Raw genomic sequence first — 56,203 nt, forward strand, 5'->3', positions numbered from 1 at the left:
CCGCGGCCACGATCTGGCCGGCGCCGTTCATGTTCGCCGGGGTCAGGCCCAGCTTCTCCAGGTGCGCGACGCTGACCTCGGGGTCGCCGCCGAGCAGCGCCGACATGCCGGTCTCGGTGATCGCGGCGGCCTCGGCCATGGCCAGGCCCCGCTTGCGCACGAGGGCCAGCGCGGCGGTGTCGTCGAGGACGCCCGCGTAGGCGGCCGCGGTGATCTCACCGACGCTGTGGCCGGCGACGGCACCGGGAGCGCCCGCCGCGTCAGCGGCAAATGGGTAGGCACCGAGTGCCGCGGCGGACAGGATGCCGGCCGCGACAAGCAGCGGCTGCGCCACGGCGGTGTCCCGGATGGCGTCGGCGTCGGCCTGCGTCCCGTAGTGGGCGAGGTCCAGTCCGATGGCGTCCGACCAGGCACCGAGGCGGTCGGCGGCACCGGGCAGTTCGAGCCAGGGGGTCAGGAAGCCGGGCGTCTGGGCGCCCTGGCCGGGAGCGACGAGTACGAGCACTCTCACACTCTCTCTTGGGGACGGGCAGCGCCGCCCGTGGGGACAAGGACGAAGAACACGAGGGGGTTTTGTGGGGCCCCGACAAAAGCCTAGAGCTGGAGATCGCCGTCGGCCAGACGCCCCAGGATCAGCGCGATCCGCAGAGTGAACGCGGAGCGTACATCGGACGGCGACCAGCCGGTGACGTCAGTCACACGTCGAAGCCGGTAGCGCACGGTGTTGGGATGCACGAACAGCATCCGCGCCGCGCCCTCCAGACTGCTCGCCTGTTCGAGATAGACGGAGAGCGTCTCCAGCAGAGCGGAGCCGGCTTCCTCGAGCGGTCTGTAGATCTCCTCCACCAACTGCTCGCGCGCACTGGGATCGCCCGCGATGGCACGCTCCGGGAGCAGATCGTCGGCGAGCACCGGCCGCGGGGCGTCCTGCCAGGCGGAACACGCCTTCAGCCCGGCCGCCGCGGCCTGCGCGGACCGCGTCGCGGCCAGCAGATCCGGTACGACGGGGCCCGCGACCACGGGTCCTGCGGCATACGGCCCGATCAGCGACTTGGCCACGGCGAGCGGGCTGTCGCTGCCGCCCGCGATCACCACCAGCCGGTCCCCGAGCACCCCGGTCAGCACCTGGAGCTTCGCGTGCCGGGCGGCCCGCCGGATGGCCTCCACGGTCAGCTCGCTGTCCCCGTCGGGCGCCGTCCCGAGCACCACGCACACATGCTCCGGCGAGTTCCAGCCGAGCGCCGCGGCCCGCGACACGGCACCCTCGTCGGCCTCGCCGCTGAGGACGGCGTTGACCACGAGCGACTCCAGGCGGGCGTCCCAGGCACCGCGTGCCTCGGCGGCCTGGGCGTAGACCTGGGCGGTGGCGAAGGCGATCTCCCGGGCGTAGACGAGCAGCGCCTCGCGCAGCACGCTCTCGTCGCCGGGAGCGGCGACCTCGTCGATCGCCGACTCCATGACCTCGATGGTCGTGCGCACCATCTCCACGGTCTGGCGCAGCGTGATGGCGCGGGTCAGTTCGCGCGGGGCGGTCCCGAAGACGTCGGTGGAGATCGCCTGCGGCGCGTCGGGATGCCGGAACCACTCGGTGAAGGCGGCGATACCCGCCTGGGCGACGAGCCCGATCCAGGAACGGTTCTCCGGGGGCATGGCCCGGTACCACGGCAGCGTCTCGTCCATCCGCGCGATGGCCTGCGCGGCGAGGGAACCGGAGGACTTCTCCAGCCGCTTCAGGGTCGCGGAGTGGTCATGGGCGTCGTGCGCGGCGGCGGGGGAATTTCGGGCTTCGGGTTCGGGCACGGGGACAAGACTGCCTTATCCGGACGCGAGTGCGTGCCGGAGGGTCGCGGGTGAGCCTTTCCCGGTGCGGCTACGGTGGTGCCGTGATGGATGTACGGCGCGCCGCGGAGCGCTATCCGGGAGGGGATCCGGCCTCGGGCATCGAGTCGCGCCACGCCTTCTCCTTCGGCCCGCACTACGACCCCGACAACCTCCGCTTCGGCGTGCTGATCGCCTGCAACGAGGAGCGGCTCGCGCCCGGCGCCGGCTTCGACGAGCACCCGCACAGCCACACCGAGATCGTCACCTGGGTCGTCGAGGGCGAGCTCACCCACCGCGACTCCACCGGCCACGAGACCCGGGTCGGCCCCGGCGACGTCCAGCGGCTCAGCTCGGCGGGCGGCGTACGGCACGTCGAGCGCAACGACGCCGACGTGCCCCTGACCTTCGTCCAGACCTGGCTGGCCCCGCTCTCGCCGGGCGGCGACCCCGCGTACGAGATCGTCCACGGCATCGCCGACTCCACGCCGTACGCCGTGCCGGAGGCGGGCGCCATGCTCCATGTGCGCCGACTGGGCGCGGGCGAGCGGACGGCCGTACCCGACGGGGCGTATCTGTATGTGCATGTCGTGCGCGGCGCGGTGCGGCTGGACGGCGAGGAGCTGGGCGCCGGGGACGCGGCCCGCATCACGGACGCCAAGGACGTGGAGGCCGTGGGGGTGAGCGCGGCGGAGCTGCTGATGTGGGAGATGGCCGGCTAGCGGGTGATGTTCGAGATGCCCGATCGGTCGGGGCATCGTCAAATGGAGGTCTCGAACCCGCCCGGCAGAGAAGAGCCGAGCCCATGGCAAGACGCAAGGCCGAAGGGGGACGGGGCGACGCCCCGAAAAGTGGGGGACTGCGACGGCTCGGTGAGTGGTGCGCCCACCACTTCGTGATCGTGATCGTCGCCTGGGTCGTGGCGCTCGGCGTGCTCCAGGCTCTCAACCACATCCACGGCGGGGAGTACTCGGACAACTTCGCCCTTTCAGACGTGCAGTCCGAGAAGGGCCTGGACGTCCTCAAGGAGCACGATCCGCAGGCCGGCGGCTACAGCAGCCAGATCGTCATGCACGACGCGGACAAGCCCCTGACCTCGTTCGGCTCACAGATGTCGACCACCGTCGCCGACCTCCAGAAGCTGCCGCACGTGCTGAGCGTGCAGAACCCGCTGGAGGCCACCTCCTCCAAGGTCGGGCCGCTGTCCTCGGACGGGAAGACCGGCTACATCACCATCCGCTTCGACGAACAGCCCTCCCTCCTCGGCGACAGCTACCTGAACGGCGTCGACAACGCCGTGGAGCCGCTCAGACAGGCCGGCGTCGACGTCGAGTACGGCGGATCGCTGGGCGAGCTGGAGCGGCCCGCCGGCAACGACCGGATCAGCGAGGCGATCGGGTTCGGCGTCGCCATCGTCGTCCTGCTGATCGGCTTCGGCAGCCTGATCGCCGCCTTCCTGCCGCTGATCTCCGCCCTGATCGCGGTGGTCGGTGGACTGGCCTGCCTCGGGCTGCTCGCCATCGCGTTCACCTTCGCCACCGTCTCGCCCACCCTGGCCACGATGATCGGCCTCGGTGTCGGCATCGACTACGCCCTCTTCCTGCTCACCCGGCACCGGCAGAACCTGATGGACGGCGCCGATCCGGTGCGCGCCGCCGGACACGCCGCCGCCACCAGCGGACGCGCGGTCCTGGTCTCCGGCACCACGGTGATCGTCGCCCTGATGGGCCTGTGGGTGTCCGGTGTCAGCTTCATCGGCCTGCTCGGCGTCGCCGCGGCCGTCACGGTCGTCTCCGCCGTCCTGGGCGCGCTGACCCTGGTCCCGGCCCTGCTGGGGCTGGTCGGCCGCAACATCGACCGCTGGCACGTGCGCAGGCCCATCGCCGAGACCGAGGCCGGAGGCGACATCTCGCAGGGGACCTGGCACCGCTATGCCAAGCGCGTGGAGCACCATCCGTGGCGGTATCTGTCCGCCGGCGTGGTCACCGTCGCGGTGCTGGCCATCCCCGTCTTCTCGATCCAGCTCGGTCACATCGGCGACGGCGCCGACCCCACGTCCTTCACCGACCGGCGGGCCTTCGACCTGATGACGGACGCCTTCGGCGCGGGCTCCAACGGGCCGCTCACCGTTGTCGTGGACCAGACGAACGTACCGGACTCGCAGCGCTCCGACCTGGCCTCGAAGACCCAGCAGGCCCTGAACGACGCGTCCGGCACCTCCTTCGTCAGCCCCCTGCAGCCGACCCAGGACGGCGACGTCCTGGTCGGCACGGTCTACTCGTCGGTGTCCCCGCAGAACAAGGACACCACCAACCTCGTCAACCGCCTCTACGACCACACGCTCCCCGACGCGGCGTCCGGCACCGACGCCAAGGGCTATGTCACCGGGACCACGGCCGCCCAGGTCGACTTCCGCAACATCGTCGCGCAGCGGCTGCCCCTGATCATCCTCGTCGTGGTCGGCCTCGCCTTCCTGATCGTCCTCGCGGTCTTCCGCGGCCTGCTGGTCGCCGTGAAGGCGGCCGTCCTCAACGTCCTGTCGATCGCGGCCTCGTACGGCGTCGTGGTCGCCGTCTTCCAGTGGGGCTGGGGCGGGCCGGCGCTGGGCGTGCACGGCAAGGTGCCCATCGAGAGCTATGTGCCGATGATGATGTTCGCGATTATCTTCGGCCTGAGCATGGACTACGAGATCTTCCTGCTGTCCCGGGTGCACGAGGCGTGGCGGCGCACCGGGGACGCCAAGGACTCGGTCGCGCACGCGCTGGAGATCACCGCGCGTGTGATCACCTGCGCGGCGCTGATCATGGTGAGCGTGTTCGCGGCCTTCATCATCAGCGACAACATCGTCGTCAAGATGCTGGGCCTGGGGCTCGCCGTCAGTGTGCTCATCGACGCGACGGTGGTCCGGCTGCTCATGGTGCCCGCAGTGATGACGCTGCTGGGCGAGCACGCCTGGTGGACACCCCGCTGGCTGGACAGGATCCTGCCGCACATCGACACCGAGGGCGCGGGCGAGCAACTCGGCGCCCTGCCGGAGCCCGGGTCGCCCAAGGACAAGTGACCGGGCCTACAGCCCCGCGAGCACCGCGTCCGTGAACGGCGGCCACACCTCGACGGCCCACGGCCCGAACGCCCGGTCCGTCAGCGCGACGCAGGCCGCGCCCGCCTCGGGGTCGAACCACAGGAACGTACCCGACTGCCCGAAGTGCCCGAAGGTGCGCGGCGAGGACGAGGCGCCCGTCCAGTGCGGGGACTTGCCGTCGCGGATCTCGAAGCCGAGGCCCCAGTCGTTGGGGTTCTGGTGTCCGTACCCCGGCAGGACGCCCTTCGTCCCCGGGTACTGCACCGTCATCGCCTCGGCGACCGTGCGCGGGTCCAGCAGCCGGGGCGCCTGCACCTCGGCCGCGAACCGCAGCAGGTCCTCGACGCTCGACACGCCGTCCTTGGCCGGGGAGCCCTCCAGGGAGGTGGCCGTCATGCCCAGCGGCTCCAGCACCGCCTGCCGCAGATACTCCGCGAACGGGATGTCCGTCGCCTTGGCCACATGGTCCCCGAGCTGCTCGAACCCGGCGTTGGAGTACAGCCGGCGCTCCCCGGGCGGGGCCGTCACCCGGTGCTCGTCGAAGGCCAGCCCCGAGGTGTGCGCGAGCAGGTGCCGCACCGTCGACCCCGCGGGCCCGGCCGGTTCGTCGAGCTCGACCGCGCCCTCCTCGTAGGCGACGAGCACCGCGTACGCGGCCAGCGGCTTGGTGACCGAGGCCAGCGGGAAGCGGTGCCCGACGGGACCGTGCGTACCCACGACCGTGCCGTCCGCGCGTACGACACCCGCCGCCGCGGTGGGCACGGGCCAGTTCTCGATCAGTGCGAGGCTCTGCAAGGACATGACTGTGAGCCTAAGCCGCTCAGAGCTTCAGAATCATCGTGGGGTCCGGCTTGTGGACGAAGCCCAGGGCGGCGTAGAGCGGCTCGGCCTCCGCGGACGCGGTCAGCATGACCTGCCCGGCGCCCCGCTCGCGGAACCACTCGAGCAGCTCGTCCATGCACGCGCGCGCGTAGCCCCGGCGGCGGGCCCGCGGATCGGTGGCGACGCTGAAGACGTACCCGGTCAGGCCGCGCGGATTGCCGGCCTTCCCGATCCGGTAGTCGATCGTCCCGACCACCAGAGCGGCCAGCGAGCCGGGCAGGTCCGGATGGTCGACCACGAAGGCGGCGAAGTCCCCGTCCGCCTCGCCCAGCCTCGCCGTCAGCGCCGGCAGCGACTCGGTGTGCCAGCGCGTGGACCGGTCCCCGCCGGGCAGCGCGTCGATCATCACCTGGCGCAGCCGCAGCACCTCGGCGGCGTCCTCGGGCAGGGCACGGCGTACGAGACTCATGTCCGGCACGCTAGTCACGGTGATCCCGTCACGTCCCGCGGTTTTCTTACCGTTTCCGCTTGCTTGGAGCGCACTCCAAGGTCATAGCGTTGAGGTCATGACGGTGATGGAGACCACGAGTACCAGGACCGACACCTGCGCCGCCCCGCCGCACCCCCATCGGCGGCCCGCGGGCCAGGACAGCTACACGATCAGCGAGGTCGTCGCCTTCACCGGTCTGACGGCCCACACCCTGCGCTGGTACGAGCGGATCGGTCTGATGCCGCACGTCGACCGCTCCCACACGGGCCAGCGCCGCTACAGCAACCGGGACCTGGACTGGCTCGACCTCGTCGGCAAGCTGCGGCTGACCGGCATGCCCGTCGCCGACATGGTCCGGTACGCCGAGCTGGTGCGCGAGGGCGACCACACCTTCGGCGAGCGCTTCGAACTGCTGGAGACGACCCGGCGCGACGTCCTCGCGCGGATCGCCGAGCTCCAGGACACGCTCGCCGTGCTCGACCGGAAGATCAGTTTCTACGCGGACGCAGGGCGTCTGTACGAGCAGGAGAAGACGGAGAAGGCGGTATGACCGACAGCAGGATCGCGACGGCACGACTCGGCGCGACCGGACCCGAGGTGGGTGTCCAGGGCCTCGGCTGCATGGGCATGAGCTTCGCGTACGGCCCGTCGGACGCGGACGAGTCCAGGGCGACCCTGGAGCGGGCCCTGGAGCTGGGCGTCACGCTGTACGACACGGCGGACGCGTACGGGGCGGGGGAGAACGAGAAGTTCCTCTCCCCGTTCTTGCGGGCCCACCGCGACGAACTGGTGATCGCCACGAAGTTCGCTCTGGCGATCCACCCCGACGACCCGACCAGGCGGATCATCCGCAACGACGCGCCCTACATACGCCAGTGCGTCGAGGCCAGCCTGAAGCGCCTGGACGTCGACGTGATCGACCTCTACTACATGCACCGCCGGGACGTGAACGTCCCCCTGGAGGAGACGGTCGGCGTCATGGCGGAGCTGGTCGGCGAGGGCAAGATCAAGCAGCTGGGCCTCAGCGAGGTGACGGGGGAGGAGCTGCGCACCGCGCACGCCGTGCACCCGATCGCGGCCGTGCAGTCCGAGTGGTCGCTGTTCAGCCGTGACATCGAGGCGAAGGTTGTGCCGGTCGCCCGGGACCTGGGCGTGACCCTGGTGCCGTACTCGCCGCTCGGCCGAGGCTTCCTCACCGGCTCCTTCGCCAAGGCCGAGGACCTCACCGCCGACGACTTCCGCCGCCAGCAGCCCCGCTACACCGGCGAGAACGCCGCGGCCAACGCTGCCCTCCTGGACCCGATCCGCACGGTCGCCGAGGCGCACGGAGCGACGCTCGGACAGATCGCCCTGGCCTGGGTCCAGCAGCGCGCGTCGGTGCACGGCCTCCCGATCGTCCCGATCCCGGGCACCCGCAAGCCGTCCCGAGTCGAGGAGAACACGGCGGCGACCCGGATCGTCCTGACCGAGGAGGAACTGGCACTGCTGGAGCCGATCGCCGAAAAGGTGGCGGGCGACAGGTACGCGGACATGTCCTTCGCGTCGGGAGGCAGGGAGTAGCGCAGCCCTTCGCGGCGGCGAGCAGCGGCCTCCTGAGGTGCCGGGGCCCGCAACGTCCCCAGGGGCGCGGGGAACTGCGCGACCGGCCCCCACCGACCCGCACTCGCCGACGCAGCGAACCCGGCACCCGCGAAGCGCTAAAGCTCTGCCAGCAACTCGGCCTTCTTGGACGAGAACTCCTCGTCCGTCACGAGCCCCGCTTCATGCAGCTCGCCCAGATGCCGGATCCTCTCCGCGATGTCGGCCGGATCGCGCCTCGGCGCACTGGCCGGCACCGCGGCGACCGGCCCACTCCTGCGCACGGCCGAGAGAACCGCCGCCGCGAACGGCAACGACTCGTGCACCGGCCCGTACCCGAGCCCGAACACGACGGCCGCCGGATCCTGGTCCGCCTGCGCCGGCTGCCCGTCCGCCGAGTCCCGCCGCAGCAGCCGTAGATGCCCCTCGAACACCTCCGGCGACCGCCACTCCACGCCGCTCAGCTCGGCCACCGGGAAACTCTGGTCCCCGGCCTTCCACTTCGCCGAGGACGCACCGGTCCAAAACCACCTGAAACGGACGATATTCCCGTCAAAGGTGGCTTTCGCGTCATATGCCTTGAAGTGCATCGGCACCTCGGGCGCCCCCACCAGAAACTCCTCGGCCGGCCCGGACTCCGTCAGCTGCGCCCGCAGTTCGTCGCCGTAGTACTCGGCCAGCGTCTCGCGCTCCGCCGGCAGCACCAGCCGGTACGGATCGCCGCTCTCCTTCAACTGCCCTGCCGCCGCCTCCAGCAGCGGATCGGCGCCGGGCCTGGGCTCGATGCGCAGGGCGACGGTTCCGCGTTTGCCGGGCGTCAGCGTCACCGCACCGATCGCCGCATAGGGAACACGACGCTCACCGAGCGCCTGAAAGAGCTTAGGTGTTCGAATCCCCCGTTCGTAACGGATGAGCACGGAGTCGGACTCGAACTCCCAGGCGGCATGAAATCCGGCCAGTACGTCACCCATGCGGCTCATCGTATGCGGCACGTGCTCCTCCGTCGCCACCCCGCGTACACCGCAATTCCTGCGCGTCTACGCGCGTTCGGCCGACGCCGTGTCGGACAAACCCGCCCGACAGGCCTCGGCATCGTGTGCGCAGCGCACCGCGTGGTATGCGCCAACGCCGATCTCGGCGAAGTTCGCCACACTCTCCGTGCCCGGCTCGAAATAGCCGGCGTGGCCCTTCGCGTCCCACGCCGACAGCACCCGGGCACCGAACGCGGAGGACACCGGGTCCTCCCCGTGCCCCAGCCCGCCGACCTCCAGGTACGGAACGTCCTGCACCCAGTCGTCCGCGTCCCGCATCGCCCACACCCGCGCGGACGTACCCAGCTGGGAGGCCTTCGCGACCCGCATCCCGGGGCTGCCGGCCACCGCTATGTCGGCGACCCGCTCCGGCAGCGCGGGCGCGGCGAGGCCGCACAGCACCGAGCCGTAGCTGTGGCAGAACAGGGAGACGGGCGAACCGCCGGGCAGGCCCCGCACCAGCGCGTTCAGCCGTACGGCCCCCGACTGGGCCCGCATCGCGGTCGCCGAGTCGATGCCGAGCCCGTTCGGCGCGGTGTAGTCGGCCCAGGCGATCACGGCCGTGCGTGTCGTCGAGTCGGCCTCGCGCTCGGCCGCGTACAGCGACTCGGCCATGCCGACCGGTGCCGTGTACTTGCGGTTGGTGCGCTGGAAGGTGAGCAGATCGGTGTCGACGCCGGGGACGACGACCGAGATCCGCTCGGCCCTGGTCAGGTCTCCGAACACCTCCGCGGCCCGCCCGGAGCCGTCCGGATCGAAGGCGAGGATGTGCCGTTGCGGCCGCATCATGTCCTCGAAGCGATGCATACGGCGGCCCGCCTCGCGCTGCCCGTCGGGCGTGAGCCGTTTGTCGTGCATGCGTTTGCGCTCGACCTCACGGGCGTCGTCGAGCGCGAAGCGGTTCGCGCGATAGCGCAGCTCGACCGGCGCGCCGTTCATGTTGCCGACCGCGAGCGAATAGCGGTCGGCGAGGCTGGTGCGCTGTGCGTCGGTCAGCGAGGCGAAGAACCGGGCGAGCCGCGTGGGGGAGGAGTTCACGGCCGGCAGCTCGTGCCCGGCGATGCTGCCGCGCTCCCAGGCGCTGACCGAGGCCTGGAGCGGAGCGGAGCCGCGGTGGTGCCGCAGGGCGGTCCAACCGGTGGTCGCCAGCATCACGAACACCACGGCCAGCGCGAGAAGAGCGCGCCAGACGTTCAGTTGCGGGGAGGTGTCGAAGGAAGTCACTGGGAGGACACACTAGGAGAACGGGAGGGTCTCGCGTTAACCAAGTGACAGGTATCACGTTTCGATCACAGCGCTCCGAACACGCCCATGACCTCAGTGTGTTCGCCAGCTCTCGCTGAGTGCGGGGCCGATCTGCTCGAGATACGAGACGGTCAGTGCCCGCATCGCGTCGAGGCTGAAGTCCTCTCCCGTACTCCACTGACGCTCCGTCAGCCGCATCACCCCGCCGAACACGGCCACCGTCAGGCGCGGGCGCGGATCGGTGTCCGGGTCGACGCCCTCGCGCTCGGCGAGGATGAGCGCGATGGCCTCCTCGATCTCGACGGACCGGCGCAGATGGGCGGCCAGCAGCACGGGCGTCGACTCCACCACCTGGTACATGCGCAGGTAGAGCTCGACCGGCGCGACGGACTCGATCACGTCGTTCAGCGTGTCCCAGCCCTCCAGGACCGCCTGTCGCAGCGCCTCCATGGGCGGCTCGTGCGGCGGGCGGGCGCGCACCGCGTCCAGGAAGTGCGCCACGGTCATGTCCTGGAGCGCGAGGGCGGCCTCCTCCTTGCCGGCGAAGTACCGGAAGAACGTGCGCTGCGACACATCGACGGCCGCGGCGATGTCGTCGACGGTCGTGTGCTCATAGCCCTGGCTGGTGAAGAGCTCCAGCGCGGTACGCAGCAGCGAGTCCCGGGTGCGCTGCTTCTTGCGTTCGCGCAGTGTTTCCATACGTGTCAGTTACCGACTTGTGAATTGGTTTGTCAATTGTCAGCGGCTGTCATTAGCCTCGAACACATGACTAGTCAGACCACCATCGACAAGACGGGGTCGGGGGGCGACGCACCGGCGGTCCCGTCGGACGCGGCACCGGCCAAGGGGCTGCGCGGGCACCCTTGGTTCACCCTCATCACCGTCGCGGTCGGGGTCATGATGGTGGCCCTCGACGGCACCATCGTGGCCATCGCCAACCCGGCCATCCAGAAGGACCTCGGCGCCACCTTCGCCGAGGTGCAGTGGATCACCAACGGCTACTTCCTCGCCCTCGCGGTCTCCCTGATCACCGCGGGCAAGCTCGGTGACCGCTTCGGGCACCGCCAGACCTTCCTGATCGGCGTGGTCGGCTTCGCCGCCGCCTCCGGTGCCATCGGCATGTCCGACAGCATCGCGCTGGTCGTCACCTTCCGTGTCTTCCAGGGCCTGTTCGGCGCGCTGCTGATGCCGGCCGCGCTCGGCCTGCTGCGTGCCACCTTCCCGGCCGAGAAGCTCAACATGGCCATCGGCATCTGGGGCATGGTCATCGGCGCCTCGACCGCCGGCGGCCCGATCCTCGGCGGCGTCCTCGTCGAGCACGTCAACTGGCAGTCGGTGTTCTTCATCAACGTGCCGGTCGGCATCCTCGCCGTCGTCCTCGGTGTGCTGATCCTGCTCGACCACCGTGCCGAGAAGGCCCCGCGCTCCTTCGACATCCTGGGCATCGCCCTGCTGTCCGCCGCGATGTTCTGCCTGGTCTGGGCGCTCATCAAGGCCCCCGAGTGGGGCTGGGGCGACGGCAAGACGTGGGCGTTCATAGCCGCCTCGGTGATCGGCTTCGCGCTCTTCGGCTTCTGGGAGACGAAGGTCCGCGAACCGCTGATCCCGCTCGCGCTGTTCCGCTCGGTCCCGCTGTCCGCTGGTGTCGTCCTGATGGTCCTGATGGCCATCGCCTTCATGGGCGGCCTGTTCTTCGTGACGTTCTACCTCCAGAACGTCCACGGCATGAGCCCGATCGACGCGGGCCTGCACCTGTTGCCGCTCACCGGCATGATGATCGTCGGCTCCCCGCTCGCGGGCGCGATGATCACCAAGTTCGGCCCGCGGGTCCCGCTGGCCGGCGGCATGGCGCTCACCGCGATCGCCATGTACGGCATGTCCACGCTTGAGACGGACACCGGCAGCGGCATCATGTCGGTCTGGTTCGCCCTGCTCGGCCTCGGCCTCGCGCCGGTCATGGTCGGCGCCACCGAGGTTATCGTCGGCAACGCGCCCATGGAGCTGTCCGGTGTGGCCGGCGGTCTCCAGCAGGCCGCGATGCAGATCGGCGGCAGCCTCGGTACGGCCGTCCTCGGCGCCGTCATGGCCTCCAAGGTCGACAGCGACCTCGCCGGCAACTGGGCGGACGCCGGGCTCCCGGCGCTCACCCCGGCCCAGGAGGCCCAGGCCTCCGAGGCGGTCCAGGTGGGTGTGGCCCCGGTCGCGCCGGGCACGCCGGACGCCGTCGTCACGAAGATCACGGACGTGGCGCACGACACGTTCATCTCCGGCATGAGCCTCGCCTCCCTCGTCGCCGCCGGTGTGGCGCTCGTGGCCGTCGCGGTCGCGTTCCTCACCAAGCGCGGCGAGAACGCGGAAGCCGGAGCGGGCGCCGCGCACATCTGACGCGCCCAGGGCGCCGGTTGGACTCGTCGGGAGGGATCCGGGCGTTGGTTCCCCTATCAGGGTGACAACGCCGAAGATCCCTCCCGATCGGCATTCGCCGCAGGTCACAGTGGGTCAAGCCAGGGCCTGCGGCGCGCTGCCGGAGGGGGTCAGCGCGCCGGGGCCCGGACATCGAGGCATGAAGCGCGTGCCGTGGGTACCCGCCAAGTCGAACGCCGACTCAGGGAGTTGACGATGGCAGGCTTCGGACACAGCACGCGCAGGCACCCCCGCTCACGTGGCCGGACGTGGTCACGGACCGGGCCGGACCGCGCGACTCTGGGGATCATCGGAGCCATCTGCGCGATCGCCGGTTTCTTCGTACTGGGCATCATCCTCGGCCCGGTGGCGATCGCCTGCGGCTGGTTGTCCATGGGCCGCACCTGGTCCGGAGCCCGGCCCGTCCCGGCGTTGGTCGCGGTGGTCCTGGGCTCGATCGACACACTGCTGGCGATCATCTGGCTGGCGGGCGCGGCTTCGCCGGGCGGCGGGTTGTTCTGAGCCGTTCCGGTGAACTCCGGTGCGGTGGCGCGCCCTGAAAGGCGCGGGGAACTGCGCGACCAGCCCCCACCGGCCCGCAGATGCATCACAGCCCTCGGGGCTGTACGTCCGAGGGCGGCTGCGGGTCCGTGGCTGATCGCGCAGTTCCCCGCGCCCCTGGGGTCGGCACGGTCAAGTCGGCCCCGGCCGCACCCCCCGACAGCGCGGCGACCTCCGCCCGCAGTGCCCGGACCTCCTCCGTGAGCACCCGTATCGCCTCGGTCTGGCGGCGCTCCTCGACGTCGTCCATCTCGAACCGCGCTATGAACCACGCGGCGATGTTCGCGGTGACCACACCGAGCAGGGCGATGCCGGAGAGCATCAGCCCGACGGCGAGCATCCGCCCCACCCCGGTGGTCGGGGCGTGATCGCCGTACCCCACGGTCGTCATCGTCGTGAACGACCACCACACCGCGTCACCCAGCGTCTTGATGTTCCCGTTCGGCGAGTCCCGTTCTACGGACAGCACCGCCAGCGAGCCGAACATCATCAGCCCGACCACGGCGCCGGCGACATACGTGGTGAGCCGTATCTGGGACGCCATCCGCGCCCGCTGCCCCACCAGCAGCAGCGTCGACACCAGCCGCAGCAGCCGCAACGGCTGTATCAGCGGCAGCAGCACCGCGCCCAGGTCCAGCCAGTGCGACCGTACGAAGTCCCGCCGTCGCTCGGCGAGCGCCAGCCGGACCACGTAGTCCAGCGCGAACGCTCCCCACACCACCCACTCCACCGCGAGGCACGTGTCCACGACCACGCGGCTCGCGTCGGGCCGGACGATCGGCACCGCATAGGCCACGGCGAACGCCAGGGCCAGACCGAACAGGGGCCGCTGGGCGTGCCGCTCCCAGCGCAACTGCGCCACCGCTTGCTTCATGGCCGCATCGTAGGAAATGTGAAGGGGTGGTGTATCCCCTGGTCACCCACGGGAACACCACCCCTTTGGCAGTTGACGGACGCTACGCGTCGCCTCCCGCGGCGCCCGGGTCCGCCGCCGACACATCGAGCAGCTGGTAGCGGTCGATCGCCTGCTTCAGCGCCGACCGGTCCACCTTGCCCTCCTTGGCCAGCTCGGTCAGCACCCCGACCACGATCGACTGGGCGTCGATGTGGAAGAAGCGGCGGGCCGCGCCACGGGTGTCCGCGAAGCCGAAGCCGTCCGCGCCCAGCGACTGGTAGGTGCCCGGCACCCAGCGCGCGATCTGGTCCGGCACCGACCGCATCCAGTCGGAGACGGCCACGAACGGCCCCTCGGCCCCGCTCAGCTTCCGGGTCACGTACGGCACCCGCTGCTCCTCCTCGGGATGCAGCAGGTTGTGCTCCTCGCACGCCACGGCCTCGCGCCGCAGCTCGTTCCAGGACGTCGCCGACCAGACGTCGGCCTTGACGTTCCACTCCTCGGCGAGGATCTTCTGCGCCTCGACCGCCCACGGGACGGCGACACCCGAGGCCATGATCTGCGCCGGGATCGACCCCGCGGTGCCCTCGCTCAGCCGGTGGACGCCCTTGAGGATGCCCTCGACGTCGACGTTGTCCGGCTCGGCCGGGTGCTGGATGGGCTCGTTGTAGACGGTGAGGTAGTAGAAGACGTCCTCGCCGTGCGGGTGCTCGGCGTCGCCGCCGTACATCCGGCGCAGACCGTCCTTGACGATGTGCGCGATCTCGTACGAGTAGGCCGGGTCGTAGGCGACACAGCCCGGGTTCGTCGAGGCGAGCAGCTGGGAGTGGCCGTCCGCGTGCTGGAGGCCCTCACCGGTCAGGGTCGTACGGCCGGCGGTCGCGCCCAGTACGAAACCGCGCGCCAGCTGGTCCGACATCTGCCAGAACTGGTCGCCGGTGCGCTGGAAACCGAACATCGAGTAGAAGACGTACACCGGGATCAGCGGCTCGCCGTGCGTGGCGTACGCCGAGCCCGCCGCGATCAGCGAGGCCGTGCAGCCGGCCTCCGAGATGCCGTCGTGCAGCATCTGGCCCTGCGGCGACTCCTTGTACGCGAGCAGCAGATCGCGGTCGACCGACTCGTACTGCTGGCCGAGCGGGTTGTAGATCTTCGCACTCGGGAAGAAGGAGTCCATGCCGAACGTGCGGTACTCGTCCGGCGCGATCAGTACGAACCGCTTGCCGAGCTCCTTGTCCCGCATGAGGTCCTTGAGGAGCCGGACGAAGGCCATGGTCGTCGCGATGGACTGGTGACCCGAGCCCTTCTTCACGGTCGCGTACGTCTTGTCGTCCGGCAGTGCCAGCGGCTGGGAGCGCACCACACGCGTCGGGACGTAACCGCCGAGCCCCTTGCGGCGGTCGTGCATGTACTGGATCTCCTCGGAGTCGCGCCCCGGGTGGTAGTACGGCGGCGGTCCGCTGTCCAGGTCCTTGTCGGCGATCGGCAGGTGCAGCCGGTCGCGGAAGCGCTTGAGGTCGTCGACCGTCAGCTTCTTCATCTGGTGCGTGGCGTTGCGGCCCTCGAAGTTGGGACCGAGCGTCCAGCCCTTGATCGTCTTGGCGAGGATCACCGTCGGCTGGCCCTTGTGCGCCTTGGCCGCCGAGAACGCCGCGAAGATCTTCTTGTGGTCGTGACCGCCGCGGCCCAGGTGCAGGATCTGGTCGTCGGTCATGCCCTCGACCATCGTGCGCAGCCGCTGGTCGTCGCCGAAGAAGTGGTCGCGGATGTACGCGCCCGTCTCGGTGGCGTACGTCTGGAACTGGCCGTCCGGCGTGGTGTTCATGCGGTTGACCAGCAGGCCGTCGCGGTCCTGGGCGAGCAGCGGGTCCCAGGTGCGGTCCCAGATGAGCTTGATCACGTTCCAGCCGGCGCCGCGGAAGATCGACTCCAGTTCCTGGATGACCTTGCCGTTGCCGCGCACCGGGCCGTCGAGGCGCTGGAGGTTGCAGTTCACCACGAAGGTCAGGTTGTCCAGGCCCTCACGGGCGGCGATGGACAGCTGGCCGAGCGACTCCGGCTCGTCCATCTCGCCGTCGCCGAGGAACGCCCACACATGCGACTTGGAGGTGTCCGCGATGCCGCGCGCCTCCATGTAGCGGTTCATCCGCGCCTGGTAGATCGCGCCGATCGGGCCGAGGCCCATCGACACGGTCGGGAACTCCCAGAAGTCCGGCATCAGCCGCGGGTGCGGGTAGGAGGACAGGCCGTACGGCGCCTTCGACTTCTCCTGGCGGAACGCGTCCAGGTTCTGCTCGCTGAGGCGGTCCAGCAGGAACGCGCGCGCGTAGATGCCCGGGGAGGCGTGGCCCTGGAAGAAGACCTGGTCGCCGCCGTCGCCCTCGTCCTTGCCCCGGAAGAAGTGGTTGAAGCCCACGTCGTAGAGGGAGGCGGAGGAGGCGAAGGTGGCGATGTGGCCGCCGACGCCGATGCCGGGGCGCTGCGCCCTGGACACCATCACCGCGGCGTTCCACCGGGTGGCGTTGAGGATCTTGCGCTCGATCTCCTCGTTGCCCGGGAAGAACGGCTCGTCCCTGGTCGCGATCGTGTTGACGTAGTCCGTGCTGCGCATCTCGGGCACGGCCACGCGCTTCTCACGCGCCCGCTCGATCAGCCGCAACATCAGATAGCGGGCCCGCTCCCGGCCGCGCTCGTCCACGGCGGCGTCGAGCGAATCGAGCCACTCCTGGGTTTCCTCGGGATCGAAGTCAGGAACCTGACTCGGAAGGCCGCCAATGATGATCGGGTTGCGATCTGATCCGGAAGCCACGCTGTTCCTTACCTGTCAGAGGGCCGTATTTCTGGGTGTCTGCACCGCTCCCCATCGTGTACCTCGGGGCGCCAAACGTCATCTCTACTGTTAGGTAACCGGCGCTTCGTGAACGGTGGAGTACCCACGCATGGTTCCCAAACTCACAAAGGGGGCAGATTGGTGTGGTGCGCGTCACCTTGAGACCATGAGGGTGTGCCTGGAGTTGCGGTGACACGTTCAGGATCGTCACCGTTTCGGCGGTCTGAACGGCCGGGTACTTGCGCGATCCGTCCCGCCCGTGTGGACTACGGCCAATGCTTCGCGCACGCGCGTGGCTGAGTTATTCCCAAGACATGATCAGGAGGCAACCCGTGAGCGCGACCGCGGACCACGCGGAGGAGCGGACGAGCCCTGCCGTCAGGCTGGGGTTCCAGCCCGAGCAGGTGGTCCAGGAGATCGGCTTCGACGACGACGTCGACCAGGAGCTCCGCGAGGCCATTGAGGAAGTCATCGGCAGCCAGCTGGTGGACGAGGAGTACGACGACGTCGCAGACGCCGTGGTGCTGTGGTTCCGCGACGAGGACGGCGACCTGACGGATGCGCTGGTGGACGCCACCACGTACATCGAAGAAGGTGGCTCGATCCTGCTCCTCACGCCCAAGACAGGCCGTGACGGCTACGTGGAGCCCAGCGACATCTCCGAAGCCGCGACCACGGCGGGACTGTCGGCGTCCAAGAGCGTCAGCGTCGGCAAGGACTGGAGCGGCAGCCGGCTGGTGACGCCCAAGGCCGCCAAGACCAAGAAGTAACCGGTGGCTGTGCCGGGTCGGGCCGAGGAGCCCGGCCCGGCCTCCTGCGCGACGCCCGGTGGCCGCTGCATAGGGTGGGTCCCACCCGAACAGCCCCACCGAAGGGACATCCACGACGATGGCGATCCAGGTCGGCGACAAGGCCCCCGACTTCGAGCTCAAGGACAACCACGGCGCCACCGTGAAGCTCTCCGACTTCCGTGGTTCCCAGAACGTCGTCCTGCTCTTCTACCCCTTCGCCTTCACCGGCGTGTGCACCGGCGAGCTGTGCGAGGTCCGCGACAACCTCCCGAGGTTCTCCGACCGCGACACCCAGGTGCTCGCCGTCTCCAACGACTCCATCCACACCCTGCGCGTCTTCGGCGAGCAGGAGGGCCTGGAATACCCGCTGCTCAGCGACTTCTGGCCGCACGGCGAGGTCAGCCGGGCCTACGGCGTCTTCGCGGAGGACAAGGGCTGCGCGGTGCGCGGCACCTTCGTGATCGACAAGGAGGGCGTCGTCCGCTGGACCGTCGTCAACGCCCTGCCGGACGCGCGCGACCTGAACGAGTACGTCGCGGCGCTCGACACCCTCTGACCCCTCCCGTGACCGACACCTGTGATTCTTCGGCACCAAGCCATGCGAGCCACGGGAACCCGTCACTAGGATCGAGTCGTTGATCCGATATCAAACGCACGGCGGGGCTCCCCGCCCCTGGACACCAATGGAGGACTCGTGGGAGTCAGCCTCAGCAAGGGCGGCAACGTATCACTGAGCAAGGAGGCGCCCGGCCTGACCGCGGTCATCGTCGGTCTGGGGTGGGACGTGCGCACCACGACGGGCACGGACTTCGACCTCGACGCCAGCGCGCTGCTGCTGAACAACACGGGCAAGGTCGGCAGCGATGCCAACTTCGTGTTCTTCAACAACCTCAAGAGCTCCGACGGCTCGGTCGAGCACACCGGCGACAACCTCACCGGTGAGGGCGAGGGCGACGACGAGCAGATCAAGGTCAACCTCGCGGGCGTCCCGGCCGACATCGAGAAGATCGTCTTCCCGGTCTCGATCTACGACGCCGAGAACCGTCAGCAGTCCTTCGGCCAGGTGCGCAACGCGTTCATCCGCGTCGTGAACCAGGCCGGCGGCGCCGAGATCGCTCGCTACGACCTCAGCGAGGACGCGTCCACCGAGACCGCCATGGTCTTCGGCGAGCTGTACCGCCACGGTGCGGAGTGGAAGTTCCGCGCCATCGGCCAGGGCTACGCGTCGGGCCTGCGCGGCATCGCGCAGGACTTCGGTGTGAACGTCTGAGTTCGGCATCCGAGATGTGATCGCCCGGAACACCACCGGGCGAGTCAGGCGCCGTACCGTTCGGGTGCGGCGCCTGGGGGTGCCCCCTTCGGGGTAGTGCAGGACAACCAAAGAAGCATCACGCGGGGAGGACCAGCATCATGGGCGTCACGCTCGCCAAGGGAGGAAATGTCTCCCTGTCCAAGGCCGCACCCAACCTCACTCAGGTGATGGTCGGGCTCGGCTGGGACGCGCGCTCCACCACCGGAGCCCCCTTCGACCTCGACGCCAGCGCGCTGGTGTGCAGCGGCGGTCGGGTACTGGGCGATGAGTGGTTCGTCTTCTACAACCAGCTCAAGAGCCCGGACGGCTCGGTGGAGCACACCGGCGACAACCTCACCGGCGAGGGCGACGGCGACGACGAGTCGATCCTGATCGACCTGTCCAAGGTGCCGGCCCACTGCGACAAGATCGTCTTCCCGGTCTCGATCCACATGGCCGACGAGCGCGGCCAGACCTTCGGCCAGGTCAGCAACGCCTTCATCCGGGTCGTGAACCAGGCCGACGGCCAGGAACTCGCCCGCTACGACCTCAGCGAGGACGCCTCCACCGAGACCGCCATGATCTTCGGCGAGGTCTACCGCTACCAGGGCGAGTGGAAGTTCCGGGCGGTGGGACAGGGGTACGCGTCCGGACTCCGGGGCATCGCACTCGACTTCGGGGTCAACGTCTCATAACGCGATATGAGCAAAAGCCGGGCCCCGGTGGGGTCCGGAGGGCGGCCGACTAGACTTCGGGTTCAAAGTCTTCGTAAAGCCGAGTGCGGCGCGCGGGAGCCCCGTACACATAGGATTGGGTAGCCAGTGGTTCTGAAAACCTTCGGCTGGTCGTTCGCGGTCACCGCGCTCGGCCTGGTTGCGGCGGTCCTCTTCGGGGGGTGGAGCGCCCTCGGCATCGTGGCGATCCTCTCCGTCCTCGAGATCTCGCTGTCGTTCGACAACGCGGTGGTCAACGCCGGGATCCTGAAGAAGATGAATGCCTTCTGGCAGAAGATCTTCCTCACCATCGGCATCCTGATCGCCGTGTTCGGCATGCGACTGGTCTTCCCCGTCGTCATCGTCGCGGTCACCGCGTCGCTGAACCCGATCGAGGCGGTCGACCTCGCGCTCAGCGACAAGGACCAGTACCAGCAGCTGGTGACGGACGCCCACCCGGCGATCGCCGCGTTCGGTGGCATGTTCCTGCTGATGATCTTCCTGGACTTCATCTTCGAGGACCGGGACATCAAGTGGCTGAGCTGGCTGGAGCGCCCGCTGGCCAAGCTCGGCAAGGTCGACATGCTGTCGGTCTGCATCGCCCTGATCGTCCTGCTGATCTCGGCCCTCACCTTCGCGGCCAACGCCCACCAGCACGGCGGCGCGCACGTCGACAAGGCCGAGACGGTGCTGCTCTCCGGCATCGGCGGTCTGATCACGTACCTGATCGTGGGCGGTCTCTCCGGCTACTTCGAGGACAAGCTCGAAGAGGAGGAGGAACGCGAGCACGAGGCGGAGGAAGAGGCCGAGCGCACCGGAAAGCCCCGCTCCGCGGTCGCCCTGGCCGGCAAGGCCGCCTTCTTCATGTTCCTCTACCTCGAGGTCCTGGACGCCTCCTTCTCCTTCGACGGTGTGATCGGCGCCTTCGCCATCACCAACGACATCGTCCTCATGGCGCTGGGCCTCGGTATCGGCGCGATGTACGTCCGGTCGCTGACCGTGTACCTGGTGCGCCAGGGCACCCTCGACGACTACGTCTACCTGGAGCACGGCGCGCACTACGCGATCGGCGCGCTCGCCGCGATCCTGCTGGTCACCATCCAGTACGAGATCAACGAGTTCATCACCGGCTCGGTCGGCGTGATCCTGATCGCCTGGTCCTTCTGGTCCTCGGTGCGCCGCAACCGCGCGCTGGCGGCGGCGGAGGGAAAAGCGGAGGCCTCGGACGAGAAGACTGAGGTGTCGTCCGGGGTGTGACACCCCCGCGGTTGAGGAACGCTCTCGACGGGGCGGCCGGACGTCCGGCCGCCCCGTCGGTATTTCCAGTGGACGCGGGGCTTAGTGGGACGTGGGGGCGGAATGGGCTTCTTGGACGGGCTCTGGCGTGGCCGGGCGGCCGAGTTCGACTCGGGCAGCGCGTCGTCGAACTCGATCGAACTGACGAAACGGCACGACAGGGTCTCGCTCACCAAGCAGGGCGCCGCGACCGGGCACCTGCGGATCAACCTGACCTGGCGGATGCGGACGTCCGACATCGGGGGCTCGCAGCGGGAGAGCCTGCTGCGGCACCCCTTCAAGGCGCTCAGGCCGCCGGAGGTGCTCGGGCACAGCCAGAGCATGGTCAACGTCGACCTGGACCTCGGGGCGCTGTACGAGCTGACCGACGGCACGAAGGGCGTCGTCCAGCCCCTGGGCGGCTTCCTCGGGGACGTCAACTCGCCGCCGTACGTGAAACTCAGCGGGGACGACCGGTTCGGGTCGGCGTCCGGCGAGACGATATACGTCAACCTCGATCACCGCGAGAACATCAAGCGGCTGCTGGTCTTCGTGTACATCTACGACCAGACGCCGGCCTTCGACCGCACGCACGCGATCGTCACGCTCTACCCGAGCAACGGGCCCCGGATCGAGATCGGCCTGGACGAGCGGCACCCGCAGGCCCGGTCCTGCGCGGTGGTGATGATCGAGAACGTCAAGGACGAGATCTGGGTCCGGCGCGAGGTGAAGTTCGTCTACGGGTTCCAGGCGGAGCTGGACCGGTTGTTCGGGTGGGGACTGCAGTGGGGGCGCGGCTACAAGACCAAGGCGGAGAAGTAGCCGCCCGGGCGGAGGCGCCCCTGAAGGGGCGCTCCCGTCATCGACCGATGAATTGCGGGCCCTGCGGCGGCAGGCGGAAGTCCGGGGCCGCCACCGTGGTCACCGGGGGCGGGTAGCCGTAGCCGGACTGGGCCATCGCCGGCTGGCTGGTCGGCTGGGGGTAGCCGTACGCCGGCTGGGTCGGCGGGGGCTGCTGCGGGTAGCCGTAGGCCGGCTGCGGCGGGACCGTGGTCGTGGGCTGCTCGGGCGGCAGCGGCTGGGAGATCTCGGGTGTCTGCGAGTGGTCGTCCAGGGTCTCCGACTCGTCCACCGAGATGCCGAAGTCCGTGGCCAGGCCCTTGAGGCCGTCCGAATAGCCCTCGCCGAGCGCGCGGAACTTCCAGCCGTCGCCGCGGCGGTACAGCTCCCCGCAGATCAGGGCCGTCTCCTGGCCCGTCTCCGGCTTGATGTCGAAGTACGCCAGCGGATCACCCTCGGCGGCCGCCGCGTCGTACAGCAGGATGCGCAGGTCCCGTACGCGGTCGAAGGCGACGCCGTCCGCCGATGCGACCACCAGAATCTGACCGACGCCGGACTCGACACCGGCGAGATCTGTCTGGATCGTGTCGGTGAGGCCATCGGCGAGTCGCTTCTTGCCGAGCCGCCAGACCTGCCCGGAGGGGTGCCGGGGCTGGTTGTAGAAGACGAAGTCCTCGTCGGAGCGCACACGACCGTCGGGGCCGAGGAGCAGAGCCGAGGCGTCGACATCCGGAACCCCCTGCCCGGGCGTCCAGCGCAGCACGGCGCGTACCGTCGTGGCTTCGAGCGGGACGTTCGACCCCTTCAACATCGCGTGCGTCATGCCGTCATCCTGCCTTCTCCGTCCTGGTCACGACAACGCGGGGGTACACACGGCGTGCGCGGTCGTGTTTGTCCGCGTTACCAGAAATTCATGCCCGTCGGGAACCCCTGACATGGGTATCTACGTACTATTACCGGCCACCTGTGAACCGGTCACAGGGGTCACTCAGTCTCCACGGGGGAGTTCTATGCGTCATTTCGGGCACATCGCCCCGGAGGTGCGGCAGCGCCTGTTCCACCAGGAACCGTGCGAGTTCACCGCCGACTCTCCGGCCCGGCTGCTCTCCGCGGCCCTGGGCGCCACGCTCTACAGTCCGGCCACGCGGCCGCGGCTCGCCGAGGACATCGTCAAGCAGACCGGACGCGGCGTGGTCTCGATGGTGCTGTGCCTGGAGGACTCGATCCGTGACGAGGACGTCGCTCAGGGCGAGGAGAACCTGGTCCGCCAGTTCGCCGACCTCGCCGCACGCGTCGGCGCGGACGATCTGCCGCTGCTCTTCATCCGGGTCCGCACCCCCGAGCAGATCCCCGACCTGGTGCGCAGAATCGGTCCTGCCGTGCGACTGCTGTCCGGATTCGTGCTGCCGAAGTTCACCGGGGAACGCGGCTTGCCCTTCCTGGAGGCCCTCGCGACCGCCGAGGCGCACAGCGGCCGCCGGCTGTTCGCCATGCCGGTGCTGGAGTCGCCCGAGCTCCTCTACCGCGAGTCGCGTGTGGAGACCCTGGAGGGCATTTTCCGCGCCGTCGACAAGTACCGGGACCGCGTGCTCGCGCTGCGCCTGGGCGTGACCGACTTCTGCTCGTCGTACGGGCTGCGCCGGGCCCCGGACATGACGGCCTACGACGTCCAGATCGTCGCCTCCGTGATCGCCGACGTGGTGAACATGCTGGGCCGGGCCGACGGCACCGGGTTCACGGTGACCGGGCCGGTGTGGGAGTACTTCCGGGTGCAGGAACGTATGTTCAAGCCCCAGCTGCGCCGCAGCCCCTTCCTTGAGGGCCAGGCCGAGGAGCTGCGCGAGGCCCTGATCGAGCACTCCATGGACGGCCTGCTGCGCGAGATCACGATGGATCACGCCAACGGCCTGCTCGGCAAGACGTGCATCCACCCCTCCCATGTGCTGCCCGTGCACGCACTGTCCGTGGTCAGCCACGAGGAGTTCAGCGACGCCGAGGACATCCTGCGGCCCGAGCGCTGCGGCGGGGGTGTACTCAGGTCGCAGTACACGAACAAGATGAATGAGGTGAAGCCGCACCGGGCCTGGGCCGAGCGGACCATGCTGCGGGCCGAGGCGTTCGGTGTGGCCAATGAGGACATCGGCTTCGTGGAGCTGCTGGCCGCCGGGATCCCGGCCTGAACCGGGCCGACCGGCTTCGATCCGGCCGACCGGCTACCACCGGCTGACCGGCTTCTAAAACCAAGGGACGCATGAACAAGGCAGTGAACGACGGGGTCTGGTCCGGGAGCTGGGTCGCCGAGCGGCTCGGAGTCCGGCTCGAGGGCGACGACGAGCTCACCGGGATGCTGGGGCTCGCCCTGCGGCGCAACCCCAAGCGGGCCCATCTGCTGGTCTCCAACGTGCTCGGCAAGCACGTACCGCAGTCACCCTCCGTGGTGTACGGCGCGGGCTTCGCCCTGGGGCGCCGGGTGCGGGAGCTGCTGGGCGCGCAGGAGGCCGCGAGGGCGGTCGTCCTCGGGTACGCGGAGACGGCGACCGGGCTCGGGCACTCCGTCGCCGACGGTGTCGGGCTCGCCCCGTATCTGCACTCCACCCGCCGGCCGGTCGCCGGTGTCGCCCGCGCGGGCGGCTTCGAGGAGTCCCACTCGCACGCCACGTCGCATCTGCTGCTGCCGGAGGATCCTGCGCTGCTGGTGGGTGACGGGCCGCTGGTCCTGGTCGACGACGAGTTCTCGACGGGGAACACGGTGCTGAACACCGTGCGTGATCTGCATGAGCGGTATCCGCGGCGGCGGTACGTCGTGGTCGCGCTGGTGGACATGCGGTCCGCGGCGGATGCGGGGCGCCTCGCGGAATTCGCCGGTGAGATCGGTGCCAGGGTTGATCTGGTGGCGGCCGCCACGGGGACTGTGCGGCTGCCGGAGGGGGTGTTGGAGAAGGGGCAGGAGTTGGTGGCGCGGTACGAGGCGGAGAGTGCCGGGGCCGGTGGTCCGTCGTCCGCGGCGCCGTCGGGGCCGGTCGCGCAGTTCCCCGCGCCCCCAAACAGCGGCGTCGCCGCTGAAGCCGACCGCGAGGGCAACGCGCCGGGCAGCGGGCTTGCCGCTGAAGCCGACCGGGAGGGCAACGCGCCGGGCAGCGGCCTTGCCGCCGAAGCCGACCGCGAGGGCAACCCCCCGAGCAGCGGCCTTGCCGTTGAAGCCGACCAGGAGAGCAACCCCCCAGGGGCGCGGGGAACTGCGCGATCAGCCCCCACCGGCCCGCAGCCGGAGGGCGAGCGCACCCATCCCCACGTCACCCGAGTGGACCTGCACTGGCCCCTCGGCCTTCCCGACGGCGGTCGGCACGGCTTCACTCCCGTGCACCGCGGCCACCTCGAGGACGCCCTCCCCGCCATGACGGCCCGCCTCGCAGAAGCCCTCCCGGCCGATGCGCGGAGCGTCCTCGTGCTCGGCTTCGAGGAGCTGATGTACGCCCCCCTCAGGCTCGCCCGTGAGCTGGAGCAGATCGCCGACGGCGTCGAGGTCCGCTACTCGACCACCACCCGCTCGCCCGTCCTCGCCGTCGACGACCCGGGGTACGCCATACGCACCCGCCTGGTCTTCCCGGCCCACGACACCCCCGCCGACGGCCCCGGCGAGCGCTACGCGTACAACGTCGCCGGCGCCGGCTTCGACGCCGTCATAGCCGTCGTCGACTCGGTCGCCGACACCCCCGAGCTGCACGCGCCCGACGGCCTGCTGGCCCGGCTCTCGGCCCACGCCCCGCAGGTCCTGCTGGCGGTGGTGCCGTCGTACGTCCCCGGGCCCCTGGCCCTTCCCGAAAGGCACCCGATGCTGCCCGAGCCCCTCCGCGGCCCCGCCTTCTCCTCGTACGCCCCCGAGGAGGTCGGCTGGCTGCTCCAGGACCTCTCGGACGTGACGCTGGAGGCGCCGACCGAGGAGCGGGAAGAGGCCATCCAGAGCGGGGGCGCGCACTACGCCGAGTCCCTGCCCGTGGAGTACCAGCCGAGCGAGCAGTACCAGGAGCTGTTCCAGACGGCACTGGCCGAGTCGGCGGCACGCCTCGCGCAGGCGGCCGGCGCGGTGACGGAGATCGTGCTGGCGGAGCGCTCGCCCCGCCCGGTGCTGGTCTCGCTCGCCCGCGCGGGCACCCCCGTCGGCGTCCTGATGCGCCGCTGGGCCCAGTTCCGGCACGGCCTGGAACTGCCGCACTACGCCGTCTCGATCGTGCGCGGCCGCGGCATCGACGCCAACGCCCTGCGGTGGCTGGCCGCCCACCACGACCCCCGGGACGTCGTCTTCGTCGACGGCTGGACCGGCAAGGGCGCCATCACCCGCGAACTGACCGCTGCGATACGGGAGTTCGAGGCGTCCGACGGCATCATCGGCTTCGACCCGGAGATCGCCGTACTGGCCGACCCGGGCTCGTGCGTGCGGACGTATGGCACCCGCGAGGACTACCTGATCCCCTCCGCCTGCCTCAACTCCACGGTCTCCGGCCTGATTTCCCGCACCGTCCTGCGCGCCGACCTGGTCGGCCCGAACGACTACCACGGCGCGAAGTTCTACCGCGAACTCGCCGGCGCCGACGTCTCGGTGGCGTTCCTGGACGCCGTGTCCGCGCGCTTCGCGGAGGTCGTGGACGCCGTCGACGCGACCGCCAAGGAACTGCTGTCGGGCGACCGCGAGCCGACCTGGGAGGGCTGGGCGGCCGTCGAGCGCATCAGCGAGGAGTACGGCATCCACGACGTGAACCTCGTCAAGCCGGGCGTCGGCGAGACCACGCGGGTGCTGCTGCGCCGGGTGCCCTGGAAGATCCTGGCGCGGGCCGGCGCCGGCGCCGACCTGGACCATGTACGACTGCTGGCCGAACAAAGGGGAGTACCGGTGGAGGAAGTGGCCGAACTGCCGTACACCTGCGTGGGGTTGATCCACCCCAAGTACACGCGGGGCGCGACGGGTGCCGACGGCCGGGCGGTGAACCACTGATGCCGGTGCTGGTGGCGAGCGACCTCGACCGTACGCTGATCTACTCCGCCGCGGCCCTCGCGCTGACCATGCCGGACGCGCGGGCGCCGAGGCTGCTGTGCGTCGAGGTGCACGAGAGCAGGCCGCTGTCGTACATGACCGAGACGGCGGCCCAGCTGCTGACCGACCTCGGTGACGCGGCGGTGTTCGTGCCGACGACGACCCGGACCCGTAAGCAGTACCAGCGCATCAACCTGCCGGGCCCCGCGCCGAAGTACGCGATCTGCGCCAACGGCGGCCACATCCTCGTCGACGGCGTCGCCGACCAGGACTGGAGCGCGCGGGTCGCCGCCCGGCTGGCCGAGCAGTGCGCGCCGCTCGCGGAGGTGCAGGACCACCTGATGGCGTCGGCGTCCCCGGCGTGGGTGCGCAAGCACCGGATCGCCGAGGACCTCTTCGCCTACCTCGTCGTCGAGCGCGAGCTGCTGCCCGAGGAGTGGGTCAAGGAGCTCGCGGTGTGGGCGGAGAACCGCGGCTGGACGGTGTCCCTCCAGGGCCGCAAGATCTACGCCGTCCCGAAGCCGCTGACCAAGAGCGCCGCCGTGCGCGAGGTCGCCCGCCGCACCGGCGCCGACCTGACCCTGGCCGCCGGTGACTCCCTCCTGGACGCCGACCTCCTCCTCGCCGCCGACCAGGGCTGGCGCCCTGGCCACGGAGAGCTCGCGGACGCCGACTGGACGGCCCCGGCGATCAGCGCGCTGCCGGAGCGCGGCGTACTGGCGGGGGAGCGCATCCTGCGGGAGTTCCTGAAGGTGACGCGCTCCTAGCCGCAGCACCCTCCACCGCAGCATCCGCCCCCGCCACCGCTCGCCCTCGGAGCGGCGGCCGGGGCGGACGCCGTTCCCCCGACGGCCACCGTCGACAAAAGCTTCACCGTGTCGTCATGCCCCGCAGGGCAGCTCGCCGGCGCGGAGGACTCCGCCATCGGACGGCTCAGTTCAAACGTGTCGCCGCAGCTGCGGCAGCGGTATTCGTAGCGAGGCATGGTCACAGGTTAATCGGCATGACCGGTTACACACCCCTCTGCGGTCGTTTGCGATCGACGCTGTCCGATACCGGTGTGGAGAATTTGAAAAGGTCACTGATACTTTTCGATTGCCGGGAGGAGCCGTAAGGCCGGGGGAACAGGGGGCGCGCTGCCGTTGACCGCGGTGGCCATGCCCTTCCTCGCGGGCACGACCTAATGCGGGGAGGGGCGCAGCCGTGACCAGGGCTGGGCAGGAGCCGGACGAGACCATGCAGTTAAAGGTCCCCGCGCTCCCGCCGGACGAGACCGTGCAATTGCGAACGGTCGAGGCGGGTTTATCCCGCAATTCCGACGACCCTTCGGACGAGAGCCGGGTCCGCCCACCGGGGCGCCGCCGCAGGGCCGCGCGCCCGGCCGCCCTGTCCCGCCTCAAGGCGGTCGCGGGCCCCTGGGCGACCCGCGCCGCGCCCCACGTCCGTCGGCTGCGCCCGCAGTACCCGCGCCCCGGCCGCACCGGCTGGCGCCGCTGGGCGCCCTCGTGGCGGCAGTGGCTCGGCGGCGTCCTGACGTTCCTCGGCCTGATCACCGTCGGCCTGGGCGTGGGCTACGCCACCACCGACATCCCCGAGAACCTCAACTCGTACGCGACCCAGCAGGACAACGTCTACTTCTGGTCCGACGGGACGCCCATGGCCCGTACCGGCTGGGTGCGGCGGCAGGACATGCCGCTGAAGGACATACCCGAGGACGTCCGCTGGGCGGTGCTCGCCGCCGAGAACGCCAGCTTCTACAGCGACCCGGGCATCTCCCTCAGCGGAATCGGCCGGGCCGTGTGGCGCACCTTCGGCGAGGGCGACACCCAGGGCGGCTCCACCATCACCCAGCAGTACGTCAAGAACGTCTACCTCAACCAGGACCGCTCGGTCGGCCGCAAGTTCACCGAGGCCATGCTCGCCCTCAAGCTCGACAACCGGATGAGCAAGGACGACATCCTGGAGGGCTACCTCAACACCAGCTGGTTCGGCCGCGGGACCTACGGCATGCAGCGCGCCGCCCAGGCCTACTACGGCAAGGACGTCTCCGAACTCGACGTCAGCGAGGCCGCCGTCCTCGCCTCCCTCCTCAAGGGGGCGGCCCTCTACGACCCCGCGCTGAGCAGGGCCAACCACGCGCGGGCCGTGGAGCGCTGGTCCTGGATCCTCGACCGCATGGTCGACATCGGCCGGCTGTCACCGGCGCAGCGGGCGAAGTACAGGACCTTCCCCGAGCCGTTGAAGCAGGCCCGTGGGTACGACACCGGCAAGCAGAGCGACTACCTGGTGGAGCTCGCCGCGCAGTACGCCAAGAAGGCCGCGCGTCTGACGGACAAGCAGTTCGACCTCGGCGGCTACCAGATCTACACGACCTTCGACCGCAAACGGGAGACCGCGCTCACCGACGCCGTGACCAGGGCCCGCGGCAAGGCCCGCAAGGCGGACGCGGCCACGGCGAGGGCCGCGCACTACGGTGCCGCCTCGGTCGCCACCGACGGACGGATCCTCGCCGTCTACGGCGGCCCGGACCACCGTAAGCAGGGTTACAACGAGTCCAACTCGACCACCGTGCCCGCCGGTTCGGCCTTCCAGCCGTTCGTCTACGCCTCCGCGCTCCAGAACGGCGTCCGGCGCACCCGTGACGGCGGCCCGACCGAGGTCACCCCGCAGACGCTGTACGACGGCGACGACGGCGTGCCGGTCATGACGCCCGAGGGGCCGTACTGGGACCGCAGCGGCAAACGGGTCGCCGCCCGCAACGACGGCCGCAAGGACTACGGGCGGATCAGCCTGCACCAGGCGCTCGCACAGTCGGTGAACACGCCGTTCATGCAGCTCGGCATGGACACCGGCCTGGACAAGGTGCGCCGGACCGCGGAGGCGGCCGGGCTGCTCTCCTCCAGCTTCGGGCCACAGGTGCCGGCGCTGTCCCTGGGCAGCGCCACGCCCAGCGCCATCCGCATGGCGAGCGGATACGCCACATTCGCCGCCGCGGGCACGCACGTCGAGCCGTACTCGGTGGCCAGGATCACCCGTAACGGCTCCACGGTGAGGCTGACGAAGCCCGCCTCCCGCCGCGCCGTGACGGCGAAGGTGGCCGAGCAGGTCCAGTCCGCGCTCAGGTCCGCCTTCAGCCTCGCCCACCCGGCCACCGCGGCCTCCGCCGCGCGGGTGGCGGGCAAGACCGGCACCACCCAGGACGACACCGCGGCCTGGTACGTCGGCACCGCGTCCTCCGTGTCGACGGCCGTCGTGGCCTACCGCATCGACCTCACCAAGAGCCTCGAACCACTGCCGCTGAAGGGCATCGCCGGCACCCCCGCCGGCAGCGTCCCGTACGACATCTGGTCCGGCGCCCAAGGTCTCGGCTGACCCGGCACCCCAGCCCCCCTCGCAACTCCCCACCCCCCTCGCAGATTGAGCCGCCCATGATGTCTCCGTCCGGCCGCCGTCGCCGCCCCCGCGAACCCCGCCGCAACCCGCCCCCGGGGATGCTCACCCTGGCGGCCCTCCTCGTCGTCGCGTCCCTCGTCGGCGGCTACCTGGTCCTCAACCGCACGGGCAACACAGCCCCGACCGCCTCCTCCGGCGCCTCCCCGGCGGACGGCGGCCGCGCCTCCGCCGAGCCGAGCGGCGAACCCGAGTGGGACGGCAGGACGAAGGTCCTCGGCGACGGCTCGACCTCCTACACCGGCCCGCAGAAGGGCCAGTTGAAGCCGCAGCCCCTCAAGCCCGGCCAGAAGCCGCCCCAGTTCGTCGTCTTCTCCTGGGACGGCGCGCTCCAGGGCGACGACGAACTCTTCTCGCACTACCGGGAGATGGCGAAGAAGTACGACGCCCACATGACGTTCTTCCTCACCGGCATCTACCTCCTGCCCAAGGACAAGAAGGACCTCTACTCCCCGCCCCAGCACCCCAAGGGCTCGTCGGCCATCAGCTTCCCCACCGACGAGCACATCCGCACCACGCTGGAGCAGCTCGGCAAGGCGTGGACGGACGGGAACGAGATCGGCACCCACTTCAACGGCCACTTCTGCGGCGCCAAGGGCGGCGACGACTGGAGCGTGGCGGAGTGGAAGAGCGAGATCGACCAGTTCTACGACTTCGTGGAGCGCTGGAAGACCAACACCGGCTACACCGACCTCGACCCGCTGCCGTTCGACTTCCGCAAGGAGGTCACCGGCGGCCGCGCACCCTGCCTGGAAGGCCAGGCGAACCTGCTGAAGGCCATGAAGAGCTACAAGTGGCGCTACGACGCCAGCTCCACCGGCGACTTCCAGATATGGCCGACGAAGAAGAACGGCATCTGGGACTTCCCGCTCCAGATGCTCCCGTACGAGAAGGGCGACTTCCAGGGCCTGTCGATGGACTTCAACTTCCTCTACAACCAGTCCGACGGCGAGACCGACGGCGACCCGGCCAGGCACGCCGAGTGGCAGCAGGAGACCCTCGACACCTACATGGCCGGCTTCAACCGGGTCTACTACGGCAGCCGGGCACCGCTGTTCATCGGCAACCACTTCGAGGAGTGGAACGGCGGCATATACATGAAGGCCGTCGACCAGGTCATCGAGAGCGTCTGCACGAAGAAGGACGTCAAGTGCGTGTCCTTCAAGGAGCTCGCGGACTGGATGGACGTGCAGAAGCCCGAGACGCTCCAGCGGCTGCGCGGGCTGGACCCGGCGCAGTCGCCGGACTGGTCGACGGTGGTGAAGTAGTCCACTGAAGGCTCAACTACCCCCGGGTTCTTCACAGTTGAGGAGAAGGTGTAAACATTCCTTGCCCGGGTTCGACCACCCCGGGCAAGGAGAATCCCCGTGAGATCAAGAACACCCATGCCCGCGCGCCGTCGCGCCACCATAGTCGCGGCGGCCGTCGCCTCGATCGCCGCCTCGGCGGCACTGCTGCCCACCTGGACCGCCGGCGCCACGGTCGTCGACGACCCGACGGTGGACGCCGGGACCCGGGCCACCTTCCAGCGGCTGGCGGACGCGGTCTTCACCGACCGCACCCAGGCCCTGGTCGACGGCGGGCGGAGCGGGAAGCCGCTGACCGACGGCTTCTCGGGCGACGTCCGTCTGTCCTCCCGCACGGCCCGCGGCGAGGACGCCGCCCTCACCACGCTCGACCGGCGCAAGGACCTCCTCGCGCGGCTCGGCGAGAAGTACCGCAAGGCCGACACCGCCGTCACCCTGGACGCCACCCGCGTCACGGGCCGTACGGCCGAGGCCGCCGTCACCGAGACCACGACCCTGACCTACGCCGAGGTCCGCGGCGGCGAGCCGAGGACCACCGGCTTCCAGGCCCACCACGAGCTCACCTTCACCGCCGACCGGCACGGCGACTGGCAGCTCACCGGCATCCGCGACACCGACCAGGGCATGGCGGTGAACACGGTCGCGGGGCCGTCCGTGAAGGCGCCCACGGTCGACGACACCATGCCGTCGGCCCCGCGCGCCGCGACCACCTACCCCGCCCCGGCCAAGCCCAAGACGCTCACGGGCGCGGCCCTGGACTACAAGGCCATGGCCGCCTACGCGGAGAAGTACTGGAGCAACTACAACAAGGACTACCCGGACTTCAACGGCCAGGGCGCCGGCGGCGACTGCACCAACTTCGTCAGCCAGTCCCTGAAGGCGGGCGGCTGGAAGCACGTCCCGGGCTACGTGTACGACTACACCAAGTGGTTCGGCAACGCGGACATCCAGTCGCACTCGTTCATCGGCGTCAACGAGTGGTCCTGGTTCGCCCAGAACTCCAAGCGGACCACCCCGCTCGCCAACGTCTACCAGCTCGACGTCGGTGACGTGCTCCAGATGGACTTCGACAAGGACGGGTCCAAGGACCACACCATGGTCGTCTCCTACCGCAGCCCGCAGGGCGTGCCGTATCTGACGTACCACTCCACCAACACCTACCGGCGGTCGGTGGCGAGCATCATCGCGTCGTACTCGAACGCGGCCTTCTACGCCTACCGCACCTGATCGCCCCCTGGACGGAGGCTGTACGGCTCAGTGCCCGGCGCCGCGCTCGTCGCGGATCTGCGCGACGACCTGGGCCACCGTCTGCCGTACGGCCTCCGTCTCGGTCAGGAAGTGCCAGTAGTCCGGGTGGCGGCCCTCCAGGGTGCCGATCGCCCGCTCCAGCCGGGCGACCGAGTCGTCCAGCGGGCGCGCGTGCCGCGGGTCGGGCGTGTTCCGTCCCGCCATCGCCAGCCGCTGGGCGTCCCGGATCGCGAACCGGGTCCGGTCGATCTCCTGCTGCGGGTCCTTCTGCACGGCGTTCAGCCGGCGCAGCCGGTCACCGGCCGCCGACACCGACTCGTCGGTGGTGTTCAGCAGGGCCCGGACCGTGGACAGCAGCGCGGTGGCGTCCGGCCAGCGCTGCTCGTCGCGCGCGGCCTGGGCCTCGGTCAGCTTCCGCTCCGCCTGCCGTACGTTCTCCCCGGCCTGGTCCGGCACTCCCTGGAGGTCCTGCCAGCAGGCCGCCGTGAACCGCCGCCGCAGCTCGCTCAGCACCGGCTCCACCTGCCCGGCACGGGTGGTGAGCGCCTGGGCGCGGGTCCGCAGCGACACGAGCCGGTGGTCGATCTCGGCCGCCTTCTCCGGCAGCCGCTCCGCCTCCACCCGGACCGCTTCCGCCTCCCGCGCGACCCGCTCGGCGCGCTCCAGCGTCTGCGGTACGCCGTGCTGCCCGGCGCCCTGGTTCAGCTTCGTCAGCTCCGGCGCGAGGGTCGCGAGCCGGGCCGCGAGGTCGTCGGCCCGCAGCCCCGATGTGCGCACGGTGTCCAGCGCGTTCGACGCGGCGAGCAGGCCCTGCCGGGCGCGCTCGACGGCCGGGGCGAGCCGGGCCAGCTGGGTCTCGGCCTTGCCGAGCAGCGGACCGAGACCGTCCGCGAACCGGTCCAGCTCGCGCTTGACGTTGTCGAGGTCGTCCTTGGCCTTCGCCAGCTCCGTGCGGGCGCGGGCCGCGGCCGAGGCCTCCAGGTCGTCGCGGTCGAGGTCGTGGGCGTCGACCGCGTTGATGTACTGGTGGCTCACCTCGTCGATGCGCCGCCCCAGGGCGTCGAAGTCGGTGATCGCCCGCCGGGCGGCCGGGGAGTCGTCCACGGCCGCGATCGTCTCGATCGAGATCCGCAGATCCCGCTGGGCCGTGTCCAGCTCGTAGAACGCTGCCGCCGCGGCGTCCTTCGCGGCCTGCGCCTCGGCCCGCTGGCTCTCGGCCCGGCCGCCGAACCAGCGGCGGGTGCCGCCGCCGGCGAAGGAGGCGGGCAGCGCGAGGGCGACGACCAGGGGGAGGGCGACGAGCGTGAGGGAGTCGGCGAGGGAGTCGCGCAGGGCCCGGCGCGGGCGCCCTGCGACCCGGGAGGCGGGCTGCGGGACGACCCTTGGGACGGCCTGCGGGAGGCCCCGCGCGAAGCGGCTGCGCCCACGCGGCACTGACGGCGATTTCGGCTGTCGAGGTGTCGCCGTCACATCCCTCTCCCGTGCTGTCATTCACCCTGCCCGGTGTCATTCTCCCACCGGTTTAGGACGAACACACGGGCCGGTTAGTTCGCGGTTCGCACGGTGACTTTTCCGTCGCCGGTGCTGGCGGAGACCACATGAGAGCTGGTGTCGCTGCGCGGCACGGACACATCCACGCCGCCGTCACCGGTCTTCGTCGTCACGCGGTACGTCGCCCGCGGCAGCTCGATCGTCACCGATCCGTCGCCGGTGCGGGTCTCAACCTTGTCCGGCACGGTGCCCAGTTCGAGCTTCACGGAGCCGTCCCCGGTCTGTGCCTTCACCTGGCGCGAGGAGACGTCGGAGACCCGCACCGACCCGTCGCCCGTCCGCAGGTCCAGCGGCCCGCTGGAGTCGGTGACGTGCACGGAGCCGTCCCCGGTGTGCACGCTCAGCGCGTCCCGGAAGCCGCGCGCCCGCACGCTGCCGTCGCCGTCCTCGACCTTCACGGTGACTCCGCGCGGCACCTCGATGCGGTGCTTGGTCGCGCAGTCGGCGATCATGCCGTTGCACTTCTCCCGCAGCACCAGCCGGTCGTCCTTCATCTCCCAGGTCACCTTCGGGTCCGAGCCGATCGCGACGGAGCCCTGGAACCACCGGGTGACCTCCACCGTGCCGGCCTTGTTCGAGTCGGCGGCGACGATCTCCAGCGCCGAGTCGTCCGAGTCGACGGTCAGCGTCCGGCCCTCCAGGGCGAACGACTTGTGATCGGGCTCCTTGTCGTCCCCGGCGGAGGCGCCACAGGCGGCGAGACCCGCGACGAGCGCCACGACCGCCCCGGAGACGGCTAGGGCGCGGGCTGGAACGGTACGGGCCATGACGATCTCCCCCTGAGAGTTCCCCGGGCCGACCTCTTCGGCCCAGGGCTGCGATGGTGCTTCGACCGTACGGATCCCGGACCCGGAGCGGGATCCGGGCCGCTCCCGGATCCATGGTGGGGATAACCCCAGGACTTCCCTGACCTTCGCCGGAACGGGTTTGCGGGACATGGCCCCAGGCAAGGTAGGCTGTCCACTCGTTCTCGGGTGCGTAGCTCAGGGGTAGAGCGCCTGCCTTACAAGCAGGATGTCGGCGGTTCGAAACCGTCCGCGCCCACCACGGAAAACCCGGCTCAGCCGGCGTTGTACGGCCCCCGGAGAGATCTCCGGGGGCCGTTTTTCTCGGTGGTTTCCGTCGAAACGGGTCAGTAGTTCCCGTTGGCGATCATGTCGCCGTCGCTGCCGTAGATGGTCACCAGACCGTTCTTCGACTCGTAGCAGGACGCGAAGGCCGACGCGATCAGCTTGGCGTCGCCGGCGTTCTCGCTCAGGAACCCGCCCTTGTAGTCGGTGAAGACCTCGGCGGCGTCGAGGATGTCGTTGGTTTTGTCGGTGCCGGTCACCTTGGTGACGTGGCCGACGGCGGCCTTCTCGCTGTCCGTACCGGACTTGGTGACGCAGGCCTTGAACTGCTCGGCCTGGCTCTTGTCCGCGGCCGGCTCTTCCTTCGCGGGCTCCTCGGCGGCCTGTTCCTCGGCAGCCGGCTCCTCGGCGGCCTTGGGCTTGTCCGAGGTGGCGGCGACGGCCTTGTCCTTGTTGCTCTTGTCGGTGGAGTCGTCTCCTCCGCCGCCGGCGATCGCGCCGATCACGATGAGGCCGAGGAGGACGGCTCCCGTGATGCCGAGGATCTTGCCGATGCTCCGCTTCTTCGGCGGCTGGGGCGGGGGACCGCCCCAACCGGGCTGCTGCGGATAGCCGTAGCCGGGCTGCGTCGGCTGCTGCGGCGGCCCGTATCCGGGCTGCTGCGGGTACTGCTGGCTCATGTGCCCCCCTTGGCGCAATTTGCGTGAGGGGTGAACATATCTGATGTGTGGGAGGTGTGAAGACGTTGGGATGATTCTGTGATCTGTGTGAGTCGGGGTCAGAAAACGGCGGAGGCCCGCACGATGGCGGGCCTCGGGGGCGGTCGTCGGGCGGTCCTGTCTACGCCCGGGTTCTGAACTGCCCTTCATGCGCGGGTGCTTCGGCCGCGCGCTTCAGGTTCACTCGGCCGCCCCGTGTGCGTGCTTCAGCTTCGTGCGGGCGTCGACCCGGTCCGAGCCCGCCATCTCCGACCAGAACCGGTGACCGCTGACGAACACCGCGAGTTCGTGCTCGCGCTGCCGGAGCTTCTCCACCTCGGCCTGCTCGTCCTCCGTCCAGCCGGGGGAGGCGGGGCGCTCGACCTTGCGCCAGCCGTTGTCGTCGCTGAACCCGTCCAGGGGTACGACCGACCAGGGCAGCCGCTTCAGCAGGGCCGACAGCTCGGCCCGGACCTGATGCAGCTCCTCCTGACCGGCGAGCAGGTCACTCGGAAAGTCATAGGGCGTAGCCACGCCGCAATGCTACGCCTGTTCGATTTTGGGTTGCGAGTGCCTTCGGGTGGTTCATGCGAACGAGTGTGTGGGGGCATGATCGGCACGGGCGGGGCGGGACACAGGCGGGGCGGGAGGCGGGGATGGCGGGTCCGGGCGACGGTTTCCGGCTGATGCGGGGCTCGACGGGGTTCTTCACCAGCGGCGACCCCGGCATACGGCGGACCGACCCCAGGGCGTGCCGTACGGCGTGGTACGCGGCGGCCCGGGCAGCCGGCGGACGGGTGGGGGAGTTCGAGGCGCGGCAGATCGCGCAGACCTTCCACACCGCCACGATCGAGCGCCCGGACGGGCGCTGCTGCGCCCTGTTCCAGGCCTACACACCGCTTGTCGCGTTCGTGGACGAGCCGCACGACTGGTACACCGACCAGTTCCGGGAGGCGCCCGCCTGGGCCGCCGGCCTCGGCGACTTCGGATTCACCGTGCTGAGCGCGGCGGTGCTGCTGTCGCCGCTCTCCTCGGCGGACACCTCCGCCCTGTCCGCCGTGGAGCGGCGGCAGATCGACTACTGGCGGCCTGAGACCGTCGGCGCGGTGCTCTTCAACTCGTGGGACTGACCCACCGGTCAGTGGCCCGCCGCCCTCAACTCGCCCACCAGGCGGGTCGCCACCGGTACCGGGACTTCGTGACGGTCCGCCGCGCGGAGCAACGCGCCGCCGATGGCGTCCAGTTCGAGGGGGCGGCCCGCCTCCGCGTCACGCTGCATCGAGGACTTCGTGGTGGCCGGGAAGGCGTCGTAGCGGGCGATGGCCATGGACGGGTCGGAGGGGCCGCCGCAGGCCGCGCTGACGGCTGTCGCCTCGTCGACGAGGGCGAGCAACTCCTCGCGGTGTTGAGTGCGTACGTCCCCGATGGGGAGGGCGTAGCGGGTGGTGAGGAGGGCGAAGGGCGCCAGCAGCGACATCTTCGACCACAGCGTCGCCGCCTCGTCGGCGTGCACCCGGGTCGTCGGGCCGGCCGCGTCGAGGACCTGCGCCAGGGCGGCCAGGCGGTCGTCGGGGACCGGGTCGCCGGTCAGGTCGATCTCGGCGAACGGCGTGCCGTGCTCGATCTCCCCCGGCGCGACGCGGGTCGACTCGGCGCGGATCGCGGCGGGCGCCACCCGGTCCGCGCGGTAGCGGGCGCGCAGCAGCCCGGGGTGCTCCACGCCGTTCAGGAACGGTACGACCAGCCCGTCACCCAGCACCGCGGGCGGGACCCGGGTCAGGGACGCGTCCAGGGCCGTGGCCTTGACCGCGATCAGACACGCGTCGACCGGTTCGCGGAGCTCGGTGTCGGCCTCGACCGGGGCCGTGAAGTCCCCGAACAGGCCGCTGCGGACGTGGATGCCCTTCGCGCTCAGGGTCTTCGCCGTCTCGTCGCCGGCCAGGCAGATGACACGGTGGCCGGAGCGGGACAGCAGCGCGGCGAGCAGTCCGCCGATGCCGCCCGGGCCCAGGATCGCCACGGTGAGTCCGTCGTTCGCGGTCATGCGCATCCTCTCGTCGGTCGGCCCCGCCCCCTCAGCGGTGGCCGCCCCGGACGTGATCATGGCAGACGGGCACGGTTCCGAGGGAGACTGTTCGACATGTGCCGCAGTATCAAGACACTCCGTCCGCCCGTGTTGCCCGAGGAGGCGACGGAGGAAGACATTCGGGCCGCCGCCCTCCAGTACGTGCGCAAGGTCTCCGGCTTCCGAGCCCCGGCCGCGCACAACAGGGAGGTCTTCGACCGCGCCGTGGAGGCCATCGCCGAGGCCACGGCCGAACTGCTCGACGGACTGGAGGTGCGAGGCGCGCCGGCGACGGCGCGCGGGGCTGCCGCCGGGTAACGGGGCGGGGCCGTCTGCCGGGTGCGGGTCGGCGGGGGCTGGTCGCGCAGTTCCCCGCGCCCCTGAGTCGGCCGCAGCTCAGCCCACCCAAGGGGCGCGGGGAACTGCGCGACCAGCCACACCAGCCCGCAGTCGCCGTCGGACCCGAAGCCCCGAGCCCTTGGGCGCCCCGGCTACGCCGAAGGCTCCCGCCGCACCAGATACGTCGCCCCCGCCCCCGCCGCGAACAGCGCCGCCACCGACACCGCCGTCGCCAGCCAGGTCGCGCCCAGCCACTGGGCGCCGAAGTAGCCGAGGGCCACGCTGTAGACGGCCCAGGCCAGGCCGGCAAGGGCGGACCAGGGGAGGAAGTCGCGGACGCGGCGGTGGGTGGCACCGGCGCCGAGGGAGACCACCGAGCGGCCGGCCGGTGCGAAGCGGGCCAGCACCACCAGGGCGCCGCCGCCCCGGGCCAGGGCCGCGCCGAGACGTTCCTGCGCCGCGCTCAGCCGGCGGGAGCGGGCGATCGCGCGGTCCAGTCGGGCGCCGCCGCGCCGGGCGACGCGGTAGGCGACGAGGTCGCCGAGGACGGAGGCCGTCGCGGCGCAGAGCGTCAGGGCCAGAATGTCCGGAACCTCGCCCGGGACCTCGCCGGTGGCGGCACCGGAACCCGCGGCGGCGGCCGTGGCCGCCGTGATGACCAGAACGCCGCTGGGCAGGACGGGCACGAACACGTCCAGCAGTACCGAGACCGCGACCACCACATAGATCCATGGGCTCGCGGTCAACGCGCCCACGTCCTCGATCCCCTCGAGCACTGCAACTCCCCGTTTACCCCCGTGGCCAGACCCGTGCCGCGACGTCCTGGGGGAGCGGCAGGGGCGGCCTATGACAGCCATACAGCGTACGCCGGGGGTGTGACAGGAGATCCATCGGGTGCTCGTGTGTTCGGCACAGCATGTTCACCCGGCCGAGGGCGCACGAAACACGGAGAGCACGCGCGACGGCGCCCGCACCCGCGAGGTGCGCGGGCACGGACGCCGTCGAGTGGGACCGGGTCCCGGAGGTCAGGCCGCGACCGGCGTCTGGTCGGTCGCCGTGCTGCTCTGTGCCGTGGAGCGCTTGGTGAACAGCCGGTCCAGGCCGAAGGCGCCGGAGCCGGTGAAGATCAGCAGGAACATCGCCCAGCAGTACATGGCGGCGCCCTCGCCGCTGTTCTCGATGGGCCACAGGGCCTGCGGCTGGTGGACCTTGAAGTACGCGTACGCCATCGCGCCGGAGGATATGAACGCCGCGGCACGGGTGCCGAGGCCGAGCAGGACCAGGCTGCCGCCGACGAGTTCGATCACCGCGGCGTACCAGGCGGGCCAGGCACCGGTGTCCGGGGTCTCGCCGCCGAAGGCGCCGAAGAGCGAGTTGGCGCCGTGGCAGGCGAAGAGCAGGCCGACGACGATGCGGAACAGGCCGATGGCATACGGCTGGGCGCTGTTGAGGCGTCCGGTCATGTGGGGGGCTCCCTCGGTCTGGCTGCGGCCGGTACCGGTGGGCACCGGCCTGGGGACGGAAAGTGAACGGTGGCCCCACGTTAGGCTTGCCTAATCGATGCTTGCAAGTTCAACATTTGGCCACACTTGCGTCCCGGCATCCCCTTCCGTCCCGGGGATAACGGCACGTAGTGCCGCCCTGGCCACCGCATCCGCATCCGAAAGAGTGACCGAATCCACACCCGGCCGCGCCCCCGCCGCCGTCACCCAGTGCACCCCCTCCGTCGGCACGCCGAACGCGAACCGCCTTGCGTGCGGCTGCCCCTGACGGTCGATCAGCCGATACGGGCGCGCTGTCACGTCCAGCCCGCCGGTCTCGTAGCCGTCGACCGTGTGCGGCCGGCACTGTCCCGTCTTCAGCAGCCTGGCGAGCAGTTCGTCCGCCGTGCGCCGCAAGTCCGGTTCGGGCAGCCGGGCTTCGACGAGCGTCGTCGCGCGCACCACGGAACCCGGGACCTCGGGGGAGTGCGCGACCCACGCGTCCGCCTCCTCGCGCACTTCGAGCCGCGGCCCCAGCACCTCCACCACGCCCGCCTCCATCAGGGCCACCAGTTCCTCGACGCGTCGCCGCGGCGGGCCGATGGACAGGAAGGCGTTGAGCGGGGTGTACCAGCGGTCCAGATGGTCCCGGCGCGAGGTCCCGGTCAGGCCCGCGTGGTCGACGATCAGGCGCAGTTCGTTGCGCAGGTCGCGCAGCACGTCCAGGGCCGACTTCAGCGGGCCGTGCACATTGCCCCGGGCGGCCTGGGCCGCGTCCTCGCGCAGATACGCCAGCAGCCAGTCGCGCCACCGCCCGCGATCCGGGAAGCCGTACTCCCCGTACGGCCGCGAGACCCGGTCCCAGCTCCAGCGCTCGCCCTCCGGTATCCCGAACTCGTCCAGCAGCAAGGTCTCTTGGGGATCGCGATGCGGGACGGCCAGGAAGCGCTCGGTGAACTCCGGCCGCCCGGCCCCCGGTATCAGCGCCGCGTAGTACACCGTCTCCACCTCCTTCGCCACCAGCGGCCATATCTCCGCGAGGAAGTCCGGCGCCTCGCCCGAGTCGGCGCGCTTGCGGAAGCCGGCGATCACCTCCGGCGTCAGTACGAGCGGGAGATGACGGCCGTACGGCCCCTTCGCGTTGTCGCCGCGGGCCTGGTACGGGATGCCGCGCCGCGAACCGGCGTACAGGCGCGGCTCGTTGCCGGACGGGAGGTAGCGCAGGCCCTCGTCGTCCCGGACGAAGCGGCCGCCGCGGCCCGTCGTCAACAGGGCCATGTGGTCGAAGAAGTTGAGACCGAGGCCGCGCAACAGCACGGGTTCCCCGGGGGATACGGCGGACAGGTCCACGTCGGCCGGATTGGCGGGCGCGACGTACCGCAGGCCGTGCCGCTCGGCGTGGGCGGCGAGATGGCGCTGGGCCGTGTCGGCGGCCGTCGGGAGATGGCCCTGCGCCAGCACCACGGCGGACAGGCCGGGCAGGACCCGGCCGTCGTCCAGGGTCAGGGTCTGACGGCCGTCGGGTGCGTCGTCGAGCCGTACCGCACGGGTCGCGTACGTCTCGACGCGCACGGTCGGGGAAGCCTCGCGCACGACCTTCGCGAACACCCACTCCAGGTAACGGCCGTACTGGGCGCGGGTCGGGTACTCGTCGGGGCCCAGCTCGCCCGCCGCCCAGTCGTACAGGCTGGGGCCCGGCCGGATCGGGCCCGAGCAGTCGACGCTCTCGTCGGTGAACAGGGTGACCTGCGAGGCCACCGTGTTCATCAGCAGCTCGGGCGACTGCGCGGTCCGCCACACCCGCCCCGGGCCGGGCGGCGCCGGGTCGATCACATGGACGGTGAGGCGCGCGCCGGGCGGCAGGAGTTCGGGAGCGCAGGCGCAGAGGCGTTCCAGGACGCTGGTGCCGCGGGGGCCGGCGCCGACCAGGGCGACGGAGACCGAGGTCGGAGCGGGGGTCGGTGCGGTCAAAGGGGTGACTCCCGGGCGTGTGGGGCGCATTGGAGCGGGTGAGCCGTCGGGCGGAAGCGGACGGTCCGGCTCATCATGCCGTCGTCGAAGGGGCGAACTCTGCCCGGGGGTCGGTGAGTGTGGGATGCATCACGAGCATCACGTGCCACGCCGGTCACAAGCGGTCGGAACGTTGTGAATGTGGGGCGAGTTCGGACGCGGCGGTGATATCGCGGGGGTCCGGGTTCGTCGTCGGCTGCGGGCCGGTGGGGGTCGTTCGCGCAGTTCCCCGTGCCCCTGGGGAGGCGGCCGCCAGGCCGGCCTTCAGGGGCGCGGGGAACTGCGCGAGCAACCCACGACAACCCGCAGCCGCCGACCGACCCGAACCCCCGGGCTGTCACGCGCAACGGCCCACCGTCACGGCGTGAGTTGCGACTCCGCCACCACGTCCAGCCGCGCAGCGCCCCGCGCCTGCTCCAGCCGCAGCCGCGCCGAGCGCCTCCCCAGGGTCAGGGTCATCAGCTGGTTGCCGAACCACGGTCCGCCCGTCCGGCGCCAGTCGATCGGCGGCTTCGGGCAGCCCCCGTGCCCCGCGAACCGCCGGCCCAGCACCCGGGCGAGCCCGCTCCAGCCGAAGCGGAAGCCGAGCCGGATCGCCAGCGGGATGGCGTTGTGCACGGGCGAACAGGTCAGCTGCAGGACCCGGGCGTCCGGCCCGGTGCCGGCCGGCCAGGCGGGCTCGGCGATGTACGCGTGATGCACGTCCCCCGACAGGACGCACACCGTCGCCGGGGCGTCCGGCCCCGAGCCGGCCTCGGCGATCAGCTCCGTCAGCGCGTCGAAGGAGGACGGGAACGCCGCCCAGTGCTCCAGGTCGGCCCGCCGCCGCAGATCCTCGCCGAACCGCGCCCAGCGCTCCCCGCGTTCGCCCCGGCACAGGGCCGCGTTCCACGCCTCGGCGTCGTGCACCAGATGCGGCAGCAGCCACGGCAGGGACGTACCGATGAGGAGGTGGTCGTAGGAGCCGGGGGCTTCCAGCGCCTGCTCGCGCAGCCACCGCGCCTCGCCGGGGTCGAGCATCGACCGCGCCTCCTCGTCGAGGACGCGGGCCGCCCGCGTGTCCACCATCAGCAGCCGCACCCGGCCGAAGTCGCGGCGGTAGCTCCAGCGGACCGAGGCCGGGTCGGCGTCCGCCTTGCAGGCGAAGGAGCGCAGCTCGTCGGTGCCGTCGGGGGCTTCGCGTACGGCGGCGAAGAGCGGGTCGGCGGCCAGCTCGGCCGGCGACAGATTGCCCAGGTGCTGGTGGACCCAGTACGACATCAGCCCGCTCAGCAGCCGCTCGCGCCACCACGGGGTGGCCCGCATGTCGGCGAGCCAGGCGGCGGAGGTGTTCCAGTCGTCTATGACGTCGTGGTCGTCGAAGATCATGCAGCTGGGCACGGTGGACAGCAGCCAGCGCACCTCCGGGTCGAGCCAGGACTCGTAGTAGAGGCGGGTGTACTCCTCGTAGTCCGCGACCTCGTTGCCCGGCGGTTCGCTCAGGTCGCGGCGGGCGGCCAGCCAGCGCCTGGTCGCGTTGGAGGTCTCGTCGGCGTACACCTGGTCGCCCAGCAGCACCAGCACGTCCGGCCGCTCGCCGTCCGGGTCGGCCGCCATCCGGGCGGCCAGCGTGTCCAGGGCGTCCGGCCCGACCGGGTCCTTCTCGTCCGCGGGAGGCGCCGCCCAGCGGCAGGAGCCGAAGGCGAGCCGGACGGGGTCGCCGTCGGCAGGGGTGCGGATGACGGAGGGCGGGAAGGGCGAGCCGGGGAGCGGCCACACGCCCGTGCCGTCGAGGTGGACCTCGTACGGCGTAGTGGTCCCCGGTGTGAGGCCGGTGACCGGCACGAGGGCGTAGTGATGGCCGGCGACCTGGAAGGTGCGGGCCTCACCGCCGGACCCGTCCGCCCCGCGCACCCGCACGGCGCACGGACGGCTCGCCTCGACCCACACGGTCGCGGTCGAGCCGTCGATGTACCTCAGCAGCGGACCCAGGCGCAGTTCGGCCACGTCATGCCCTCCTCCGTCGCCCCGTACGGTACGGAACGACGGAGGGGAACGGGGAGGTTCCGCAGATCACGGTTTGCCGAACTCCGCCGGCTCACGGTCGGCTCACCGTCGGCCGGGTACCGGTGCCCGGTTCAGCAGCTCGCGAGGTAGTTCGTGAGGGCGGACTTCTCCGCCGAGTCGACCGAGAGGCCGTAGTAGTACTTCACCTGCACCCAGGCGCGGACGTACGTGCAGCGGTACGCGGTGCGCGACGGCATCCAGGTGGCCGGGTCCTGGTCGCCCTTGGCCTGGTTCACGTTGTCCGTGACGGCGATCAGCTGCGGGCGGGTCAGGTCGTTGGCGAAGGACTGGCGCCGGGAGGTGGTCCAGCTGTCGGCGCCGGAGTCCCAGGCCTCGGCCAGCGGCACCAGGTGGTCGATGTCGAGGTCGGAGGCGGCGGTCCAGGTGGCGCCGTCGTAGACGGAGTACCAGCTGCCGCTCGTGGCGGCACAGGAGGAGTCCTGGACGACGTTCGTGCCGTCGCGCTTGAGGACGACCTCGCGGGTGTTGCAGGCGCCGGACTGGGTGATCCAGTGCGGGAACAGGTCGCGGTCGTAGCCCGTGCGGTCCTCGGCGGCCACGGTGAGCGAGGCGAGGTAGGTGCGGGCGGTGGCGGCGCTGACGGGGGTGGGGAGCGCGGCGGAGGCGGTCGGAGCGTTGAAAAGTGCGACGGAGGCTATGAGGCCGCTGAGGGCCGCGAGTATGCTGACCCGTCGACGCGCGTAGAACTTCGACATGCGAACTCCCTTGAGGGGTGGGGGTGTTGGCGAGCGAGCGTTGGAATGCTCGCCACGCCGCATTGCGGGGAGGTGTGCGTCCGGTAAGAAGCTAGTGACGTGTTCATGACACGACAAGGTTGAGGCTGTGACTTTCTTCCTGTGAATCCGTCGATGGCTCGTTCGACTCCGTCGCGTACCATGGGTGACGCAGAAGGGGAGTAGCTCTTCGCCGGACCGTCGACATACTGCTCAGCTCGTCTGAGCCGGCGCCCGGAGGCGGACCTCGTCCACGAGGTCGGCCAGCGAGACCTTCGGCAAGCAGTGCACGCCTGTGCCGCACGGCACGGGTGCTCAGTGTGCTGCCGTGCCGAGGTGTCGTAGCGCAGTGACATTGCTCTCGGTGGGGCAGCCCGACCGATTGAGGAACCTTGATCAGCTTCACCGTGACGGCGGTCGTCTTCGGCGTCGTCTTCCTCGCCGAACTGCCCGACAAGACCGCGCTCGCCGGGCTCGTCCTCGGTACGCGCTATCGCGCCTCGTACGTCTTCGCGGGCGTCGCCGCCGCGTTCGCGGTGCATGTCGCACTTGCCGTGGCGGCCGGCAGTGTGCTGACCCTGCTCCCGCAGCAGATCCTGCACGCGCTCACCGGTGTGCTCTTTCTGGGTGGCGCTGCCGTGCTGCTCATGAAGAAGGACGAGGACGAGGGAGAGGTCCGCAAGCCGGAGAACCAGTCGTTCTGGAAGGTCTCCGGGGCCGGATTCATGCTCATCCTGGTCGCCGAGTTCGGTGATCTGACGCAGATCATGACGGCGAACCTCGCGGCCCGCTACGACGATCCGCTGTCCGTCGGCATCGGCGCGGTCCTGGCGCTGTGGACCGTGGCCGGGATCGGCATCCTCGGCGGCAAGGCCCTGATGAAGCGGGTGCCGCTGAAGCTGATCACCAAGGTGGCGGCGCTCGTGATGCTGACCCTGGGCGTCTGGAGCCTGTACGAGGCGATCGCCGGCTGAGCCGGTGGCCGGCCGCCCGATTCCGGTCGCCCGGACGTTCTCGGGGGCCGTCCCGAGGTCGTTCGGAGCTGAACTGTCGGTGAACGGTTTCTGGAGGCGGTGGCGCGATCGGGGCTCGGTTTTGTACCGTGGAGGAACAAAGTGGCTCCCGCCCGTTTTCCCTGACCGGCGGGCGGGGTCACCTTGTCCCTCCGGGGGCCACCCCTGTACCCCCGCGCCCCTCGCCTTGGAGTTGCCGATGACGGCCACCGCCGCGCCCACCGAGTCCACCGTGATCACCGCCCGTGCCCTCCTGCTCGACATGGACGGCACGCTCGTCAACTCGGACGCCGTCGTGGAGCGGATCTGGCGTCGCTGGGCCGAGCGGCACGGGCTCGACGGCGACGAGGTGATGAAGGTCGTGCACGGGCGTCAGGGGTACGCCTCGATGGCGCTGCTGCTGCCCGACCGGCCGATGGAGCAGAACCACGCGGACAATGCGCGCATGCTCGCCGAGGAGACGGCGGACGTCGACGGCGTCGTGCCGATTGCGGGGGCGCCGGAGTTCCTGGCCTCGCTGCGGGGGTTGCCGCACGCGCTGGTGACGTCGGCCGATGTCGCGCTGTCCACGGCGCGGATGGCCGCGGCCGGGCTGGAACTGCCGGATGTGCGGGTGACCGCGGAGTCGGTCGGCGCGAGCAAGCCCGACCCCGAGGGGTTTCTGAAGGGGGCCGCCGAGCTGGGGGTCGCGCCGGCTGACTGTGTGGTGTTCGAGGACTCCGGGGCCGGCATCGAGGCGGGGCGCTCCGCGGGGATGCGGGTTGTGGGGGTCGGGGCGCGGGCCGGGTTCCACGGGCCGGATGTGCTGGTGAGGGATCTGCGGCAGGTTCGGGTCGAGGCGGTGGACGGGGGCGGGGTCCGGCTCGTCATCGCCTGAGGGGGCGGGGCGGGGGGTTCGACGGCGGGTGCGGGCCGGTGGGGGCCGTTCGCGCAGTTCCCCGCGCCCCTGAGGTCGGCCTTGCGGCCGCCGATTCAGGGGCGCAGTTCCGCGTGGTTTTGAGGGTCGGCCTTGCGTCGCCGGGCCAGGGGTGCAGTTCCGCGTGGTGTGAAGGTCGGCCTCGCTGCCGCCAACTCAGGGGCGCGGGGAACTGCGCGATCAGCCACGGGCGGCCCGCACCCGCCGACGAACCCCCCCGGCCCCGAGCTCTACCGCGTACGGCCCCCGCAGCGCCGCGTCACGGTTCCGTGGTTTCTGATTCCAGGTGTTCCCTGGTCTCCAGGTCGTAGACCCCGTAGTCGTCCGACTGGATCCCTCGCGCCCATTGGTACCGGGCGACCGCGTCCTCCACGCCCTCGTTGTAGTTCCCCCTCGCCTGCCGCGTGTACAGGCCGAGCTGGGTGAGGCGGAGTTCCAGTTCCGTGACCTCGGGACCCCGGTCGCCACGGCTCAGCACCGGCGGCGTGGGCTGGCGCGCGGCGGGGGACTCCTCGTCGGGGTCGGTCGCCGCCTCCGTCGGGGACGGCGACTTCGTCGGCTCCGTCGACGGGGTCGGGCTCGGCGACGACGTCGACCGGGTGGGGGACGGCGACTCGGTCGGGCTCTCCGACGGTGACGCGGAGGTCGGGGCCGGAGCCGAGCCGCTCGCCGTCTCGGGCGGGGCGGCGGTCGTCTCCGCCTCGCCGGTCGACGGCGCCGGGACACTCGCCCGTACGTCGTGCGGCAGCGCCGTCTTCCGGGACGGCGCGTCGTAGCTGAACATGCCGCTCGCCAGGCCCGCCGCCGTCATCACGACCACGAGCGCCCCGCCCGCGCCCAGCAGGATCGTGCGGCGGTGGCGGCGGCCGGTGCCCCGCGCCTCATCTACGTCGTCCCAGTCGGACTCGTCGGTCGGGGCCGTCGGCTGCGTCGGCGTCGACTCGAACAGGCTCAGGTCCTGGGCGTTCGGGGTCGTGGCCCCGGACGCCAGCGGGGTGGCGAGCGTCTGGGCGTCATCGGCGGCCGCACGCGCGGGCGGCGCCGGCTGCTGCGGGTCCACCTGACGCAGCTGCATCGTTTCGGCGGCGTTGTCGCCCTCCAGCTCCACGTATGGCCGAATGCGCAGCGGATCGAAGTCCCCCGCCGCTGCCGCCTCCGCCGTACGGGCGTCTCTGAGAGCCTCGGACGCGCGCTCGCCGCAGCCGCACGACGGGGTGTTGTCGGCCGCTCTCGGCGTACCGCACTCCGGGCAAAGGTGACCGTTCGGACTACCCGGATCCTGTGGATCCCCGGCGCCGTTGGTGCCCCTCGGCTCTGTCACGCGTTCGTCCCTCCCTCGCGAACTCCCCAGATTATGCAGACGTTCCTCACGCTCTCTCCCCAAGCCCCCGGAAGGGACGATTCCAATGGGACTCGACAGGCCATAACGGGACACAGCGATCATGATGGAGGGGGTAACGAGACCTTCGGGAGGTCTTCATGGCCGGGGACGCGCACGGTATGACGGGAAATGTGCGTGACGCGCAGCCCCCGGATCGGCGCGCCCCGGCGCACGAGAACGTGTCCGGCAATGTCCTCGTGTCCATCGGCGCGCTGCTCCTCGGGATGCTGCTCGCCGCGCTCGACCAGACGATCGTGTCCACCGCGCTGCCCACCATCGTCAGCGACCTCGGAGGGCTCGAGCACCTGTCGTGGGTGGTGACGGCGTACCTGCTGGCGTCCACGGCCGCCACGCCGCTGTGGGGCAAGCTCGGTGACCAGTACGGGCGCAAACGGCTGTTCCAGATCGCGATCGTGATCTTCCTCGTCGGTTCCGCCCTGTGCGGCATGGCGCAGGACATGGCTCAGCTCATCGCCTTCCGGGCCGTCCAGGGCGTCGGCGGCGGCGGGCTGATGGTGCTGTCCATGGCGATCGTCGGGGACATCGTGCCGCCGCGTGAACGCGGCCGGTACCAAGGGCTGTTCGGTGCCGTGTTCGGCGCGAGCAGTGTGCTCGGGCCGCTGCTCGGCGGGGTCTTCACCGAGCATCTGAGCTGGCGGTGGGTGTTCTACATCAACCTGCCCGTCGGGGTCGTCGCGCTCGTCGTCATCGCCGCCGTGCTGCGGATCCCGCACAAGGCGACCCGTCATGTCATCGACTACCTCGGTACGTTCCTCATCGCCTCCGTCGCCACCTGTCTGGTGCTGGTCGCCTCGCTGGGCGGGACCACCTGGGCGTGGGGGTCGGTGCAGATCGTCGGGCTGGCGCTGCTCGGAGTGGTGCTCGCCGCGGCGTTCGTGGTGGTCGAGCGGACGGCCGCCGAACCCGTGCTGCCGCTGCGGTTGTTCCGGGTGCGGACCTTCTCGCTTTCCGCGGTCATCAGCTTCATCGTCGGGTTCGCCATGTTCGGCGCGATGACCTATCTGCCGACGTTCCTCCAGATCGTGCAGGGCATCAGCCCGACCCTGTCCGGGGTGCACATGCTGCCGATGGTCGTCGGCATGCTGCTGGCGTCCACCGGGTCCGGGCAGATCGTGAGCCGTACCGGACGCTGGAAGGTGTTCCCGATCACCGGGACCGGGGTGACGGTGATCGGGCTTCTGCTGCTCCATCAGCTGGAGGTGGACAGCTCCACCTGGGCGATGAGCGTCTACTTCTTCGTGTTCGGGCTGGGGCTCGGGCTGGTCATGCAGGTGCTCGTGCTGATCGTGCAGAACGCCGTGCCGTACAAGGACCTCGGCGTCGCGACCTCCGGGGCGACGTTCTTCCGGTCGATCGGGGCGTCGTTCGGGGTCGCGATCTTCGGGACGATCTTTGCGGCGCGGCTCGACGACAAGCTCGTGGAGGCGTACCGGGGGGTGCGGCTGCCTCAGGGGGTCTCGCTGGAGGGGCTGGAGGCGGATCCGCGCGGGATCGCGGAGTTGCCGAGTGGGCTGCGGCCGGCGGCGTTGGAGGCGTACGCGTCCTCGATCACCGATGTGTTCCTGTACGCGGCGCCGGTCGCGGTGGTCGGGTTCGTGCTGGCGTGGTTCCTGCGGGAGGACAAGCTGCGGGGGTCGGTGACGGCGCCCGATGTGACCGAGACGTTGGCCAGTAATCCCGTGGAGCGGTCGTCGTACGACGAGGTGTGCCGGGCGTTGTCGGTGCTGGGGACTCGGGAGGGGCGGCGGGAGGTGTACCGGACGATCACCGAGCGGGCGGGGTACGACCTGTTGCCGGCCGCGAGTTGGTTGTTGCTGCGGATCAAGAGGTACGGGTGGGTGGAGCCGGGGGTGCTGGCCGAGAGGAGCACTGTGCCGTTGCCGGTGATTCTGGATGCGGCTCGGCAGGTGGAGGGGCGGGGGTTGGCTGTTCGGGAGGGGTTGGAGATGGTGCTGAGCGAGAAGGGGCGGGTGGTGGCCGATCGGTTGGCTCGGGTTCGGGAGGAGTCGTTGGGGGAGTTGTTGGGGGATTGGTGGGGGCCGGAGCGGCCTACGGATTTGGCTCAGTTGGTCAAGGAGCTGAATGCGGAGTTGTGTGGGTCTGAGCGGGAGCAGCCGGGGGGTGGGGGGCGGTGATGCCTGCGGCGGCCCGTTGCGCCGAGTGGGGGTTCGTGTAGCGCCTGCGGGTGGGGGGTGGGTCGGGGCCGTGCCGGGGGGTGTCCGTCCTCGGTCGGGCGGTTGCCCGGCCTCAGAAGGGTGCTGTTACTTGACGCCCGCCGCTGCGGGCGGACACCCCCCGGCACGTCCCCTCACCGCCGTACGCGGCCAGGCTGCAACGCCCCTCTTTTTGGGGGCGCGGGGAACTGCGCAACGGTTGTGTCGCATACGGTCACGTCTCGGCGCAGGCCCACTGCAACTCCTCTTCTTTTAGGGGCGCGGGGAACTGCGCGACCAGCCCCCGCGGGCCCGCAGTCGCCGTCAGACGGTCTGGTCCCTGAGGGTGAGTGTCAGGTGGGTTACTCCGCTGGGGGAGGAGATGGACTCGGTCGCGTAGTGCTGTTCGAGGCCCTCCAGGCCGTCCCAGAGGCGTTGGCCTCGATTGAGGAGGATGGGGGACACCACGATGTGCGCGTGGTCGATCAGGCGGGCGGAGAGGAAGTCGCGCAGGAGCCTCACCCCGCCGCCGATGCGGATGTCCTGGTCGCCCGCCGCCTTGCGGGCCGCCGCGAGGACCTCGGCGGGGGAGGCGTTCAGGAAGTGGAACGTCGTGCCGCCCTCCATCTCGATCGACGGGCGGGTGTGCTGGGTGGCGATGAAGGTCGGGGTGTGGAAGGGCGGGTTGGGGCCCCACCAGCCCTTCCAGTCGGGGTTCTCGTGCCAGCCGGGGTAGCCGAACTTTCCGGCACCCATGATCTCGGCGCCGATGCCGGGCATGAACTGCCGGGCGAAGGCGTCGTCGACACCGCCGTTGCCGCCGGACTCGCCGGTCCGCTCGCGCCACCAGCGAGTGGCGAACATCCACTCGTGCAGCCGTTCGCCGGCGTGGCCGAAGGGGGCGTCGAGGCTCAGGCCCTCGCCGGTGCCGAAGCCGTCGAGGGAGATGGTGAAGTTGTGGACCCGGACCAGTGACATGGCTTGAATCCTTCCGTGTGCGGCGTGTGGGTCTAGTTGCTTTCACCATGACGTCGATCGGGGAACCGTTGAATCGACACGCCGTCGGCAGCAGTTTGGGGAGCCCATTGCGGGCAACTCGCCACGCATGTCAACAGTTGTGATCATTCTGATCGTGATTGCGGCGGTCGTCGTGCTCGGCGTGACCGTCATGGCCCTGCGGACTCGCGGAGCACAGGGCGGCCGGAGCCTGAAGCGGCGCTTCGGGCCCGAGTACGAGCGGACCGTGGCCCGGCACGACGGGGACGCCAAGGCCGCCGAACGTGAACTCGCCCAGCGGGTGGAGCGGCACGGCGGGCTGCGGGAGCGGACGCTGGAGACGACCGAGGTCGAGCGCTACGAGGCCCGCTGGACGGCGGCCCAGGAGCGCTTCGTCGACTCCCCGAAGGGCGCCGTGGACGAGGCGGACCGGCTGCTCGCGGAGCTGGCGCAGGCACGCGGGTACCCGGACGGCGCTCAGTACGAGGAGCAGCTCTCCGCGCTGTCCGTGCACCACGCGAACCGTGTGCGGGGCTACCGCCGGGTGCATCGTGCAGCCCGTGCGGGGGCCGAAGGCGGGCCGGGTACGGAGGAGATGCGCGAGGCCATGGTCGAGGCCCGTGCGCTGTTCGAGGAACTGGTGGCGGTCCCGGTCGAGCGGCACCGCGAACCCCACGAGGCGCAGGAGAAGACCGGCAGCCATACGCCGTGGTCGTTCACGGGGCGTCAGGCGAAGGGGAGTTGAGTCACATGACCGACGTCACGACCGGCAGTGGGCCCGGTCACGTGCGGCTCGTGCCGGACGACGAGTCCGACAAGTTCGAGCTCCGGCTCCAGCACGCCGTCTCCGGGTTCGTCGACGGTCCCCGGGCCGCCGTCGAGGAGGCGGATCAGGTGGTCGAGGCCATCGTGGCCCGGTTCGCCGAGACCGTCCGCGAGCGGCGTCGCACCCTGCGTACGTCCTGGCAGGACACCGAGGAGAAGGCCGACACCGAGCGGCTCCGGCTCGCCCTGCGCGACTACCGGGAGCTGGCGGAGCGGCTGCTACACATCTGACGCACGCGAACCGTCCGGCGCACCTGACCCGGCCGTCGCCCGGCGCTCCCGCCACTGTCGTACGACCTCTTCCACGTCGTACGGCTTGCGGCCCAGGGGAGGGCCGGGCGGCGGCTTCAGCAGCATGTCGCGGATCTTGGCGTTGACGTCCGTGATGATCTTCCGGACCGCCCGCTCCGACGGAGCCGCGTACGCCGCCGTCAGCGCGTCCTCCGCCTCCTTGCGCAGGGCCAGCGCGGGAGGCAGGACCGACAGGCCCTCGCGGGCCATCTTGCGCTTGACCCACCACAGTTCGTCGTACGGCGCTTCCAGGTCGTTCGGCAGTGGTTCGCCCCTGCCGGGCAGCCTGTCGAAGTCGCCGCGTACCTGCGCGTCGTGAATCTGCTTGTCGACCCAGGACTCGAACGGGACACCGGGGGGCTTTCGCTCGGTCATGAGTTCATTGTGCCGGACGCGGCAGTGCCGGGCGATTTATCATGCGGCGTCGGTGGCCAAAACGGCCGCCGTAATGGACGTTTCAGGAGGGGCGCTCGTGCTCGAACTCACCATGGCCGCCGTGTCCGCGGCGGACGAGGGTGCCACGGCCGGCATGCTCATGGCCGACGCGCCCAGCGAGCCGGGCGCCGTGCTGCGGGTGGGCCGCGACAAGCAGGTCTGCCGGCTCTCGACGCCGGACGACTGGCTGTTCGTGTCCCGGGTGCATCTGGAGTTCCTGTGCGGACCGGACGGTGGGTGGCAGGTCAGCTGGCTGCGCGGCTCCCAGCCCGACCCGTCCTCCGAGGTGCGGCTGACCGTGGGGGAGTACGCCCAGCCGATCGCGTACGGCGGCTCCGTGCCGCTGCCGAGGGGCGGCAGCGGCGAGATCGTCATCCACGACCGCACCGCCCCCCGCAGCGTCAACGTCGGCTTCTACCACGAGGCCTGAGCCCGGGCGGGGCTACGCCAGCACCCGCGCCAGCGCGAAGCCGTCGTAGCCCTTGCCGCCCACCGTCTGGATCGCCGTGCCGCTCAACCTCGGGTGGCTGCCGATCAGTTCGATGGCGGCGCGGGTGCCCCGCACGTCCGGGGCGTCGCTGTCCGTCTCGACGACCCGGCCGCCGCGCACCACGTTGTCGACGACGATCAGGCTGCCGGTGCTGGTCAGCCGCAGCGCCCAGTCGACGTAGTGCGGGTTGTTCGCTTTGTCGGCGTCGATGAAGACCAGGTCGAAGGGGGCGGGGTTCTCGTCGGCCAGCTTCGGCAGGGACTCCAGGGCCGGGCCGACCCGGACCTCGACGACCTTGTCCAGGCCGGCCCGCGCGATGTTGCGGGAGGCGACCTCGGCGTACCTGGCGCTGTACTCCAGCGAGATCAGGCGGCCGTCGGACGGCAGGGCGCGGGCCATCCAGATGGTGCTGTAGCCGCCGAGGGTGCCGATCTCCAGGATGTTGCGGGCGCCCTGGATCTGGGCGAGGAGCTGAAGCAGCTTGCCCTGCGTCGCGGTGACGCTGATGGCCGGCAGTCCGGCCGCCTCGCTGTCGCGCAGGGCCGCCAGGAGGATCTCGTCGTCGGGTGAGAGCTGGGAGGAGAAGTACTCGTCGACGTCGTCCCAGACCTGCGACTCGCTCATCGCCTTGCCTTTCGTATGGCCGGTTGGAAAGCACTGAGTGGCACTACCGACTACCGACGATCTCTCCCCGGTCCGGAGTTCGGAATTCCAGGATGGTGGATTCAGCCGGTCGGCGCAGGAGGCCGCGGCACCTCGGCGAGCCGGGGCCGGGTGCGTCGTACGGCGAACACCACCGCCGCCGCGATCGCCGCGGCGAGTGCCGTGGTCACCGTCAGCAGCCACAGGGGGACGCCGGCCAGCGTGCGCAGCCGGTCCTCGTGGATGACCTGCTGGAAGGTGTCGTCGGCCGCCGCCCGGCGCAGCACGTGGTCGCCGGAGATGCGCTCGGGGGACGGGAACTCCTGGCCGATCGCCGTCAGGAACGGCGCTCCCGCCGCCAGCTCCGCCAGTGGTCCTGTCCGTGCCGTCACCCGTCCGGCGTACGTGACCCGGGGGCGTTCGCCGCCGATCCGGGACGCCGGTTCCATCCGGTGCGCGGCGAGCACGTACAGGCCCAGGGACTGCGGGGTGGCGGCCAGCCGCGACAGGCGCATCGGGTAGACCGGCTCGTCGGTGCGGAAGGTCAGGTGCAGGGGGTCCAGGGCGCCGGTGAGGGCCGTCCCGCCGGCCCGCGGGGTCAGCTTCACGGCGACGTACTCCCAGCGCCGGTCGACGTACGGCCGCAGGGCGTCCGCCAGCCGGGGCGGCAGGGCGAAGCCGTTGGCGTCGAGCCAGCCGTCCAGCGCGGCCGGGTCGGTGGCCGTCAGCCGGGCCACCTCGAAGGGGCCGAGCCGCTGCCGGCCGACCACGCCCACGGGCGCTCCGGCGCCGGGCGGTGGCGGGGCGCCCGCGGCGCCGTCGCCGGCCACCAGCGGCCAGTCGCCGTCCTGCGGCCAGAAGTGGTGGCGCGTGCGGTGCACGGGGGCGGTGACGGCGTGCAGCTCGTCGAAGAGCGCCGGGTCGCCGAGGCGGACCGTCGCCCGTCCCGGCACCGGCATGATCCACGCGACCCGCTCGGCGTCCCCGTCGACGGTCAGGCGCATGACGACCTGTTCCCGTGCCCCGTCCCAGCGGACCACGGACTCCTCCCGGCCGACGGCCACCCGGCGTGCGTCGCCGGGCACCATGGCGCCGCAGCCGCACGCCCACGCGGGTGCCACGAGCTGGCCGAGCTGGAGGGCGAGCAGCGCCAGGACGACGGCCAGAGCCCGCCCGCGTGCCCCTTGCCGCAGTGATTCCGCCATCGCGTCCAGCCCCCTCCGTCCTCCGTACCGGCCGGTCCCCCCGAAGCCCCGCCGGCGACAGGGCTTCAGACGGTACGGCGGATGATCCGGTTCCGTGGCCGGTGCCGCCCGATGTGAGCCACGCCGCCCCCAGCGGAGGCGTCCGAATCCCGCTCCGACTATCGTCATCCGGACAAAAGGAGAGCGGACGTCAGGTGAATCGGGGGTTGCCTGCGTCTCTCCCCGGGGTGGTGCGAGCCCCACTTGGTCCGTAAGGATCTTGACGCATGGGACGCGTGGGACGAATCGGGGCGGGAGGCCGACGAGGCGTGGCGAATGCGGATCATGGTGGGCGACCGGAGGCCATCGGGGCGACGGCCGTCGGCGCGGTCCAGGCGCGCGTACGCGTGGCGCGGCTCGGCCTGTGGCTGATCGTCGCGGTCCTCGCCCTGCGGGAGGTCGCCGTCGTCCTCGGCACCCCGCGCGGGGAGCGGCTGACGGATCTGGAGACCTGGGTCGGACCGGACGGCGTCCTGCACGTGAAGGGTTCGCTGTACGACTCGACCGAGTTCACCGGTACCCCGTTCGGCGGACTCGTCCTGAAACCGCTCACCCGCGCCGCCGAGCAGGCTCTCGGCTGGGGCTGGACCTTCGGCACCCTGCTGCTGGTCGTCGTCCTCGGCCTGGTCGCCGCCCGTGCCCTGCCGCAGCCGGTCAGCCGGCGCACCTCCCTGCTCGCCGCGCCCGTCGCGATCAGCCTGCTGATGCTGTCGCTGCCGGTGCGCAACACGCTCTACCTCGGCCAGACCAGCATCATGCCGGTCCTGCTCGTCCTGCTCGGCTGCTTCGCCGTGCGCGGCGAGCGGGCCAGCGGCGTGCTCATCGGCGTCGCCGCCGCCCTCCAGCCGACCCTGCTGCTGTTCACGCCGCTGCTGTGGTTCACGGGCCGTCGCCGGGCCGCGCTCTCCACGGGAGCCACGTTCGCCGCGTGCACGGCGCTCGCCTGGGTGGCGATGCCGAGCGACTCGTACACCTACTGGGTGCACCACATGGCGGGCGTCGGCCTCGGCGGACGTGCCGACGACCTCGGCAACCAGTCCCTGCACGGCGCCCTGCTGCGGCTCGGGCTGACCGGACCCCTGGAGATCGTCCTCTTCCTGCTG

General features: G+C 70.7%; 53 protein-coding genes and 1 tRNA gene (2 of these 54 cut by a window edge). 28 read left to right on the top strand and 26 right to left on the bottom strand.

The features are described from left to right. A protein-coding gene (locus CP983_RS30140) for an ACP S-malonyltransferase (protein ID WP_150503035.1) crosses the window boundary here: on the bottom strand, window positions 1–505 show its 5' portion. It extends 431 nt beyond the left edge of the window; only the first 505 of its 936 coding nucleotides appear in the window; the start codon lies at window positions 503–505; its stop codon lies off the left edge, out of view. Between the two features lie 89 nt (window positions 506–594). Then, complete coding sequence (fasR, locus tag CP983_RS30145; RefSeq protein WP_093745868.1) at window positions 595–1,800, bottom strand: fatty acid biosynthesis transcriptional regulator FasR; 1,206 nt, start codon at window positions 1,798–1,800, stop codon at window positions 595–597. Between the two features lie 86 nt (window positions 1,801–1,886). Between fasR and CP983_RS30150 the strand changes: the two genes are divergently transcribed. Together CP983_RS30150 and CP983_RS30155 are read left to right on the top strand one after the other, a co-directional pair. Continuing rightward, window positions 1,887–2,540, top strand: a complete 654-nt coding sequence (locus CP983_RS30150) for a pirin family protein (RefSeq protein WP_150506970.1) — start codon at window positions 1,887–1,889, stop codon at window positions 2,538–2,540. Between the two features lie 83 nt (window positions 2,541–2,623). Continuing rightward, the gene (locus CP983_RS30155) at window positions 2,624–4,879 is read left to right on the top strand and encodes an MMPL family transporter (RefSeq protein ID WP_150503037.1); all 2,256 of its coding nucleotides are present in this window, start codon (window positions 2,624–2,626) and stop codon (window positions 4,877–4,879) included. Between the two features lie 6 nt (window positions 4,880–4,885). Here the strand turns inward: CP983_RS30155 and CP983_RS30160 are convergent, their stop codons facing one another. After that, window positions 4,886–5,701 carry a serine hydrolase domain-containing protein gene (locus CP983_RS30160; RefSeq protein ID WP_125523751.1) on the bottom strand — a complete coding sequence of 272 codons (816 nt, stop codon included), beginning with the start codon at window positions 5,699–5,701 and terminating at the stop codon, window positions 4,886–4,888. A 19-nt stretch (window positions 5,702–5,720) separates the two neighbouring features. Further along, window positions 5,721–6,191: a GNAT family N-acetyltransferase gene (locus CP983_RS30165; RefSeq protein WP_107906779.1), complete on the bottom strand. Its 471-nt coding sequence runs from the start codon at window positions 6,189–6,191 to the stop codon at window positions 5,721–5,723. A gap of 97 nt (window positions 6,192–6,288) precedes the next feature. Here CP983_RS30165 and CP983_RS30170 point away from each other — a divergent pair, with 97 nt between their 5' ends. Next, window positions 6,289–6,762 carry a MerR family transcriptional regulator gene (locus CP983_RS30170; protein WP_030944507.1) on the top strand — a complete coding sequence of 158 codons (474 nt, stop codon included), beginning with the start codon at window positions 6,289–6,291 and terminating at the stop codon, window positions 6,760–6,762. Then, window positions 6,759–7,772 (top strand): aldo/keto reductase, encoded by a 1,014-nt coding sequence (locus tag CP983_RS30175; RefSeq protein ID WP_150503041.1) that lies wholly within the window; start codon window positions 6,759–6,761, stop codon window positions 7,770–7,772. The genes CP983_RS30170 and CP983_RS30175 overlap by 4 nt, the downstream gene beginning before the upstream one ends. 137 nt (window positions 7,773–7,909) lie before the next feature. On the opposite strand, the gene CP983_RS30180 is transcribed toward CP983_RS30175, so the two are convergent. From CP983_RS30180 to CP983_RS30190, 3 genes are all read right to left on the bottom strand, one after another. Beyond that, window positions 7,910–8,770 (bottom strand): DUF4429 domain-containing protein, encoded by an 861-nt coding sequence (locus CP983_RS30180; RefSeq protein WP_150506972.1) that lies wholly within the window; start codon window positions 8,768–8,770, stop codon window positions 7,910–7,912. 57 nt (window positions 8,771–8,827) lie between these two features. Continuing rightward, window positions 8,828–10,045: an alpha/beta hydrolase gene (locus CP983_RS30185; protein ID WP_150503044.1), complete on the bottom strand. Its 1,218-nt coding sequence runs from the start codon at window positions 10,043–10,045 to the stop codon at window positions 8,828–8,830. Between the two features lie 93 nt (window positions 10,046–10,138). Further along, window positions 10,139–10,765, bottom strand: coding sequence for a TetR family transcriptional regulator (locus CP983_RS30190; protein WP_150503046.1), 627 nt, complete (start codon window positions 10,763–10,765; stop codon window positions 10,139–10,141). Between the two features lie 66 nt (window positions 10,766–10,831). Here CP983_RS30190 and CP983_RS30195 point away from each other — a divergent pair, with 66 nt between their 5' ends. Further along, window positions 10,832–12,451 (top strand): MFS transporter, encoded by a 1,620-nt coding sequence (locus CP983_RS30195; protein WP_150503048.1) that lies wholly within the window; start codon window positions 10,832–10,834, stop codon window positions 12,449–12,451. Window positions 12,452–12,685: 234 nt separating this feature from the next. Continuing rightward, on the top strand, window positions 12,686–12,991 hold the full coding sequence (locus CP983_RS30200) for a hypothetical protein (protein WP_030944526.1): 306 nt from the start codon (window positions 12,686–12,688) through the stop codon (window positions 12,989–12,991). 85 nt (window positions 12,992–13,076) lie between these two features. Here the strand turns inward: CP983_RS30200 and CP983_RS30205 are convergent, their stop codons facing one another. Together CP983_RS30205 and aceE are read right to left on the bottom strand one after the other, a co-directional pair. Beyond that, window positions 13,077–13,904, bottom strand: a complete 828-nt coding sequence (locus tag CP983_RS30205) for a potassium channel family protein (protein ID WP_229914741.1) — start codon at window positions 13,902–13,904, stop codon at window positions 13,077–13,079. An 82-nt stretch (window positions 13,905–13,986) separates the two neighbouring features. Beyond that, entirely contained in the window at window positions 13,987–16,734 is a 2,748-nt protein-coding gene (aceE, locus tag CP983_RS30210) for a pyruvate dehydrogenase (acetyl-transferring), homodimeric type (RefSeq protein WP_125523739.1), read from the bottom strand. 353 nt (window positions 16,735–17,087) lie between these two features. Here aceE and CP983_RS30215 point away from each other — a divergent pair, with 353 nt between their 5' ends. The 6 genes from CP983_RS30215 to CP983_RS30240 all read left to right on the top strand — a co-directional run bounded on the left by CP983_RS30215 (window position 17,088) and on the right by CP983_RS30240 (window position 21,647). Continuing rightward, entirely contained in the window at window positions 17,088–17,525 is a 438-nt protein-coding gene (locus CP983_RS30215; RefSeq protein ID WP_167537782.1) for a DUF3052 domain-containing protein, read from the top strand. A 118-nt stretch (window positions 17,526–17,643) separates the two neighbouring features. After that, complete coding sequence (locus tag CP983_RS30220) at window positions 17,644–18,102, top strand: peroxiredoxin (protein ID WP_030944539.1); 459 nt, start codon at window positions 17,644–17,646, stop codon at window positions 18,100–18,102. Between the two features lie 138 nt (window positions 18,103–18,240). After that, a complete protein-coding gene (locus CP983_RS30225) occupies window positions 18,241–18,816 on the top strand; it encodes a TerD family protein (protein WP_030944541.1) in 576 nt (191 codons plus the stop codon). A 140-nt stretch (window positions 18,817–18,956) separates the two neighbouring features. Further along, window positions 18,957–19,532 (top strand): TerD family protein, encoded by a 576-nt coding sequence (locus tag CP983_RS30230; protein ID WP_030944546.1) that lies wholly within the window; start codon window positions 18,957–18,959, stop codon window positions 19,530–19,532. Window positions 19,533–19,658: 126 nt separating this feature from the next. Continuing rightward, window positions 19,659–20,807: a DUF475 domain-containing protein gene (locus tag CP983_RS30235; protein ID WP_107906787.1), complete on the top strand. Its 1,149-nt coding sequence runs from the start codon at window positions 19,659–19,661 to the stop codon at window positions 20,805–20,807. A 102-nt stretch (window positions 20,808–20,909) separates the two neighbouring features. Continuing rightward, window positions 20,910–21,647, top strand: a complete 738-nt coding sequence (locus CP983_RS30240) for a TerD family protein (RefSeq protein ID WP_030944551.1) — start codon at window positions 20,910–20,912, stop codon at window positions 21,645–21,647. Between the two features lie 37 nt (window positions 21,648–21,684). On the opposite strand, the gene CP983_RS30245 is transcribed toward CP983_RS30240, so the two are convergent. After that, complete coding sequence (locus tag CP983_RS30245; protein ID WP_107906788.1) at window positions 21,685–22,488, bottom strand: TerD family protein; 804 nt, start codon at window positions 22,486–22,488, stop codon at window positions 21,685–21,687. Window positions 22,489–22,675: 187 nt separating this feature from the next. On the opposite strand from CP983_RS30245, the gene CP983_RS30250 reads away from it, so the two are divergent. The 3 genes from CP983_RS30250 (at window position 22,676) to CP983_RS30260 (ending at window position 27,461) form a co-directional block, all read left to right on the top strand. Beyond that, window positions 22,676–23,845 (top strand): HpcH/HpaI aldolase/citrate lyase family protein, encoded by a 1,170-nt coding sequence (locus CP983_RS30250; protein ID WP_107906789.1) that lies wholly within the window; start codon window positions 22,676–22,678, stop codon window positions 23,843–23,845. A gap of 71 nt (window positions 23,846–23,916) precedes the next feature. Further along, window positions 23,917–26,655, top strand: a complete 2,739-nt coding sequence (locus tag CP983_RS30255; RefSeq protein ID WP_150503050.1) for a phosphoribosyltransferase — start codon at window positions 23,917–23,919, stop codon at window positions 26,653–26,655. Next, window positions 26,655–27,461, top strand: coding sequence for an HAD family hydrolase (locus tag CP983_RS30260; RefSeq protein ID WP_107906790.1), 807 nt, complete (start codon window positions 26,655–26,657; stop codon window positions 27,459–27,461). The genes CP983_RS30255 and CP983_RS30260 overlap by 1 nt, the downstream gene beginning before the upstream one ends. Here CP983_RS30260 and CP983_RS30265 read toward each other — a convergent pair. Beyond that, on the bottom strand, window positions 27,458–27,679 hold the full coding sequence (locus CP983_RS30265) for an FmdB family zinc ribbon protein (protein WP_125523734.1): 222 nt from the start codon (window positions 27,677–27,679) through the stop codon (window positions 27,458–27,460). The genes CP983_RS30260 and CP983_RS30265 overlap by 4 nt on opposite strands. A gap of 251 nt (window positions 27,680–27,930) precedes the next feature. Between CP983_RS30265 and CP983_RS30270 the strand changes: the two genes are divergently transcribed. The 3 genes from CP983_RS30270 (at window position 27,931) to CP983_RS30280 (ending at window position 32,678) form a co-directional block, all read left to right on the top strand. Further along, on the top strand, window positions 27,931–30,066 hold the full coding sequence (locus CP983_RS30270) for a transglycosylase domain-containing protein (protein WP_150503053.1): 2,136 nt from the start codon (window positions 27,931–27,933) through the stop codon (window positions 30,064–30,066). A gap of 56 nt (window positions 30,067–30,122) precedes the next feature. Then, entirely contained in the window at window positions 30,123–31,412 is a 1,290-nt protein-coding gene (locus CP983_RS30275) for a polysaccharide deacetylase family protein (RefSeq protein WP_150503055.1), read from the top strand. A 117-nt stretch (window positions 31,413–31,529) separates the two neighbouring features. Then, on the top strand, window positions 31,530–32,678 hold the full coding sequence (locus CP983_RS30280; RefSeq protein ID WP_150506974.1) for an amidase domain-containing protein: 1,149 nt from the start codon (window positions 31,530–31,532) through the stop codon (window positions 32,676–32,678). Between the two features lie 27 nt (window positions 32,679–32,705). Here CP983_RS30280 and CP983_RS30285 read toward each other — a convergent pair whose 3' ends face one another. Together CP983_RS30285 and CP983_RS30290 are read right to left on the bottom strand one after the other, a co-directional pair. Continuing rightward, window positions 32,706–34,169, bottom strand: a complete 1,464-nt coding sequence (locus CP983_RS30285) for a hypothetical protein (RefSeq protein WP_150503057.1) — start codon at window positions 34,167–34,169, stop codon at window positions 32,706–32,708. Between the two features lie 74 nt (window positions 34,170–34,243). Next, complete coding sequence (locus CP983_RS30290; protein ID WP_150503059.1) at window positions 34,244–35,017, bottom strand: DUF4097 family beta strand repeat-containing protein; 774 nt, start codon at window positions 35,015–35,017, stop codon at window positions 34,244–34,246. Window positions 35,018–35,222: 205 nt separating this feature from the next. Between CP983_RS30290 and CP983_RS30295 the strand changes: the two genes are divergently transcribed. After that, window positions 35,223–35,297 (top strand) — tRNA-Val (locus CP983_RS30295). A gap of 85 nt (window positions 35,298–35,382) precedes the next feature. Here CP983_RS30295 and CP983_RS30300 read toward each other — a convergent pair. Next, the gene (locus CP983_RS30300; protein ID WP_150503061.1) at window positions 35,383–36,000 is read right to left on the bottom strand and encodes a hypothetical protein; all 618 of its coding nucleotides are present in this window, start codon (window positions 35,998–36,000) and stop codon (window positions 35,383–35,385) included. Window positions 36,001–36,219: 219 nt separating this feature from the next. Continuing rightward, window positions 36,220–36,552 (bottom strand): hypothetical protein, encoded by a 333-nt coding sequence (locus CP983_RS30305; protein ID WP_125528141.1) that lies wholly within the window; start codon window positions 36,550–36,552, stop codon window positions 36,220–36,222. A 122-nt stretch (window positions 36,553–36,674) separates the two neighbouring features. Here CP983_RS30305 and CP983_RS30310 point away from each other — a divergent pair, with 122 nt between their 5' ends. Beyond that, window positions 36,675–37,148: a hypothetical protein gene (locus tag CP983_RS30310; RefSeq protein WP_107906798.1), complete on the top strand. Its 474-nt coding sequence runs from the start codon at window positions 36,675–36,677 to the stop codon at window positions 37,146–37,148. A gap of 8 nt (window positions 37,149–37,156) precedes the next feature. Here CP983_RS30310 and CP983_RS30315 read toward each other — a convergent pair whose 3' ends face one another. Further along, the gene (locus tag CP983_RS30315) at window positions 37,157–38,062 is read right to left on the bottom strand and encodes a ketopantoate reductase family protein (RefSeq protein ID WP_150503063.1); all 906 of its coding nucleotides are present in this window, start codon (window positions 38,060–38,062) and stop codon (window positions 37,157–37,159) included. 96 nt (window positions 38,063–38,158) lie between these two features. On the opposite strand from CP983_RS30315, the gene CP983_RS30320 reads away from it, so the two are divergent. Further along, window positions 38,159–38,401 (top strand): DUF2277 domain-containing protein, encoded by a 243-nt coding sequence (locus CP983_RS30320; protein ID WP_150503065.1) that lies wholly within the window; start codon window positions 38,159–38,161, stop codon window positions 38,399–38,401. Window positions 38,402–38,574: 173 nt separating this feature from the next. Here CP983_RS30320 and CP983_RS30325 read toward each other — a convergent pair whose 3' ends face one another. The 5 genes from CP983_RS30325 to CP983_RS30345 form a co-directional block, all read right to left on the bottom strand. Beyond that, a complete protein-coding gene (locus CP983_RS30325; RefSeq protein WP_150503067.1) occupies window positions 38,575–39,198 on the bottom strand; it encodes a DedA family protein in 624 nt (207 codons plus the stop codon). 249 nt (window positions 39,199–39,447) lie between these two features. Further along, on the bottom strand, window positions 39,448–39,885 hold the full coding sequence (locus tag CP983_RS30330; protein WP_107906802.1) for a DoxX family protein: 438 nt from the start codon (window positions 39,883–39,885) through the stop codon (window positions 39,448–39,450). Window positions 39,886–39,975: 90 nt separating this feature from the next. Further along, window positions 39,976–41,904 (bottom strand): FAD/NAD(P)-binding protein, encoded by a 1,929-nt coding sequence (locus CP983_RS30335; protein WP_150503069.1) that lies wholly within the window; start codon window positions 41,902–41,904, stop codon window positions 39,976–39,978. 366 nt (window positions 41,905–42,270) lie between these two features. Next, window positions 42,271–43,899, bottom strand: a complete 1,629-nt coding sequence (locus CP983_RS30340; RefSeq protein ID WP_150503071.1) for an alkaline phosphatase D family protein — start codon at window positions 43,897–43,899, stop codon at window positions 42,271–42,273. Window positions 43,900–44,030: 131 nt separating this feature from the next. After that, window positions 44,031–44,675, bottom strand: a complete 645-nt coding sequence (locus CP983_RS30345; RefSeq protein ID WP_107906805.1) for an HNH endonuclease family protein — start codon at window positions 44,673–44,675, stop codon at window positions 44,031–44,033. Between the two features lie 410 nt (window positions 44,676–45,085). Here CP983_RS30345 and CP983_RS30350 point away from each other — a divergent pair, with 410 nt between their 5' ends. Continuing rightward, window positions 45,086–45,667 (top strand): TMEM165/GDT1 family protein, encoded by a 582-nt coding sequence (locus CP983_RS30350; protein WP_150503073.1) that lies wholly within the window; start codon window positions 45,086–45,088, stop codon window positions 45,665–45,667. A 238-nt stretch (window positions 45,668–45,905) separates the two neighbouring features. After that, window positions 45,906–46,583: an HAD family hydrolase gene (locus CP983_RS30355; RefSeq protein ID WP_150503075.1), complete on the top strand. Its 678-nt coding sequence runs from the start codon at window positions 45,906–45,908 to the stop codon at window positions 46,581–46,583. A gap of 298 nt (window positions 46,584–46,881) precedes the next feature. Here CP983_RS30355 and CP983_RS30360 read toward each other — a convergent pair whose 3' ends face one another. After that, window positions 46,882–47,943 carry a peptidoglycan-binding protein gene (locus CP983_RS30360; RefSeq protein WP_229914740.1) on the bottom strand — a complete coding sequence of 354 codons (1,062 nt, stop codon included), beginning with the start codon at window positions 47,941–47,943 and terminating at the stop codon, window positions 46,882–46,884. 158 nt (window positions 47,944–48,101) lie between these two features. Between CP983_RS30360 and CP983_RS30365 the strand changes: the two genes are divergently transcribed. Next, window positions 48,102–50,159, top strand: coding sequence for an MDR family MFS transporter (locus CP983_RS30365; protein WP_150503078.1), 2,058 nt, complete (start codon window positions 48,102–48,104; stop codon window positions 50,157–50,159). Window positions 50,160–50,501: 342 nt separating this feature from the next. Here the strand turns inward: CP983_RS30365 and CP983_RS30370 are convergent, their stop codons facing one another. After that, window positions 50,502–51,155: a dihydrofolate reductase family protein gene (locus CP983_RS30370; RefSeq protein WP_150503080.1), complete on the bottom strand. Its 654-nt coding sequence runs from the start codon at window positions 51,153–51,155 to the stop codon at window positions 50,502–50,504. A 127-nt stretch (window positions 51,156–51,282) separates the two neighbouring features. Here CP983_RS30370 and CP983_RS30375 point away from each other — a divergent pair, with 127 nt between their 5' ends. Then, window positions 51,283–51,918: a hypothetical protein gene (locus tag CP983_RS30375; RefSeq protein ID WP_150503082.1), complete on the top strand. Its 636-nt coding sequence runs from the start codon at window positions 51,283–51,285 to the stop codon at window positions 51,916–51,918. A 5-nt stretch (window positions 51,919–51,923) separates the two neighbouring features. Continuing rightward, window positions 51,924–52,229 carry a hypothetical protein gene (locus CP983_RS30380; RefSeq protein WP_373309811.1) on the top strand — a complete coding sequence of 102 codons (306 nt, stop codon included), beginning with the start codon at window positions 51,924–51,926 and terminating at the stop codon, window positions 52,227–52,229. Here the strand turns inward: CP983_RS30380 and CP983_RS30385 are convergent. Beyond that, entirely contained in the window at window positions 52,218–52,664 is a 447-nt protein-coding gene (locus tag CP983_RS30385) for a DnaJ family domain-containing protein (protein ID WP_107906811.1), read from the bottom strand. The two genes, CP983_RS30380 and CP983_RS30385, sit on opposite strands and share 12 nt — an antisense overlap. Before the next feature lie 97 nt (window positions 52,665–52,761). Here CP983_RS30385 and CP983_RS30390 point away from each other — a divergent pair, with 97 nt between their 5' ends. Continuing rightward, complete coding sequence (locus CP983_RS30390; protein ID WP_030957333.1) at window positions 52,762–53,154, top strand: FHA domain-containing protein; 393 nt, start codon at window positions 52,762–52,764, stop codon at window positions 53,152–53,154. A 12-nt stretch (window positions 53,155–53,166) separates the two neighbouring features. Here CP983_RS30390 and CP983_RS30395 read toward each other — a convergent pair whose 3' ends face one another. Both CP983_RS30395 and CP983_RS30400 read right to left on the bottom strand, forming a co-directional pair. After that, window positions 53,167–53,838 carry an O-methyltransferase gene (locus CP983_RS30395; protein WP_125529622.1) on the bottom strand — a complete coding sequence of 224 codons (672 nt, stop codon included), beginning with the start codon at window positions 53,836–53,838 and terminating at the stop codon, window positions 53,167–53,169. Window positions 53,839–53,939: 101 nt separating this feature from the next. Continuing rightward, window positions 53,940–55,061: a DUF2330 domain-containing protein gene (locus CP983_RS30400; RefSeq protein WP_150503083.1), complete on the bottom strand. Its 1,122-nt coding sequence runs from the start codon at window positions 55,059–55,061 to the stop codon at window positions 53,940–53,942. 308 nt (window positions 55,062–55,369) lie between these two features. Between CP983_RS30400 and CP983_RS30405 the strand changes: the two genes are divergently transcribed. Then, window positions 55,370–56,203, top strand: the 5' portion of a protein-coding gene (locus CP983_RS30405; protein WP_150503085.1) for a bifunctional glycosyltransferase 87/phosphatase PAP2 family protein. 1,218 nt of this gene lie beyond the right edge of the window; the window shows 834 of its 2,052 coding nt (coding positions 1–834); it begins with the start codon at window positions 55,370–55,372; the stop codon falls past the right edge of the window.

Origin of the sequence: Streptomyces chartreusis (assembly GCF_008704715.1) — a bacterium.
In the GTDB taxonomy this organism is placed as follows: domain Bacteria; phylum Actinomycetota; class Actinomycetes; order Streptomycetales; family Streptomycetaceae; genus Streptomyces; species Streptomyces chartreusis.

Coding starts and splice junctions, on each gene's coding strand:
- CP983_RS30265 (WP_125523734.1), bottom strand. CDS start 27,679: ATGCCTCGCTACGAATACCGCTGCCGCAGCTGCGGCGACACGTTTGAA.
- CP983_RS30300 (WP_150503061.1), bottom strand. CDS start 36,000: ATGAGCCAGCAGTACCCGCAGCAGCCCGGATACGGGCCGCCGCAGCAG.
- CP983_RS30335 (WP_150503069.1), bottom strand. CDS start 41,904: ATGCGCCCCACACGCCCGGGAGTCACCCCTTTGACCGCACCGACCCCC.
- CP983_RS30155 (WP_150503037.1), top strand. CDS start 2,624: ATGGCAAGACGCAAGGCCGAAGGGGGACGGGGCGACGCCCCGAAAAGT.
- CP983_RS30165 (WP_107906779.1), bottom strand. CDS start 6,191: ATGAGTCTCGTACGCCGTGCCCTGCCCGAGGACGCCGCCGAGGTGCTG.
- CP983_RS30205 (WP_229914741.1), bottom strand. CDS start 13,904: ATGAAGCAAGCGGTGGCGCAGTTGCGCTGGGAGCGGCACGCCCAGCGG.
- CP983_RS30245 (WP_107906788.1), bottom strand. CDS start 22,488: ATGACGCACGCGATGTTGAAGGGGTCGAACGTCCCGCTCGAAGCCACG.
- CP983_RS30260 (WP_107906790.1), top strand. CDS start 26,655: ATGCCGGTGCTGGTGGCGAGCGACCTCGACCGTACGCTGATCTACTCC.
- CP983_RS30280 (WP_150506974.1), top strand. CDS start 31,530: ATGCCCGCGCGCCGTCGCGCCACCATAGTCGCGGCGGCCGTCGCCTCG.
- CP983_RS30395 (WP_125529622.1), bottom strand. CDS start 53,838: ATGAGCGAGTCGCAGGTCTGGGACGACGTCGACGAGTACTTCTCCTCC.
- CP983_RS30320 (WP_150503065.1), top strand. CDS start 38,159: ATGTGCCGCAGTATCAAGACACTCCGTCCGCCCGTGTTGCCCGAGGAG.
- CP983_RS30230 (WP_030944546.1), top strand. CDS start 18,957: ATGGGCGTCACGCTCGCCAAGGGAGGAAATGTCTCCCTGTCCAAGGCC.
- CP983_RS30355 (WP_150503075.1), top strand. CDS start 45,906: ATGACGGCCACCGCCGCGCCCACCGAGTCCACCGTGATCACCGCCCGT.
- CP983_RS30275 (WP_150503055.1), top strand. CDS start 30,123: ATGATGTCTCCGTCCGGCCGCCGTCGCCGCCCCCGCGAACCCCGCCGC.
- CP983_RS30330 (WP_107906802.1), bottom strand. CDS start 39,885: ATGACCGGACGCCTCAACAGCGCCCAGCCGTATGCCATCGGCCTGTTC.
- CP983_RS30400 (WP_150503083.1), bottom strand. CDS start 55,061: ATGGCGGAATCACTGCGGCAAGGGGCACGCGGGCGGGCTCTGGCCGTC.
- CP983_RS30385 (WP_107906811.1), bottom strand. CDS start 52,664: ATGACCGAGCGAAAGCCCCCCGGTGTCCCGTTCGAGTCCTGGGTCGAC.
- CP983_RS30375 (WP_150503082.1), top strand. CDS start 51,283: ATGTCAACAGTTGTGATCATTCTGATCGTGATTGCGGCGGTCGTCGTG.
- CP983_RS30160 (WP_125523751.1), bottom strand. CDS start 5,701: ATGTCCTTGCAGAGCCTCGCACTGATCGAGAACTGGCCCGTGCCCACC.
- CP983_RS30380 (WP_373309811.1), top strand. CDS start 51,924: ATGACCGACGTCACGACCGGCAGTGGGCCCGGTCACGTGCGGCTCGTG.
- CP983_RS30270 (WP_150503053.1), top strand. CDS start 27,931: ATGCAGTTAAAGGTCCCCGCGCTCCCGCCGGACGAGACCGTGCAATTG.
- CP983_RS30150 (WP_150506970.1), top strand. CDS start 1,887: ATGGATGTACGGCGCGCCGCGGAGCGCTATCCGGGAGGGGATCCGGCC.
- CP983_RS30175 (WP_150503041.1), top strand. CDS start 6,759: ATGACCGACAGCAGGATCGCGACGGCACGACTCGGCGCGACCGGACCC.
- CP983_RS30170 (WP_030944507.1), top strand. CDS start 6,289: ATGACGGTGATGGAGACCACGAGTACCAGGACCGACACCTGCGCCGCC.
- CP983_RS30370 (WP_150503080.1), bottom strand. CDS start 51,155: ATGTCACTGGTCCGGGTCCACAACTTCACCATCTCCCTCGACGGCTTC.
- CP983_RS30190 (WP_150503046.1), bottom strand. CDS start 10,765: ATGGAAACACTGCGCGAACGCAAGAAGCAGCGCACCCGGGACTCGCTG.
- CP983_RS30195 (WP_150503048.1), top strand. CDS start 10,832: ATGACTAGTCAGACCACCATCGACAAGACGGGGTCGGGGGGCGACGCA.
- CP983_RS30250 (WP_107906789.1), top strand. CDS start 22,676: ATGCGTCATTTCGGGCACATCGCCCCGGAGGTGCGGCAGCGCCTGTTC.
- CP983_RS30315 (WP_150503063.1), bottom strand. CDS start 38,062: ATGACCGCGAACGACGGACTCACCGTGGCGATCCTGGGCCCGGGCGGC.
- CP983_RS30180 (WP_150506972.1), bottom strand. CDS start 8,770: ATGAGCCGCATGGGTGACGTACTGGCCGGATTTCATGCCGCCTGGGAG.
- CP983_RS30200 (WP_030944526.1), top strand. CDS start 12,686: ATGGCAGGCTTCGGACACAGCACGCGCAGGCACCCCCGCTCACGTGGC.
- CP983_RS30345 (WP_107906805.1), bottom strand. CDS start 44,675: ATGTCGAAGTTCTACGCGCGTCGACGGGTCAGCATACTCGCGGCCCTC.
- CP983_RS30255 (WP_150503050.1), top strand. CDS start 23,917: ATGAACAAGGCAGTGAACGACGGGGTCTGGTCCGGGAGCTGGGTCGCC.
- CP983_RS30240 (WP_030944551.1), top strand. CDS start 20,910: ATGGGCTTCTTGGACGGGCTCTGGCGTGGCCGGGCGGCCGAGTTCGAC.
- CP983_RS30310 (WP_107906798.1), top strand. CDS start 36,675: ATGGCGGGTCCGGGCGACGGTTTCCGGCTGATGCGGGGCTCGACGGGG.
- CP983_RS30365 (WP_150503078.1), top strand. CDS start 48,102: ATGGCCGGGGACGCGCACGGTATGACGGGAAATGTGCGTGACGCGCAG.
- CP983_RS30290 (WP_150503059.1), bottom strand. CDS start 35,017: ATGGCCCGTACCGTTCCAGCCCGCGCCCTAGCCGTCTCCGGGGCGGTC.
- CP983_RS30220 (WP_030944539.1), top strand. CDS start 17,644: ATGGCGATCCAGGTCGGCGACAAGGCCCCCGACTTCGAGCTCAAGGAC.